The sequence below is a fragment of the Ruegeria sp. BE3 genome (genome assembly GCF_056538865.1).
In genome coordinates this window covers 1-55529 of sequence record NZ_JBQFTW010000006.1, presented here as the reverse complement: position 1 = coordinate 55529, position 55529 = coordinate 1, and the positions used below count along the sequence as shown (strand labels likewise).

Below are 55529 nucleotides of genomic sequence, written 5' to 3'. Positions count from 1 at the left end.
CCCGATAGAATGCCACCGTCAGCAATACGACAACCAAAAACCAGACCAGGATTCCCACCACCGCCGGAGCTTGCCCCAACATCCCTATGACGAACATGGCCGGGATCATAGCGACTGCTGCCAGCAGCAGCAGCATCAGGAGTCTCCCAAAATAGGCCAATACGCGATCCGATCTGAATGCGGGAAGAAAACCGACCGGATATTCTTCGAGCAGCACGAAACGATGCCAGGACACGACGATCCAAAGCATGATCGTAAAAATCGAAAGCAGCACACTCAGAAGAAAACCTGCAATCGCGCCTGACGAGGCGGCGTCAGGCAAGCCGTTCGGCTCCGTCGAGATATCCTCGAATGAAATGCCAAACAGAACACTGAGAGCTATGACGATCATGCCTCCAATCAGCGCAGGCACCAACGAAACCTGGAGAGCCTGCTTCAGGTTCCTCAAAACCATCTTCACCGAGTGCACGAAAATCTCTAACCCCTGCATAAATACTGCCCTCTCAACCAATCCTTGTTCTCTGTCCGCCCGTTTCACCCCAATTCCCAGCCTGCGTCAATCCACGCCGCTTGCCCCCGCGTCCAAAACCCGTTAGGGGCCAGTCGTTCTACGCATAAAGGGAAGTCAGATGTCCGCGCCCAAGAAAGTTGTTCTGGCCTATTCCGGTGGCCTTGATACCTCGATCATTCTGAAATGGCTGCAGACCGAGTATGGTTGTGAGGTCGTGACCTTCACCGCCGATCTGGGTCAGGGCGAGGAGCTGGAACCCGCCCGCAAGAAAGCCGAGCTGCTGGGGATCAAACCCGAGAACATCTATATCGAAGACATCCGCGAGGAATTCGTCCGCGATTTCGTTTTCCCGATGTTCCGCGCCAATGCGCAGTATGAGGGGCTGTATCTGCTAGGCACGTCGATTGCACGCCCGCTGATCTCGAAACGCCTGGTCGAGATTGCTGAGGCAACCGGCGCTGACGCTGTCGCCCATGGTGCGACCGGCAAGGGCAACGATCAGGTTCGCTTTGAACTGGCCGCTTACGCGCTGAACCCCGATATCAAGGTGATCGCGCCGTGGCGCGAGTGGGACCTGACCAGCCGCACCAAGCTGCTGGAATTTGCGGAACAGAACCAGATCCCGATTGCCAAGGACAAACGCGGCGAGGCGCCCTTCTCGGTCGACGCGAACCTGCTGCACACCTCATCCGAGGGCAAGGTTCTGGAAGACCCCGCCGATATGGCGCCCGACTATGTCTATCAGCGCACCGTCCATCCCGAGGACGCGCCGAATGAGCCCGAATTCATCGAAATCGGCTTTGAAAAAGGTGACGCGGTCAGCATCAATGGCGAGGCGATGAGCCCGGCCACCATCCTGACCAAGCTGAACGAATATGGCGGCAAGCACGGCATTGGCCGTCTCGATCTGGTCGAGGGTCGTTTCGTGGGCATGAAATCGCGCGGCATCTATGAAACGCCGGGCGGCACCATCCTGTTGGAAGCGCATCGCGGGATCGAGTCCATCACCATGGACCGTGGTGCGATGCATCTGAAAGACCAGCTGATGCCGCAATACGCCGAGCTGATCTATAACGGCTTCTGGTACTCGCCCGAGCGTGAGATGCTGCAGGCCGCCATCGACAAGTCGCAAGAGCACGTCACCGGCACCGTGCGGGTGAAACTGTACAAAGGTCTGGCCTCGACCGTTGGCCGTTGGTCTGATCATTCGCTCTATTCCGAGGCGCATGTGACCTTTGAGGAAGACGCTGGTGCCTATGACCAGAAAGATGCAGCTGGTTTCATTCAGCTGAACGCGCTGCGCCTGAAACTGCTGGCCGCACGCGACAAGCGGCTGAGCAAGTAAGCGAACTCACATATCGACACCAAAGCCTGGCAATCCTTTGGATGCCGGGCTTTTTTGTGGGCGTCTTCCCGCTGCGTCAGGCTTGATCGACGCATGGGAGTGTCTTTACGCATACGTCAATCAGGAAAAGGACGGATCATGCTGCAGGACATCGCCGACGGGATTCAAAAAGGTCTGGATGGCAAGAACTTTGACGGATCGCTCAAATTCGATTGCGGCGATGACGGCGTGATCGTTTTGGCCGACAACACAGCTTCGACCGAAGATCGTGAGACAGACTGCACCATCCGCATCTCGCAGGACAACCTGACCAAGCTGCTGACCGGAAAGCTGAACCCGATGACGGGGGTTGCACTGGGTAAGCTGAAGATTTCGGGCAATATAGGTGTCGCGATGAAGTTGGGGCAGTTGCTGGGGTAACGGGCGATCACGGATAAACTCGTCTCACCAGCACGTGACAAACGATGTCAGCGCATTGCAAGCGGGTGAAACTGAGGGCAGCTTGGTCTCGGAAGGAGACCTGCCATGACCCGGACTGCTTATCTGAACTGCATCAAACCCTCTCTGCTGTTTGCGCTGATCCTGCTGACGGCCATGTTGCGTGCTCTGCCCGCCCCGGCAGCGGGGTCCGAGACGCTGACGGTCGCCGGAGGCTGTTTCTGGTGCGTGGAATCCGATTTCGAATCCGTCCCCGGCGTGCTTGGGGCGGTGTCAGGCTATACCGGTGGCAAGACGGCGAACCCCACCTATGATCAGGTGTCCAAAGGTGGCACCGGTCATTATGAGGCGGTTCAGATCACTTTCGACCCCGCCAAAGTATCGCGTGAAACACTGTTGAACATGTTCTTCCGCTCGGTTGATCCCACCGATGCAGGCGGCCAGTTCTGTGATCGGGGCGACAGCTATCGCACCGCCATTTTCGTCTCTAACACAGGGGAAAAGGCGCTAGCGCAGAAAGCCAAAGGTAATGCTCAGCAGGCATTGGGGCAGACCGTCGTCACACCGATCCTGCAGGAAGGCACATTCTATCCGGCCGAAGAATACCATCAGGATTACTACAAGGGTGACAAGCTGGTCTTTACCCGCTTTGGCCCCAAGCGCCAGAAGAACGCTTATAAGGCCTATCGAAATGCGTGTGGCCGCGATGACCGTGTCCGGCAATTGTGGGGTAGCGCTGCGCCCTTCGCTGGGTCTTAATCGAGCTGCGCCTCGCGCACCTCTTTCAAATCCGGAATAACATCCGCTGTGCCGTGCCGCGTGACCATCAGGGCCGCGGCACGCATCGCTTGGGCGATCGCCTGCGCCATCGGCATCCCTCGATCCATCCCCGCCAGCACATATCCGGTGAAGGTATCCCCCGCGCCGGTCGTATCGACAGCGCTGACCTTATGGGCCTCGAACTGCTGAGGGTCATGGCCTTGATGGTAATACCGCGCGCCTTTTGCACCCAGCGTCACGATCACATGCTCTACAGGCAGGTCCGAGGGCGCAAGGCCTGACGCGGCCTGCAACTGCTCGGCCTCGACCTCGTTCAGGATCAGGAAATCCAGAAATGGCAGGACAGCCTGAACCGCGTCGGCCTGAAATGGGGCGGCGGCGTAGCAAACGGTCAGGCCAAGGTCGCGGCCCAGCCGTGCTGCCTCGATCTGTGCGTTGGTTTCGTTCTGCATCACCAAAACGTCCCCGGTGACGGCCTCACCCAAGGCCCGTTGCAGCTGCTGCGCCTCCAACGCGTGATTGGCACCGGGGTAGAGGATGATCAGGTTTTCACCCTCGGCATCCACGGCGATGATTGCATGACCGGTTGGGGTGTCGGTCTCAGAGATAAACCGGGTATCAACCCCATATTCGGTCAATCGGTCGCGCGCCCAGCGCCCATCTGACCCGACGGCGCCGATATGCGCCACCCGCGCCCCAGCCCGGGCTGCCGCCACCGACATATTGGCCCCCTTGCCACCCAGAAACCGATCAAGCCCGCCCGCCGCTAAGGTTTCGCCCGCTTCCGGCAAATGCGGCAGGGCATATACCATATCCGCGTTGATCGAGCCCAGGTTCCAGATCGTCATGGTCTATCCAATATCGCAGGAGGCCAGAATAGCCATGTTCAGAATGTCATTCGCGGTCGAGACGGTCGAGCAGATCTGAATCGGCTTGTCGACGCCGGACAGGATCGGGCCGATCACGGTCGCCCCGCCCATTTCCTGCATCAGTTTGGTCGAGATCGAAGCCGAGTGCCGCGCCGGCACGATCAGGATATTGGCCGGCCCGGTGAGGCGCTGAAACGGGTATCCAGCTTGCTGATCCACGTTCAGCGCGACGTCCACGGTCATCTCGCCCTCGTACTCGAAGTTGACGCCGCGCTGGTCCAGAACCACCGGCGCGCGGTGCATCTTCTCAGCCCGCTCGGACACCGGATAGCCAAAGGTCGAGAAGCTGACAAAGGCCACCCGAGGCTCCAACCCCATGTGACGCGCCACCGCGGCCGAACGTTCGGCGATCGTGGCCAGATCATTTTCATCGGGCCATTCGTGCACCAATGTGTCACCGATCAGAACGATACGACCTTTGTGCAGCAGTGCAGTCACACCGGCTGCACCATGGGCGGCATCGGCATCAAATACGTGATTGATACGATCCAGCACATGCGCCGATTTGCGCGTAGCACCGGTCACCAGACCGTCGCCATGACCATGCGCCAGCATCAGGGATGAGAACACATGCCGGTCGCGCGCCGCGAGGCGGTAGATGTCTTTCCGGTCAAAACCCTTACGCTGCAGGCGTTTATACAAAAAGTCTGTATAGGTCTCGAGATGTGTGGTGTTGGCCGCATTCACCACTTCCAACTCGCGTACCGCATCCCCCAATCCAGCTTCTTCCAGCTTGAGTTTGACATCGTCCGGACGGCCCACAACCAACGCCTTGCCGAAGCCCGAGCGCTGATAGGTCACTGCGGCGCGCAAGACGCGGGGATCGTCGCCCTCGGCAAAGATCATCCGGCTTTGTGCCTGACGCGCACGGGCGTTCAGGCCGCGCAGGATGCTGGCAGTTGGGTCCATGCGGGATTTGAGGCTCAGCTCATAGGCGTCCATGTCGATGATCGGACGGCGGGCTGCGCCAGTGTCCATACCCGCCTTGGCGACAGCAGGCGGAATACGGTGGATCAGGCGCGGATCAAACGGCGTCGGGATGATGTAATCACGCCCAAAGGTCAGCGACTTGCCATAAGCCATGGCAACCTCATCCGGCACGTCCTCACGCGCCAGATTGGCCAGCGCATGGGCGCAAGCGATTTTCATCTCATCATTGATGGCGCGGGCATGAATGTCCAAAGCGCCGCGGAACAGATAGGGAAAACCCAAAACGTTGTTGACCTGGTTCGGGTAATCGCTGCGTCCGGTGGCGACGATGGCATCGACGCGCACTTCATGGGCTTCTTCCGGCGTGATCTCGGGATCCGGGTTGGCCATGGCGAAGATCACAGGATTGTCGGCCATACTGGCAACCATATCTTGTGTCACGGCGCCTTTGACCGATACGCCCAAGAATACATCGGCCCCCTTCATCGCTTCTTCGAGAGTCCGAAGATCGGTGGAGATCGCGTGCGCCGATTTCCACTGGTTCATGCCCTCGGTCCGACCCTGATAGATCACGCCCTTGGTGTCACAGACGATGCAGTTCTCATGCCGCGCGCCCATCGACTTGAGCAGTTCGATACAGGCGATGCCCGCAGCCCCGGCCCCGTTCAGAACGATCTTCACATCCTCGATCTTCTTGCCCGAGATATGCAGCGCGTTGATCAGACCCGCCGCACAGATCACCGCTGTGCCGTGCTGATCATCGTGGAAGACGGGGATGTCCATCTCCTCCTTCAGGCGCTGTTCGATGATGAAACATTCAGGTGCCTTGATGTCCTCAAGGTTGATACCGCCAAAGGTCGGCCCCATCAGGCGAACCGCGCGGCAGAACTCATCCGGGTCCTCAGTGTCCAATTCGATATCGATCGAGTTCACATCGGCGAACCGTTTGAACAGGACAGATTTCCCCTCCATCACCGGTTTCGAGCCCAGCGCACCGAGATTGCCAAGGCCCAGAACGGCTGTGCCATTCGAGATCACGGCAACCAGATTGCCCTTGTTGGTATAGTCATAGGCCGTTTCGGGTGCCTCGGCGATGGCTTCACATGGAACAGCAACACCGGGGCTGTAGGCAAGCGACAGATCGCGCTGCGTGGTCATGGGAACGGTGGCCTGCACCTCCCACTTGCCGGGGGTCGGGTCCAGGTGAAAGGCCAGTGCCTCTTCTTTGGTGATCTTCGCTTTGGGCATCTTCTGGGTCGTTTCCATGACTTCAGGGCTGATGCGTCATAGCGCAGGCGCGCGCGCGCCTCAACGACAATGCGTTTTCACCTTTCGTCGCACGAAGGGGATTTGTAAGGTCGCGTCCGGAAGACGCCAATAGGGGGCCGCTTTTGTCCACAGTCACGCCAATGATGGCGCAATATCTAGAGATCAAAGAGGCCCATGCCGACGCCCTGCTGTTCTACCGCATGGGCGATTTCTACGAGATGTTCTTCGAGGACGCCGTCAACGCTGCCGAAGCGTTGGACATCGCCTTGACCAAACGTGGCAAACACAACGGAACCGATATTCCGATGTGCGGCGTGCCGGTCCATTCGGCTGAGGGCTATCTGCTGACCCTGATCCGCAAAGGCTTTCGCGTCGCCGTCTGCGAGCAGATGGAAAGCCCGGCAGAAGCGAAGAAAAGAGGCTCTAAATCGGTGGTAAGGCGTGATGTCGTGCGTCTGGTGACGCCCGGCACGCTGACCGAAGACGCCTTGCTGGAAGCCCGCCGTCATAACTTTCTGGCCGCCTATTCCGAGGTGCGGGACGAGGCAGCGCTGGCTTGGGCTGATATCTCAACCGGTGCGTTTCACGTGATGCCTTTGACATCCGTTCGTTTAAGCCCCGAGCTTGCGCGACTGGCTCCGTCCGAGCTGATCGTAGCGGATGGCGCGGATCAGCCGCTGCAAGAACCGGTCCGCGATCTGGGTATCTCACTCACCCCTATCGGACGTGCAAGTTTCGACAGCACAGCGGCAGAGAAACGCATCTGCGGTCTGTTTCACGTGGGCGCGCTGGATGCGTTTGGTTCCTTCGGGCGCGCCGAAGTGTCGGCTATGGGCGCGCTGATCGACTATCTGGAGATCACTCAGAAGGGCAAATTGCCCCTGCTGCAAACGCCTTTAAAGGAATCCGAAGATCGCGTCGTTCAGATCGACGCCGCCACACGCCGCAATCTGGAACTAACCCGATCTCTGTCCGGCGGTCGTGCCGGATCGTTGCTGTCGGTTGTCGACCGCACCGTCACACCCGGTGGTGCGCGGCTGCTGGAGCAGCGCCTGTCCAGCCCTTCGCGCAATCTGGATGTGATCCATGCCCGGCTGGATGCGGTGACTTTCGCGGCTGAGGACAGCTTGACCGCCTCAGACCTGCGCGAGGCGCTGCGCAAGACCCCGGATCTGGACCGCGCCCTTTCGCGGCTTTCCCTTGAGCGTGGAGGGCCGCGCGATCTGGCCGCCGTTCGCAACGGACTGACTCAGGCGTCAACGATTGCCGAGCTTTGCGGTACGCAGGACCTGCCAATATTGCTGTCTACAGCCGTTCAAAACCTTGTCGGCTTTGATGACCTCTTGGGTCTGCTTGACGAGGCGCTGGTTGCCGAACCGCCGCTATTGGCTCGTGACGGAGGCTTCATAGCCCCCGGCTTTGACTCGGAACTGGATGAGGCCCGAACTTTGCGCGACGAAGGTCGCTCGGTCATCGCCGGGTTTCAGCAGAAATACGCCGAGCATACCGGCATTGCTTCGTTGAAGATCAAGCATAACAACGTGCTGGGTTACTTCATCGAAACCACCGCCACACATGCCGAAAAAATGCTGAACCCGCCGTTCAGCGAGACCTATATTCACCGTCAAACCACAGCCAATCAGGTGCGCTTTACCACCGTCGAACTCTCCGAGATCGAAACCCGTATCCTGAACGCAGGAAATCTGGCTTTGGAGATCGAAAAAAGGCTCTATCAAAGGCTATCTGACGAGATTCTTACCCTTGCTGCCCGCCTGAACCAAGCCGCACGCGGGCTGGCTGAGCTGGATTTGACCACCGCCTTGGCAGATCTGGCACGCGGAGAAAACTGGTGTCGACCGCAAGTCGATGCCTCGCGCGCGTTCGATGTGCAGGGCGGTCGCCATCCGGTCGTGGAACATGCGCTGCGCCAGCAAAGTGGCGATGCGTTCATCGCCAATGATTGTGATCTGAGCGCCGAGGACGGTGCTGCCATCTGGCTGCTGACAGGTCCCAACATGGCCGGTAAATCAACCTTCCTGCGCCAGAACGCGCTGATCGCCCTGTTAGCGCAAATGGGCAGCTATGTTCCGGCAGAGCGGGCGCATATCGGTGTCGTCAGCCAGCTGTTCAGCCGTGTCGGCGCGTCCGACGATTTGGCCCGGGGCCGCTCGACATTTATGGTCGAGATGGTGGAAACCGCTGCCATCCTCAACCAGGCTGACGACCGCGCGCTGGTCATTCTTGATGAAATTGGCCGCGGCACCGCCACCTATGACGGCCTGTCCATCGCCTGGGCGACGCTGGAACACCTGCATGCCGCCAATAAATGCCGTGCCTTGTTTGCGACCCACTACCATGAATTGACCGCCTTGGCAGGAAATCTGGAAGGCGTCGACAACGCCACCGTCGCGGTCAAGGAATGGGAAGGTGAGGTGATCTTCCTGCACGAGGTGCACAAAGGCGCCGCCGACCGGTCCTATGGTGTTCAGGTCGCCCAACTCGCCGGTCTGCCTGCATCCGTGGTTGAGCGCGCCCGCGTCGTGTTGGATCAGTTAGAGAAAACCGAGCGCGAGGGCGGCAAGCAAAAGGCCTTGATCGACGACCTGCCCTTGTTTTCGGCAGCGCCACCTCCCCCGCCTCCGGCACCCAAGGCCTCACCGGTCACGGATATGCTTGACGAGATCTTGCCGGATGAGCTGACCCCGCGCGAAGCGTTGGACCTGATCTATAAATTGAAAGAGGCGGCCAGATCCTGACCGCCTCAAAATTCTTGGTTTTACAACTGCTTAGCTTGCAGGCATAGACGAAACGCCGACCTGCGCCGGGCGCAGCAGGCGGTCATGCAGCATGAAACCTTCGGCCGAGACCTGAATGATGTCCCCGGCTTTGGTGCCAGGCACCGGAGCCTCAAACATCGCCTCATGTACATTCGGGTCAAACCGGTCGCCAACTTCGGGCGTGATCACTTCAATCCCGTGCTTCTGGAACACGTCCTTCAACGCTCGCATGGTCAACTCGACACCTTCCAGCAGACCGGCGGCAGACTCTTTCTGCTCGTCGGTCGCGGCCTCAAGCGCGCGCTTCATATTGTCATAGACTGGCAGCATGTCGCGCGCCAGTTTCGACCCGCCATACTGCTCAGCATCCCGGCGCGCCTTGTCACCGCGCTTGCGGGCGTTCTCGGCGTCGGCCAGCGCACGCATGAACTTGTCTTTATAGTCGTCTCGCTCAGCACGCAGCTGATCGATCTCCAGCGCCTCTTCGCTGATCTCAGCAAATTCCTCGGCAAACTCTTCCGCTTCTGCGGACATGATATCGTCCAGAAATTCTTCGTTCTTGGGCTCTGCCATCTCTTACCCTCTAGCTCCGGTCGGATATCAGCTTGCCGACCAGTTGCGCCGTATAATCCACGATTGGCACGATCCGTCCATAATTCAGACGTGTGGGTCCGATAACCCCGACCGCACCGATTATCTTTCGATCAGCGTTCATATATGGAGACACCACCAAAGAGGAACCCGAAAGTGAGAAAAGTTTGTTCTCGGAACCAATAAAAATGCGCACACCCTCGCCATCTTCGGTCAATTCGAGGAATTCGGCGATGTCACGTTTGCGTTCCAGATCGTCAAACAGCGTTCGGATCCGGTCCAACTCTTCAGTCTGACCCGGTTCATTCAACAGATTCGCCCGCCCGCGCACAATCAAACGGGCCGAGTCGCCGCCATCGCTGTCCCAAGCGGCCATCCCGCTCTCGACCATCTCACGCGCCAGCACGTCGATTTCTTGTCTGCGGGCGTCGATCTGGCTTTGCATCTGACGCCGCACTTCGCTGAGCGTGCGCCCCTCGATCAGCGCATTCAGAAAGTTCGCCGCCTCACGCATTGAACTGGGTGTCTGCCCTGGCGGGGGGGTGAACAGCCGGTTTTCCACGTGACCGTCCGAGAATACCAGAACCACCAAAGCCCGGTCATGGCCCAGAGAGACGAACTCGATATGCTTGATCTCGGCCTCGTGCTTGGGTGTCAGAACCAGAGAGGCACCTTGTGTCACGTGTGACAATGCCGATCCCACACGGTCCAGCATTCCGCCCACATCGCCCGCGTTAGAGCCTAAAGTCTCGTCTAGTTTCTGCCGATCATCCGCACCCAAATCGCCAACTTCGAGCAACCCATCGACAAACATACGCAGCCCCTGCTGGGTCGGAATACGCCCCGCACTGATATGAGGGCTGTCCAGCAGGCCCAGAAACTCCAGATCCTGCATGACGTTGCGCACAGTGGCGGCGCTGACTTTTTCGGACAAAGTACGCGTCAGCGTGCGGCTGCCGACAGGCTCACCGCTGTCCAGATAACTTTCGACGATCAGCCGGAATACTTCCCGTGATCGGTCGTTCATCTCATCCAGAATTTTGCTCGCTTCACTCATCGGCGGTCCCCTGCTGGATCGTCATTAAATCGCAGGTAAATGAAAGGTCAATCGGGGTTGCATCGTAACGCTGCGGGGCGGTATCCCCAACCCAGTAGATAAAGGAATTCCCATGCGACCCTCAGGACGTGATCTAAACGAAATGCGCGCCGTTTCAATCGAAACGGGCTTTACCAAACATGCCGAAGGTTCCTGCCTGATCAAGATGGGCGATACCCACGTGCTGTGCACCGCCACGATCGAGGATCGCGTACCACCCTTCATCAAAGGCTCAGGGCTGGGTTGGGTCACCGCCGAATATGGAATGCTGCCACGGGCGACGAATACGCGGATGCGGCGCGAGGCTGCCTCGGGCAAGCAGGGTGGTCGGACTGTGGAAATTCAGCGCCTGATTGGCCGTGCGTTGCGCGCCGGTGTGGACCGGGTCGCCCTGGGTGAACGACAGATCACTGTCGACTGTGATGTGATCCAGGCTGATGGCGGAACGCGCTGCGCTTCGATCACCGGTGGTTGGGTTGCGCTGCGTCTGGCCGTCAATAAGCTGATGAAGACGGGAGAGGTGATTTCCGATCCGCTGGTCGATCCGGTTGCCGCTGTGTCCTGCGGTATCTATGCTGGTCAGCCGGTTCTGGACCTCGACTATCCCGAAGACAGTGAGGCCGGTGTGGATGGTAATTTCATCATGACCGGTTCAGGCAAACTGATCGAGGTTCAGATGAGCGCCGAAGGCTCGGTCTTCAGCCGCGCCCAGATGGACCAACTGATGGATCTGGCCGTAAAAGGCGTGGGCGAGCTGGCCGCAGCACAAAAGGCCGCCACCGCATGACCCGCAGGTTCGACGGGGACAGGCTGCTGGTTGCCACCCACAACAAAGGCAAGCTTGAGGAGATGGCGCATCTCCTCGAACCCTTTGATGTGACGGTGGTCGGCGCGGGCGAGATGAACCTGCCCGAACCGGAAGAGACCGAAGACACATTTGTCGGCAACGCCCGGATCAAAGCTCATGCCGCTGCGAAGGCGACCGGCCTGCCTGCCCTGTCGGACGACTCCGGGATCACCATTGATGCACTGGACGGCGCGCCCGGTGTCTATACCGCCGATTGGGCCGAAACCGGAAATGGCCGCGATTTCCTGATGGCCATGACCCGTGCCCATACTGAGCTGGAGGCTAAAGGTGCCGCGCATCCCCGCACCGCACAGTTCCGCAGCACATTGGTTCTGGCCTGGCCCGATGGTCACGATGAGGTATTCGAGGGCATCGCCCCCGGTCATCTAGTCTGGCCAATCCGAGGCGAAGGCGGGTTTGGCTATGACCCGATGTTTGTCCCCGACGGATACGACATTACCTTTGCCGAGATGGATCGTTGGGAAAAGAACAAGATCAGCCATCGCGGCCGCGCGGTTGAGATGTTCGTGAAAGGCTGCTTTGGCGGATGATTGGCGCAATGGGGGCTTTGGCCTGTATGTGCATTGGCCCTTCTGCGAGGCTAAGTGCCCCTATTGCGACTTCAACAGCCATGTTTCCAAAAATATCAATCAAAAACAATGGCTTGGTTGTTATCTTAGTGAACTGAAACGATCTGCCGCTGAAACACCAGATCGCGTGTTGAACACGATCTTCTTTGGCGGCGGCACCCCGTCGCTGATGGCGCCGGAAACTGTCGCCGCCATCATAGACGAGGCCCGCGCCCTGTGGCGGCCCGCAAACGACATGGAGATCACGCTTGAGGCCAACCCAAGTTCGGTCGAAGCGGGTCGATTTGCGGCCTATCGAGACGCCGGCGTGAATCGGATCTCGATGGGTGTGCAGGCGCTGAACGATGAAGACCTGCGTCGGCTGGGCCGCATTCATACCGTCGCCGAGGCCCGAGCAGCCTTCGATATCGCCCGCACTTGTTTTGACCGCGTTAGCTTTGATCTGATCTACGCCCGGCAGCATCAGACTTTGGACGCATGGCGCGCAGAGTTGACCGAAGCCCTTTCGATGGCCGTCGATCATCTGTCTCTCTATCAATTGACGATCGAGGACGGCACGGCCTTTGGCGACCGGTATGCTGTTGGAAAACTGCGCGGCCTGCCCGAAGATGATAGCGCTGCCGATATGTATCTGGCCACGCAAGAGATCTGCGAGGCCCACGGATTACCTGCTTACGAGGTCTCAAACCACGCGCGGCCCGGTTCGGAATCGCAGCACAACCTGATCTATTGGCGCTATGGTGATTATGTCGGCATCGGCCCCGGCGCTCATGGTCGGATCACGCTGAATCGACGAAAGTTTGCAACCGAAACCCACCTGGCCCCGACGAAATGGCTCAAGTCTGCCGAGAATGGATCAGGAGAGAGCAATCGTTCAGAACTGAGCCGTCAGGATCAGGCCACCGAATACCTTATGATGAGTCTTCGCATATTTGAAGGACTAGATATTGAGAGATATCAAGCTCTCGCAGACCAGCCCTTAGCGCAGGAAAAACTACAGGCTTTAAGTGATATCGGCATGATCACGATTGGCGAAAACCGATTGCAGGCGACATCTGATGGGCGCACCGTGCTGAATGCCGTAATCCGGGAATTGTTGGAGTAGCGCATGCAATATCTCTGGGCCGGTCTGGGATTGCTCTGCGTTGCGCTCGCCATGATTGGCGTTGCCCTGCCCCTGCTTCCAACTGTACCGTTTCTACTGCTGGCTGCATTTTTCTTCGCACGTTCGTCGTCACGGCTGCACAACTGGTTGCTCAGCCACCGAACTTTTGGACCGATGATCGTCGACTGGCAAAGCTCAGGTGCAATCCGACCAGCGGCAAAAAAGGCGGCCACCGTTTCGATCGCCGCCGTGTTTGTCCTGTCGGTCGTGATCTCAGTTCCGACACATGTCCTGATCATTCAAGCCATTGTGCTTGGGTGTGTCATGGTCTTTATCTGGACGCGCCCTAACGGCTGAGCTTGGCGCACAGATCGTCCAACTGATCCAGATTCTCATAAGCCAGCACCACTTGCCCCGATTCCGCACCAGCCTTGTGGTTGATGGTCACCTTCATTGCGAGAATCGCTGACAAGTCTTTCTCCAACGCGCGCGTATCGGCATCCTTCCCGGCATTCAGGTTTCTGGATCGGGGAGCGGGCTTATCAGCATCGCCCTGTTGTTTCTTAACCAAAGCCTCGGTCGCGCGTACCGACAGCCCATCGCGCACCACCTGTTTTGCCAGCTCTGACGGGTTTTCCGCGGTGATCAATGCCCGCGCGTGCCCTGCTGAAAGCTTGCCTTCAATGACTAGCGTCTGCACATCCATCGGTAATGAGAGCAGACGCAGCAAGTTGGCGATGTGGCTGCGGCTTTTGCCCAAAGCCTCGGCCAGTTTTTCCTGCGTGTGACCAAAACGATCCATCAACTGCTTGAAACCGGCAGCTTCTTCCACTGCATTCAGATCCGCGCGCTGAATATTTTCGATGATGGCGACCTCAAGCACCTCAGTGTCATCGAACTCACGAATAATGACAGGGATTTCATGCAGTTGCGCCATCTGGGCCGCGCGCCAGCGACGCTCGCCAGCGACAATCTCATATTGTCCACCTGTGATGCTGCGTACGATCAGAGGCTGAATGATCCCCTTTTCCTTGACCGAAGCCGCAAGTTCGTCCAGTTGCTCTTGCGCGAACCGGCGGCGTGGCTGATCCGGGTTTGCTTGCAGTTTTTCAATCGGAACCTTCAGATCAGGACGGCGCGGTTCAGCTGTGATCCGACCATCCGCCTCGGGCGCTACATCAGCCATCAATGCCGACAAGCCGCGACCTAATCCCCGGGATTTGCTTTTCTTGACGCTCACTATGCCCTCCTGACGTCCGCTTAGGCGGCTACTTTGTTATTCTTATGCATGATCTCTCGAGCAAGATGCCGATAGGCCATCGCCCCAAGAGACCCGGAATCATACTGCAGAACCGGCAACGCGTAAGACGGTGCCTCGCTCACCCGTACATTCCTGGGTATCTTGGTTTTAAATACCATCTCACCCAGATTGTCACGCGCATCCTTTTCAACCTGACGGGACAAGTTGTTGCGGTTGTCATACATGGTCAACACAACACCTTCGATTCTAAGGTCTGGATTCGCGGTCTGGCGCACCTCTCGAATGGTCAGCATGAGCTGGGACAGACCTTCAAGCGCAAAAAACTCGCTCTGTAGTGGCACGAGGACAGAATGCGCCGCGACCATTGCATTTACAGTCAGCAAATTCAGCGACGGAGGGCAATCGATCAGCACAAAGTCCAACCCAAAGGTATCTATTGCAGTCTGACGCAATGCGTCATGCAACAAATAACTGCGTTTTTCGTTTGAAATCAGTTCAATATCCGCTGAGCTAAGGTCAACCGTCGCTGGAACAACATAGAGATTGCTGATCTCTGTTTCCTGAACAACGGCCTCCAACGGGGCATCATCGAGTATGAGATCATATGTCGTCCAATCCCGGTCCTCGACACCCAAACCGGTCGAGGCATTACCCTGAGGATCGAGATCCACGACCAAAACCTTGCAACCCGCTTCTGCCAATCCAGCTGCCAGATTAATCGCTGTTGTCGTCTTTCCCACCCCGCCCTTCTGGTTGGCAACCGCAATAATCCGGGGCCCGGCAGGGCGAGACAGATCAACCACGAGAGACTCCTTTGATCTTCAGGATAACGGCTTGAGGTTCCGTTAAACTTGTAATCGGCTCAACCTCGAATTTCCATTCCTTGCAGGCCTCATCCAATTCTTTTTTCCAGGTTGCGCCTTTCGGCAACAAAGCAACGCCTTCAGGGCTTAAATGCCTATCACAAAAGGACAATAGACTGGTCAGATCTGACAACGCCCGTGCGGACAGGATGTCTGCCCGAAGCGGTTCAACATCTTCGATTCGCTTGGATATGACTTTGCAATTCGCGCCAGTTTCTCGTGCAACATTGCGCAGAAACGCCGATTTGCGTTGATCGCTTTCAACTAAGGTAAACTGCGTGTCCGGAGCAGTTTCAAGCGCCATGATCGCGCAAACCATGCCCGGAAATCCCCCACCACTTCCCAGGTCCACCCAATGAGCGACGGAACCTGAGCAGTGAAACACTTGCACCGAATCCTGGATGTGACGGGTCCAGATTTCTTTAAGACTGTTACGCGAAACCAGGTTTATCTTGGGATTCCAACGCTCAACAAGTTCAACATATTTGCGCAAGCGCTCCAATGTTTCACGTGAAACATTCAGGTTATCGGGCGCCGCACCTTGGATGGCACTCATGCTTTACGCACCTTCATATCGCGACGAAGCTTTGCCAGCACCAGAGTCAATGCCGCCGGCGTCACGCCTTCAACCCGACCCGCCTGAGCGATATTAGCTGGTTTGGCCTGGGACAGTTTTTGCTTCATTTCCGTCGAGAGACCATCGAGCGAGAAATAGTCAAAATCCCTTGGAATCACATGTGATTCATCTCGCTTCATAGCCTCGACATCCCGCTGTTGTCGCGCAATGTAATTGGCATAAAGCGCATCTCGCTCAATCTGACGGCGTGTCCTGTCATCGGTTTGGGAGAGTTCTGGTTCAAGCGCTATCAAATCTTCGAATACAACATTCGGAAAGGCCAGGACAGCCATACCATCCCGGCGATTACCGTCCTGATTGACCTCGATTCCAGCTGCGCGAATTTCTTTCGGCGTAAAAGTCCGTTCTGTGAGTTTTGATTTTGCCGCCAAAAGCTTATTCAGTTTTTCGGTAAAGGCTGATCGCCGCTTCTCTCCCACGCAGCCAAGCTCAATTCCCAATGGCGTCAAACGTTGATCTGCATTGTCAGCGCGAAGCGAAAGACGGAATTCTGCTCGTGAGGTAAACATTCTATACGGTTCCGCAACACCACGAGTGGTCAGGTCGTCGATCATTACGCCGATATAGCTGTCAGAACGTGTAAAAAACACCGATTCCAGCCCCTGAACTTCTCTGGCAGCGTTCAGACCGGCTACTATACCTTGGGCGGCCGCCTCCTCATATCCTGTGGTTCCATTGATTTGGCCCGCAAGATATAGCCCCGGTACATCAGGCAGCGACAGGGAAGCATCTAAGACTCGAGGATCAACATAGTCATATTCGATCGCATAGCCCGGTTGCTGGATTTCGGCCTGCTCAAGCCCTTTGATCGAGCGCACATATTCAACCTGAACATCCTGAGGTAATGATGTGGAAATACCATTGGGGTACACCGTGTGATCGTTTACGCCCTCGGGCTCTAGAAAAATCTGATGCGAGTCCTTATCCGCAAATCTCACGATCTTGTCTTCGATCGAGGGGCAATACCTAGGCCCCACGCCATCAATATGCCCGCCGTACATCGCGGACCGCGACAGATTACGCTCGATAATCTCATGCGTTTTGGCGTTGGTATGTGTGATACCACAGGCAATTTGCGGCGCCGTCACCGATTCCGACAGGAACGAAAACAAGGTAGGTTCGGTATCGCCATCCTGCCGCTCCAGCACATCCCAGTCGATTGTCCGGCCATCGAGGCGTGGAGGTGTCCCGGTTTTCAGACGCGCCATCGGCAGTGCGAAGCCGTCCAATCTTTCTGCCAGCTTCACTGAGGGTCGGTCGCCCATGCGACCTCCGGGCTTCGAAACGTCGCCAATATGAATGACGCCCCGTAGAAATGTGCCGGATGTCAGGATAACAGTCTGCGATGGGATCACCGAACCATCCGCCAAAACAACCCCGGTTACGCGTTTTCCATCCATTCGAAAATCGACCACTTCACCAGTGATGATGGTTAAATTCGGCTGATTCTGAGTGGCTTGAACCATGGCCGCGCGATACAGTGCGCGATCAGCCTGCGCGCGCGGGCCCTGCACTGCCGGCCCTTTTCGGCGGTTCAAAAGGCGGAACTGAATGCCTGCCTGATCTGCCACACGGCCCATGACACCGTCCAACGCATCGATTTCGCGAACCAGATGGCCTTTCCCAAGACCTCCGATGGCGGGGTTACAGGACATCACCCCAATATCCCGTTCGGACAAAGTGACCAGAGCAGTCGACACACCCATACGGGCGGCTGCATGGGCGGCCTCAGCCCCTGCATGGCCGGCACCAATCACGACAACATCAAACTCCGAATGTTTCACGTGAAACACTCCTCACTTACCCAGACAGAAACTGGCGAATATCTCATCCAGAAGAGTTTCGACATCGATTCTTCCCACCAGCGATTCAAGTGCACGAATGGCAGTTCGCAGCTCTTCTGCTGCTATATCATACATATCGGGACCTGATTCCAGAACCGCCTGCGCGGCGTTCAATGCCTCACTTGCCCTTATCATCGCAATTCGATGCCTTTCGCGTGTCGCAATACCATGACTGGTAGTTCGGTCACTCAAGACACGCGAAATGTTGTCTATGAGCCTATCGATCCCCTGCCCGGTTTTACCCGAGATTCCGTCTTCGGAATCGTCGCGCAGATCAGATTTTGGCAGAACATGGATATCACCCTTCTGCATATCAACACCCAAGGAGTCTGGATTGTCAGTCAGAAACACACGTAAATCGGCAGCATCCGCACGGCTGCGCGCCAGTTCAATCCCGAGGTTTTCGACATGATCCTCAGTCTCTCTCAAACCGGCCGTGTCCAACAATGTGACGGGCAAGCCTGCGAGATCCATTCGTACCTCGATCACATCTCGCGTTGTGCCTGCGTATTCCGAGGTGATTGCTGCCTCTCGACCCGCCAAAGCATTCAGCAACGTTGACTTCCCGGCATTCGGAAGACCAACAATCGCAACCTCAAATCCAGTACGGATCCGCTCAGCAATCTGTACGCCATTGGCCTCACGAGTCAGATCAGCCTTTACACCAGAAATCAGGCTCCGGACTTCGGGCGTTACATCTGTCGGTACTTCTTCATCTGCGAAATCAATCACAGCTTCCAGCAATGACGCCGCCCGGATCAGATCCCGCCGCCAACCCTCAGCCAGGGAACCAAGCGCGCCGGCCAGAATGGTCTGAGCCTGTTTACGCTGCGCTTCGGTTTCAGCGTCGACCAGATCGGCAAGCCCTTCGACCTGAGCCAAATCCATCTTGCCGTTTTCCAAAGCTCGACGCGTGAACTCACCCGGCTCTGCCAGACGCAATCCATCCAAGTCAGACAGGCAACGCAGAACTGCATTGACCGAGGCGGTACTGCCGTGAATCTGCAACTCAACCACGTTTTCACCTGTGAAACTAGCCGGGGCCTGAAAGGTCAGCACCAACCCGTCATCCAGGCGCGCGCCATCTGGCGTGCACAATGTGCGCAGATGCATCCCGCGCGAGGGTAGCCCGCCCCCGGCCAACGTGTTCGCGGCCTCATGGGCATCAGGCCCCGAAAGGCGAATGACCGCTACACCTGCTTTACCCTGGGCGCTGGCCAGGGCGAATATCGTATCCATGGATAGCCCCCGCGACAGTGCCGGTTCGGCGTCAGGTGTTCATTGAATCGAAGAATTCCGAATTCGTCTTGGTCTGTTTCAACTTGGACAGAAGGAACTCGATCGCGTCGGTCGTGCCCATCGGGTTAAGGATGCGGCGCAGAACAAAGGTTTTCGCCAGATCGCCCTTGTCGACCAGCAGGTCCTCTTTCCGGGTACCGGATTTGAGGATGTCGATTGCCGGGAACACGCGCTTGTCTGCAATCTTGCGATCCAGAACGATTTCCGAGTTACCCGTGCCTTTGAATTCTTCGAAGATCACCTCGTCCATCCGGCTGCCGGTATCGATCAGCGCCGTGGCGATGATGGTCAGCGAGCCACCCTCTTCAATGTTCCGGGCAGCACCGAAGAAACGCTTGGGCCGTTGCAACGCGTTTGCGTCCACACCACCGGTCAGAACTTTACCCGAGGACGGAACCACTGTGTTAAACGCCCTACCAAGTCTTGTGATCGAGTCGAGAAGAATAACAACATCTCGTTTATGCTCGACCAGACGCTTGGCTTTTTCGATCACCATCTCAGACACAGCCACGTGGCGAGTCGCCGGTTCATCGAAGGTCGAAGATACAACCTCACCCTTTACCGAGCGCTGCATGTCCGTCACCTCTTCAGGGCGTTCGTCGATCAGCAACACGATCAGGTAACACTCTGGATGGTTCTGTTCGATCGAATGCGCGATGTTCTGCAGGATCACGGTTTTACCGGTCCGCGGCGGGGCCACGATCAGCGAACGCTGACCTTTACCGATGGGCGAGACTAGGTCGATCACACGGGCCGACTTGTCCTTGATGGTCGGATCTTCGATCTCCATCTTCAAACGCTCTTCGGGATACAGCGGCGTCAGGTTGTCGAACAGGATCTTATGCTTGGCCTTGTCCGGATCTTCGAAGTTGATCTTGGTGACCTTTGTCAGAGCAAAGTACCGCTCGTTCTCATCCGGTGCCTTGATCTCGCCCTCAACCGTATCCCCGGTGCGCAACGAGTGCTGGCGGATCATCTCCGGAGAGACATAGATGTCATCAGGACCCGGCAGATAGTTCGCCTCGGGCGAGCGCAGGAAGCCAAAGCCATCCTGCAGGACTTCCAGCACACCATCGCCACCAACGGTCCAACCCTCATCCGCGCGCTCGCGCAGAATCTGGAACATCATCTCGCCTTTACGCATGGTCGAGGCGTTTTCGATCTCCAGCTCTTCGGCCATCGCCAGAAGGTCTTTGGGACTTTTGGCTTTCAGGTCAGCCAGATTCAGGGCGTCAGTTGTCATGATATATACCTTCACCGCTGATCATGCGGCACGAAGTGGAATTTCAGTACGGAAGATACGCCGCCCGGACGGGCGTGTTGTGATCTACATATGCGTCCGGACGAGCGGAGTCAAATAGGCGCTCAGAACTTCACTACGACCGCCAGAACGATGGCAACCATCAGAACAGTCGGAACCTCATTCATCATGCGATACTGCCGCCCTGTGAGCTTATTTCGGCCCTCTGCGAAGTCTTTGCGCCGTGCCATCAGCCAATGATGGAACCAGGTCATCCCGATCACCGCCGCGCCCTTGATCCAGGGCCAGCTCCAATCCCAGCCAACGATGCCCGGGGTGAACACCATGATCAAGCCACAGACCCAGGCCACGATCATTGCAGGGCGCATGATCACCCGCAGCAGTTTCTCTTCCATTTCAAAGAAAATCTGTTCTGCCCCGTCGACCGCTTGCGCCTTTTCAACGTGATAGACGAACAACCTGGGCAGATAAAACAAACCGGCCATCCATGAAATCACGGCCATGATATGCAGTGACTTCACCCACGGATATATCGTGAAAAGAAGATCGGTCATTTTGGCTCCGAACGTTGCTCGGAACTCTCCCTAATAAAAAAATAAGAAAAGAAAAAGGATGATGGTTTTGTAGGGTGCGTAAAATCCGTGGATTACTTTTTTACCCATGGGTTTTCCCCAGGTGGATGAATTCTTCCGGTACGCAAGCGATTCTGTTGGCGAAATAGAAAAACTTTATATTTCATATAGTTAATAGGTATCTTTGTTCGTACTTCTGGGGATAACTCTCAGAGTAAGTTGGGACATAACGGTTATCCTGCCAATCTGAGTTATCCTTACCCAGATTGGATGGTGTTCGAACGACTCGGGGAAGTTTTGCACCAAAATCCCGGGCTTGCGTGTCAACCGGAAAACCATACAAACCATTCAGGAACGCTCAACGATTTACACAGGTGGTTTTCCACATGTCTGTCCCCATTCTGCTGGCCTCAGGTTCGGCCATCCGGGCGCAGTTGCTGCGCAACGCGGGTGTGCCCTTTGACGTGCAGACCGCACGCGTGGATGAGGATACCGCCAAGCAAGCGCTGTTGGCGGAGGGTGCATCGCCGCGCGATATCGCCGATACGCTGGCTGAGATGAAAGCACGCAAGGTCAGTGACAAGAACCCCGGTGCGATGGTGCTGGGTTGCGATCAGGTGCTGGATTTCGACGGGCAGTTGCTGTCGAAACCTCAAAGCCTCGAAGAGGCGCTGGCGCAGTTGAAGGCGATGCGGGGTAAACGGCATATACTGCTTTCTGCCGCTGTGATCTATCAGGACGGTGAACCGATCTGGCGGCATGTCGGGCAGGTGCGGTTACGGATGCGGATGAGCTCGGATGCTTATCTGCGCGACTATATCGACCGGAACTGGGACAGCATTCGCCACGCGGTTGGGGCTTATAAGCTGGAGGAAGAAGGCGTGCGATTGTTTGCGACCATTGACGGAGACTATTTTAACGTCTTGGGTATGCCCCTGCTCGAGCTGTTGAATTTCCTGGCAATCAAAGGTGTGATTGAACAATGACCAAGACCCGCATTCCCTTGGCCGGGGTGATCGGACACCCGATTGCGCATTCGAAATCTCCCGTTTTGCATGGGCATTGGCTGAAATCCTACGGGTTGGCTGGGCATTATATTCCAATGGATGTCGCCCCGGCGGATTTGGAACAGGTTCTGCGCACGCTGCCAAAGGCAGGCTTTGTTGGTGCCAACGTCACCGTCCCGCATAAAGAGGCCGCGCTGAGGGTGGCCGATCACGTCTCGGATCGCGCCTCGGTAATCGGGGCGGCAAATACGCTGGTGTTCCGCGAGGATGGCTCTATCCATGCAGACAACACCGATGGTTATGGGTTCATGCAAAATCTGCGCAGCGGCGCGCCGGACTGGGTGCCGGGTGATGGCCCGGCAGTGGTCTTCGGGGCCGGAGGGGCCGCGCGTGCGGTCCTGCAGGCGTTGGCCGAGGCCGGTGTCCCTGAAATCTTGCTGACCAATCGCACGCGCACGCGCGCGGATCACCTGAAAGAAGAGTTCGGCCAGCGCATTACAGTGATCGACTGGGTACAGGCCGGCAATGTGATCGAAACCGCTGAACTGGTGGTCAACACGACCTCGCTGGGGATGCAGGGCCAGCCGGAGCTGCGTGTGCCGCTGGATGGGCTGCAACCCGGAGCCGTGGTCACCGATCTGGTTTATGCACCGCTGAAAACCCGGCTGCTACAGACCGCGGAAGAGGCCGGATGCACCACTGTCGATGGCCTTGGAATGCTGTTGCATCAGGCGGTTCCCGGTTTTGAGCGCTGGTTCGGTATCCGCCCCGAGGTGGACGAGGATCTGCGCGCGGCAGTGCTGGCATGAGTTTCGCGCTGGGCCTGACCGGTTCCATTGGGATGGGCAAAAGCACTACGGCGCAGATGTTCGTGGATGAAGGCTGTGCGCTGTGGGACGCGGATGCGGCGGTGCATCGGCTGTATTCCAAAGGGGGTATGGCGGTCGAGCTAATGCGCACGGCTTTCCCTGAGGCTGTTATTGATGACGCGGTCAGCCGTGATGCGTTGAAGCGGATCATCGCAGGGGACGCAACCGCCCTGAAACGGATCGAGGCGATTGTGCATCCGATGGTCGCTGCGGATCGGGCGGCGTTTCGGGACTCGGCGACAGCTGATATTTTGGTCTTCGACATTCCATTGCTGTTTGAAACCAGGGGTGACGCTGCAATGGACGCTGTTGCCTGCGTCTCAATCCCGGCAGAGGAACAAAAGCGTCGGGTGATGGAACGCGGTACGATGACCGAGGCGCAGTTTGAGAAGATCCGCTCCAAGCAAATGCCGAATGAAGAGAAATGCGCGCGGTCGGATTATGTGATTGTGACGGATACGCTGGACCATGCCCGCGCGCAGGTGCAGGATGTGGTCAGGCGGATACGGGCGGGGATGGCAGATGCGTGAGATTGTACTCGATACTGAAACCACAGGGTTCGATCCCGAAAGCGGTGACCGGATCGTCGAGATTGGTGCGGTTGAGCTGTGGAACCACGTCGCCACGGGCGAGACCTATCACGTCTATATCAACCCCGAACGGTCGATGCCCGACGAGGCATTCGGCGTACACGGTATCGGCCCCGACCTGCTGGAAAACCCACGCCCGCCTGAAAAGGGTGAGGTAACGCTGAAGGACAAGCCAGTCTTCGCAAAAGTAGGCCAGAGTTTCCGCGATTTTGTGGGCGACGCCAAGCTGGTAATTCACAACGCTTCGTTCGACATGAAGTTCCTGAATGCGGAACTCAAGTGGATGGGCGTGCCGCTGATCCCGATGGATCAGGCAATCGATACGCTTGCTATTGCACGCAAGCGGTTTCCGGGATCGCCAGCTTCGCTGGATGCATTGTGCCGCCGGTTTGGCATCGATAACTCGAACCGGGTTTTGCACGGCGCGCTGCTCGACTCGGAAATTCTGGCCGAGGTTTATCTGGAGCTGATCGGTGGAAGACAGCCCGATTTCGGCTTGGCCTCGGCGGCCTCAAACGCAGCTGGTGGGGCGGATGAATGGCGCCCGACCGCGCGCCCGACGGCATTGCCGTCCCGCATCACAGAAGACGAGCGCGCAGCGCATCAACAATTTATAGAGAAACTGGGCGAGAACGCCCTGTGGACCCGCGCCTGACCCAAGCCACGCGCGGGTCAGATACTTATGCGTCAGCTTGTTGTGCCTGAGCAGCAGCCTGACGGCGTGCCAGCTCATTGCGGTACAGCGCGACGAAATCGATATTGTCCAGATTGACCGGTGGATAGCCACCGTCGCGGGTGATGTCGCTGACGATGCGGCGCAGGAACGGGAACAGCATGCGCGGGCACTCGATCATCAGGAACGGGTGCAGCTGGTCCTCGGGCACGCCTTCCACATGGAACAGACCGCAATAGTCGAGCTCACACAGGAACAGAACGTCTTCCATGCCTTTGGCTTTTGATGTCAGTTTCAGCTTGATCGAAACTTCAAACTGGTGATCTGCCGGGCGTTTCTTGGCGTCCAGGTTCACCTGAACCGAAATCTCGGGCTGTACATCGCCCGAAACGCCCTTCTGCGCCATCACGTTTTCAAAGGACAGATCGCGAATGAACTGTCCCAGAACGCGCATCTGGATTTGCGGGGCGGCCTGGGCCGCTGTGTTTTCTGTGGCGTCTTCGTCGGCCATGGATCTACTCCGAAAATGAAATTCGCCACTGCTTAGCAAGTTGGGCGGGGTAGCTCAATGCTGGTGCGGCCCTTCCACCCATTTCGAGGGCTTTGAGGGCTCCTGACGTGGTCGAACCTCGGTAAACTCTCCGTCAATCACATCGTCCTGATCAAACGGGTTTGGCCCAGACCGGAATTGCGTGCCGGTACCCATCTGGAAATGTGTGATGGTGGCCTTGGACTTGAGATAGCGAAACACCGCCACCCGGATGCCGGGAACAAGCAAAGCAAAGCCAATGGCATCAGTGAAAAACCCCGGCGTCAGCAACAACACGCCGGACAACAGGATCATCGCCCCGTGGGCCAACGGCTCAGTCGGGTCGTCCAGTTCAGCGAAGGACCGCTGCAGATTGGCCAGCGCCATGCGACCTTGTGTCCGCACCAATATAGTGCCCAAAACGGCGGTCAGGACCACGATTGCAAGCGTCGGCCACAGTCCGATCAGGCCGCCAACCTGTATGAACAGGGCAATCTCGATGATCGGAACCAATAAAAAAGCCAAGAACAAGTACATTTGCGGTATCCTTTAGCATGTGTCGGGCTGTGGACTTGCCCCCAACTGTCACCTACATAGTGGCAGAGGGCTGCGTATACAAAGCCCGGGTTCTGAAATGAGGACGAAATGAACTCACCCCTGATCCAGCTTCTGGTGCTGGCCGGAATTGCCATTTTCCTGATCCTGCGCTTGAAAAGCGTTTTGGGAACGCGGGAAGGTTTTGAAAAACCACCCCTTCAGCAGCAGCCTGACACCAATGGCGCGCGCCGTGATTTCGAGGTGATCGAAGGCGGCCCGGATCATGACATTACCGACCATGTTGCGGAAGACAGCGAGCAGGCGCAAACCCTGGCCGCGATGAAGCGGGTCGAGCCCAGCTTTTCCGTCAGCGAATTCGTGCAGGGTGCACGTGGTGCCTATGAGATGATCGTGATGGGGTTCGAAAAGGGCAATCTGGACGAAATCCAGCCTTTCCTGTCCGAAGAGGTGTTTGACACCTTTGTTTCGGTGGTCGCTGACCGTGAAGACAAGGGTCTCACCATCGAAGCCGAGTTTATCGGCGTGCGTGAGACTACTTTGGCCGATGCGAAATTCGACAAGGATTCCAATCAGGCTGAAATTACCATGCGCTTTGTGGGTGAGCTGACCTCGGTCGTACGTGATCGCGGTGGCGACATCATCGAAGGCAATCCCAACACCGTCAAACGTCAAAAGGACAGCTGGACCTTTGCCCGCGTCATGGGCTCGGACGATCCGAACTGGCTGCTTGTCGCCACGGACGCATGATTGCAGCGCTCCGGTCGCTTTTTCTGGGGGTCGCCATGACCACTGCCAGCGCCGCCGGAGCCGAGGCGACGCGATCCATCCTGTCATTCGATGACCTCGATGGTTGGGCCGCCGACGATCACGGGGCGGCCCTTTCGGTTTTTCTGAACACTTGCGGCGATCTGGATGATCCAGATTGGCAGGCGCTGTGCGGCGTGGCGCAGACTTATGAACCAGAGGCAGCGCGCGCCTTCTTCGAGTTGTTCTTTCGCCCCGTTCTGGTGGAAGATGGCGATGATGCTCTGTTCACCGGATATTTCGAACCCGAACTGGACGGCTCGAAAACCCCGACCGACACATACCGCTATCCACTCTACCGAATGCCACCCGAGGCGCGCGGGGCAGGCCAATGGCTCAGCCGCCGTGACCTGCTGACCGGAGAGGTCATGCAAGGCCGCGGCCTTGAGATCGCGTGGGTCGATGACCCGGTTGAGCTGTTCTTTCTGCAAATTCAGGGCTCGGGCCGTATTCGCTTGCCCGATGGCGGTGCGATGCGGGTTGGGTATGGCGGCGCGAACGGGCATCCCTATCGCTCGATCGGGGCAGAACTGGTCCGGCGTGGCGCGTTGGGCGCGCATCAGGTGAGTGCGCAGATGATCCGGGCCTGGGTGCGCAAGAACCCCGAAGCCGGGGCTGAACTGCTGTTTCACAACCCCTCTTATGTGTTCTTCCGGGAGGTGACGCGGGTCGCGCCCGAGTTTGGTCCGCTGGGCGCAATGAACCGTTCGGTCACGACTATGCGCAGTATCGCAGCTGATCCGGCCTATACCCCTTTGGGCGCACCGGTCTGGGTTGAGAAGGATGGTCGGGACCCATTGCGACGGTTGATGATCGCGCAGGATACGGGATCGGCCATCAAAGGTGCCCAGCGGGCAGATATCTTCTTTGGCACCGGCGATGAGGCCGGTCAGGCTGCCGGACGTCTGAAGGATCCCGGCCGAATGGTGGTATTGCTGCCGATCCAGCGGGCCTATGCGATGTTACCGGATGAATTCTGATGACACGGCGCAAACTCACCTCGGATGAGATCGAGCTGTGGCGCAAGGTCGCCAAACAGGCCGAGCGGTTGCACCCCGAACTGCCGCAAACCGTTCACCCCGTTACCCTGCCCAAACCCAAGCCGACCAAAACACCAAAAGCACGGATCGAGACGTTTGAACTGGGTCAGATGGCTGCTGCGAAACCCGCGCGACACAATCTGAAACCTTCGGTCACCGAAGGGCTGCGCGCCAGTCCCGTGCAGATGGACACCAAGGCGTTTGGCCGGATGAAGCGGGGTAAGCTGAAACCCGAAGGCAAGCTCGACCTGCACGGAATGCGGGTGGACACGGCCCATCCGGCATTGATCAGGTTCGTCCTGACCGCACAGGCGCAGGGAATACGTCTGGTTCTGGTGGTTACGGGCAAGGGCAAGGACCGCGACGAACCCGGCCCGATCCCGACACCGCGTGGGGTGCTGCGCAATCAGGTGCCGCAATGGTTGTCTCTGCCACCGCTATCGCAGGCTGTGCTGCAGGTGACCCCGGCCCATATCAGCCATGGCGGCGACGGGGCTTATTACGTGTATCTCAGGCGCGTGCGCTGAGCGACACGTCACGGCGCACTGATCTGCGCCTCGCCTGTCTCGCTCAATACGATTTCGGTCGCGCCGGTTGGGTTGCGGGCGCTTGCAGGCGCAATTACATCAAGCCCGCGCTGTTCGGTTCCAAACGTGTTACTGACGCGGCGGGCCGACCCTATGATGGCAAGCAACGCCGGAGAGGTCGCTGCCACGAAATGCGAGGATTCTGCATCGCTGTTGAATGCGGTCGTATCGATGATGTTGATCTTGTAGTCAGACAGCGCTTCGGTGGAGCTGATATTTCCCAGCCGTTCACCCTTGGTTGTGCCACGCAGCCTGGCTGAAATATTCAGCAGCTTGTCCTTTTGCGAAACCATTACGATGAACGGATCGGGCGGCGTTTTGATCGTATCCATTTGCGATCGGAACAGGTCCACATCCAGATCGGGCGAGATCAGAACGACCCCTTCAAGATTGCGGTTGGACCAACCAGGTTCGCGCAATTCGGCCTGGCGCATCATTTCCATCGTCAACGCGGTTCCCATGGAATGTGCCACCAGAACCACGCGCCGGACACCTATGGATTTCAAATGGCGGACGGTTTGTTCCAGTCCGTCACGCGCGAACAGCATACTGTCCAGATCATAGGCATAGCCATAACCTGTGGCCTGGCTCGGCCAGGAATAGACCATGGTTGCGCCCGGAATCTCCAGGTCGCGCCTTAGCTGAGCAGCACGAAACGCGGTTTCCGCCTGGGTCGTGTTGTAGCCATGAATGAAGATCGACACTTCATCCATGCCGCGCAGGCGGGATCTCAGATCGGTCGGTCCCTGCAATTCTTCCACGCCCGCCATGACGAATTGCTTTTTCGGGTTTGGATTGGCGTAGGAAAAATCCAATGTCCCCGGCGTATGGTTTGGTGGGATCGAAACTGTCATTTCGAGAAACTGCAACGTCTCACCCCGTCGAAACCCGTAAGAGCCATCAGGCTCGCGTGCACGGGTTGTCGTCGCATAGATCGTTTCCGGCGTGCCGACACTCAGCGCAGAGGGCACGGTTTCAGATATCGAGCGGTCGACGCAAGCGGTCAGCGTCACTGCCATTGATGCAATCAAGAGATAACGAAGCACGATAACAGCCCTTTGGGATTCCTTCCCCAAAGCTAACGGATTCCCACCCTGCGTCCAGCGCCACAGGGCAGCAATAGCGGCGAAAACCGGCCTGTCCGTGTTACAGAACGTAACGGCTGAGATCGGTTGATTTGGTCAGTTCGCCCAGATTGTCTTCAACGAACTGCGCATTCACCGTGATCTCGGCCCCTGCCTGATCGGGTGCGTTGAACGAGAGCTCCTCGAACACGCGCTCCATCACAGTATAAAGGCGCCGCGCACCGATATTCTCGACGCTTTGGTTGACGTCTGCCGCGATACGCGCCAGGGCGGCGATACCGTTTTCTGTAAAGCTGACGGTGACCTCTTCAGTGCCCATCAGGGCGGTGTATTGGCGGGTCAGCGCGTTGTCGGTCTCGGTCAGGATGCGCACGAAATCCTCTTCGGTCAGTGCGCGCAGTTCGACGCGGATCGGCAGGCGGCCTTGCAGTTCCGGCAACAGGTCAGACGGCTTGGCGATGTGGAAGGCGCCTGAGGCGATGAACAGGATGTGGTCGGTTTTTACCGGGCCATGTTTGGTGCTGACGGTGGTCCCCTCGATCAGAGGCAACAGGTCGCGCTGCACCCCTTCCCGGCTGACATCGCCGCCGCGCGCGTCCGAACGGGCGCAAACCTTGTCGATCTCGTCCAGGAAGACGATGCCGTTCTGTTCCACCGACTCCAGCGCCACGCGACTGACGGTTTCATCATCCAGCAGCTTGTCAGCCTCTTCCCCGATCAGCGCATCATAGCTTTCGGCAACGGTCATGCGTTTCTTGACGGTGCGCCCGCCGAACGCCTTGCCAAAAATATCGCCCAGATTCATCATGCCCATCTGGCCTCCGGGCTGGCCCGGAATATCGAACATCGGCATCGGGTTGGAAGTGTCCGACAGTTCCAGCTCGATCACAGTATCGTCCAGCTCTCCTGCTTTCAGTTTCTTGCGGAACATATCGCGCGTCCCTTCACGGGCGTCTTCGCCTGCAATTGCGGCGATCACGCGATCTTCGGCAGCCTGATGGGCGCGCGCTTTGACGTCTTCACGCATGTATTCCCGGGTCTGGATGATCGCCGCATCGGCCAGATCGCGCACGATCTGCTCCACATCACGACCGACGTAACCAACCTCGGTAAACTTGGTGGCTTCAACCTTGATGAAGGGCGCGCGGGCAAGTTTGGCCAGACGGCGGCTGATCTCGGTCTTGCCCACGCCGGTGGGTCCGATCATCAGGATATTCTTTGGATAAACTTCATCGCGGATGTCATCCGCCAGCTGCTTGCGCCGCCAGCGATTGCGCAGCGCCACGGCCACGGCGCGTTTTGCGTCTTTCTGACCGATGATAAAGCGGTCCAGTTCCGAGACGATCTCGCGCGGGGTCAGGTCGGTCATGTCAATTCTATCCGTCTGTTTCGCAGCGGAACCTAATCATGCGGCGCGAAAACACAAGCCGATCACGAAAAACTCACGTCCAACACACGCAGATTCGTATTGATGTGAATCGCCGGACGCCTAGTGGCTGCCGCATAGTTCCTTGTGTCGGGCAAGACTGCCTGCGTTAATCAATGGAGATACCTCATCATGATGACTCGTCGTTCGCTTTTTGTGAAAGCTGCTGCCACCGGTGCGGCGCTGACCTTGGCCAGCACCAGTGCCGCGTTGGCCGGTGGTGCCAAAAAGAAGGGGTCGTTCGAAGGCCGCTCGAACCATATCACAACCGGTTCAGTGAAACTGGTCAAAGATGGCGAACGTTACATTGTTGAGCTGGGTGACGATTTCTCGCTGGATGGCGGCCCCGATCCGCGCGTGGCCTTCGGCAAAGACGGCACCTATGCTCCTGACAGTAAGCTGGGTGCGCTGCTGAACCTGACCGGCAAGCAATCCTACGCCGTGCCGCCTACTATGGATGTGTCGGGCTATAACGAAGTGTACATCTGGTGCGAAGTTGCCGGTGTGCCGCTGGGCGTTGCATCGCTGAAGTAAACGTCATGGTCAGAGGCTGTCTTTCCGGCCTCTGACACGCCGTTAGGTAACCAAGCCGCACTCTGATACACTCGCCCCAAGGCATTGGAACCGGGGGCGTTTTTATGACCAAGATTGCCAAGATCACCTTGTTGTTCGTTGTGTTTGTCGACCTGATCGGGCAGGGGTTGGTCTTTCCCATTATCAACTCTCTGATCATGGAGACGAAATCCGGTTTTCTGCCGGAAGGCACGCCCGAAGGCCGGCGGCATTTCTACTACGGCCTGGTGATCGGTTGTTTCTTCCTGTCCTGGTTTCTGGGTGTTGTCTATGTCTCAAAAGTCTCGGACTCGATCGGACGCAAGAATGCCCTTCTGGTCTGTCTGGGCGGTGCGCTTGCCGGATACGCCATCACCATTGCCGCACTGTTCATGAACAGCCTGCTGTTGCTGATCATCGGGCGTTCGATCACGGGGTTCACTGCAGGAAACCAGCCAATCGCGCAGGCGGCGATGATTGACGGCAGCACCGATGCGGCCGACCGGGACCGCAACATGGGTTACATTGTGACCGGCGTCAGCTTTGGCCTTGTTGGCGGCCCGATTATCGGAGCGGTTCTGTCAGACGCCGCCCTTCTGGGCAGCTATGCCACCCTGAAAACACCGTTCTACGGCGCTTTCGTTCTGGTGCTGGTCGCCATCTTCCTTGTGACGACCTTCTTCAAGGATACCCGGACTGAGCGTGCACCCTTTGTTTTCCGGCCCCGTGACATCACCGACAGTCTTATTGCCGTGCGCGGTCATCCGATGGTTCTGAAAATCCTGCCGGTTTACTCGTTCTTCATGATCGCCAACGTGACATTCTATGTCTTCGTCGACAATTTCCTGACCAGCGCCTTTGGTTACGGCGTGATCGGAGGCAGCATGGCCATGGTTGTCATCGGCTTTGCGCTGGCCTTTTCAAGCACCTTCCTTGTCAAACCCTCACAGGAACGATTCAGCAAGCATTCGATCATCTATACATCGCTGATCGTGATGATCATTTGTGGCATCGCTTTTGCCTTCAGCCCCAATGGGGTCTTCAGCTATGTGCCGGTCTTCCTCTTCTATTTCCTGTTTGGTGTCGCCTACCCGACCATGCTGGGCCTGTTCTCCTCCAGCGTCAGCGAGGCGGATCAAGGCTGGGTCATGGGTGTGACCACCGCAGTCTTCTGTCTGGCGGGCGGTGTAATGTCTCTGATCGGGGGCGGATTGATGAGCATCGATATCCGCGTGCCCTACTACATCGTGGTTGTCGCCGCGATCTGCGGGCTGATCGGCATGCACCGACGCTGGAAAGGTAAAGAGATCAAGGCGCTCTTAGCCTGAGATCGTCTCGACCGTCAGATTGCCATTGGTATAGACGCAGATATCAGCAGCAATCGCCATCGCTTCGCGCGCGACCTGTTCGGCCTCTTTGTCGCTGTCCATCATTGCGCGCGCTGCGGCCAGCGCAAAGTTTCCACCCGATCCGATGGCGGCCACGTTATGCTCAGGCTCAAGCACATCCCCTGCCCCGGTGATGACCAGCAGGTCCTTGCCGTCGGTGACGATCAGCATCGCTTCAAGCTTTTGCAGATACTTGTCGGTGCGCCAGTCCTTGGCCAGCTCGACCGAAGCACGGGCCAGTTGGCCGGGCGTCGCTTCCAGCTTGGCCTCCAGCCGTTCCAGCAGGGTAAATGCATCCGCGGTCGATCCGGCAAAACCTGCCACAACCTCAAATCCGCCCGGCGACAGGCGGCGCACCTTGCGGGCGGTGCCCTTGATCACGGTCTGGCCCAGGCTGACCTGCCCGTCCCCGGCAATGACAACCTGCCCGCCCTTCTTGACGCCAATAATGGTCGTGCCGTGCCATCCGGGAAAATCGCTGTCTGCCATGGAAGCCTCCGTTTTCTCTGGCGTTCTATATGGGCCGCACGCGTCGGCGGCGCAACCGTTCTTAAACCGCTCAAAAGATATGCAATAGGCGCAAACCGGGACTGTTGAGTCAGCATTTGTGAGACTCAGTTGCCCGAGTTACATCAGCCTCACAACCGACAACGGGTCGGCTGTTTCTGTTATAAGGAATACGCACATGGCTAACGCAATCGCAAAAACCCATGCGCCGCTCGGAGCAGTCACCATCCTGCACGCAGTGGACGCAATCTTCCATCGCCTTGAAGACGTTGTCGAATGGCACCAATCGCGCAAGACGCGCAAGGAATTGTCACGCCTGACTAACGCTCAGCTGGATGATATCGGTCTGAGCCGCGGCGACATCGCCAAGTTCTGATCTGGCTTCAAACGGAAGCACAAGACAAGCCGCTCGACCGAGCGGCTTTTTCTTTGTCATCTCAGTACGTATTTTCCCGCCTGCGACGGTACAAAGGCCTCGATCGCGGCGGTTGCAACCACGTGGCGGGTGCCCGCTGCGTCATCCAACACATCCTGTCCGCCCGGAACCGCGAGCACTTCGGCGCGCCCCCTTGGCAGGTCCGCGGCGACAAGAGCGCAATCCACCTTGTCTGGGCGCTGGACGCCGATCGTCACCTTCACACGCATTTCATTGTGATCAATTCCCAGAGTCGAGAATAACGTGATTGAAGAATGGTGCAGCGCGTCCTGCACCGCGCGCCGGGCCGCCTTGGTATAATCCTGACCATACAGGTCGTTCCCCATACCCATTTCCAGAATGATGCGCTGTTCTTTCATCACGCGCCCTCCATATCGAACGAGACCGCAAGGGCAGCGTTGGCAATGACTGTGCGTCCCACACCGTCCGGCTTGTCGATATCCAGGCCGCCTTTGGTGACAGAGATATTTGGCGTCCCATAAGGGAATATAGCCTCAAGCTTGCCGATCTCGACCTGTTCAGGCTGCTGCACTCCGATCTCGACATCGATGATCATGGCTTCTTTTGGAAACCCAAACAGATCTGCCATGTTGATCGAGTTGTGCCACAGCGCATCCTTGATCGCACGCAGCGCCGCCTCGGTATAGTCGATACGCCGCAATGATGTGCCCATCCCGAATTCCACAAGCACCCGTGTCTTGGCCATCCGTCCTTCTCCGATATCTCAACAAAAAAGGCGCCCGATTACAGGCGCCTTTCATCGTATACTGATCACATCGGATCAGATCGATTCATCAATCCAGCTTTGCAGCGCGGCCTTGGGTGCGGCGCCGGCGCGGTTTGATACAACCTGACCGTCCTTGAAGATGAACAGCGCCGGAATGCCACGCACGCCCATGGCGGCGGCTGAGTTCGGGTTGCTGTCCACATCAACCTTGGCGATCTTCACCTTGCCGCCGTATTCCGTGGCCAGCTCTTCCAGAGCGGGGCCAATCTGCTTACAGGGTCCGCACCATTCGGCCCAGAAATCCACCACAACGGGGATGTCAGAGTTCTTGACTTCGGCGTCAAAGGTATCGTCGGTAACGGCAACGGTCGACATATTCTGTCTCCTGAATGGGGAATGCTTGGGCACAGAACCTAGGTGCCGCATTGAGGGAGGTCAAGATATCGAGTGGTGTGCCAGAGCATCTGTCACAAGATCGTGTGGCAACCACATAAGCTGCGCGCTGCGGGTCCAGAGGATCGCAGTCCGGATCCGGCGATCAGGGTAAATCTGCGCCAGCGCATGAGCATAGGCCCCCATCTGGCGCAACAGCCCGTCCGGACAGGTGCCAGCGCTGTCTGGAACAGTGGCATTTGATTTGAAATCAATCGCATGGATTTCGGTATCAGAGATAATCAATCGGTCGATGACGCCATGCATGCGGGTGCCATTCAGATCAGCAGAGATCGGAACCTCGGCCAGCGCCTCCGGCGCAAAAACCGCTTTCAGGTGATCCGCAGCCAGTACCGTTTCCGCCTCGTGAAACAGCTCTTGCCGATCCGCCTCGTGCATATCGGGTAGTAACTGGGTGCAAAGCTGTGGCCATTGGCCGCTGTCAACAGTGGGCAAGTGTTCGAGCAGCAGATGCAGGCGCGTTCCACGCAATTTCGCGGCCTCTTCATCCTGTCCGGCATCGCCGGGCAGCGCCTTTGCACCGCCTAGATCGGAAGGGCTGAGCGTTTCCGCAGGCGTGGGCGGTTCCTTTGCCATGTTGTGGAACATCTCGGGAAGGGTTTGGTCTTCGGGCATCTGGGTACGATGCTCAGTCAAAGGCAACGCTTCCCAATCGCCATGCGCCAGTCGTTGCGTCTGCGTTCCGGGTATTTGCGTCGCGCCGGCACGGGTCATTGCGGCTTCAACCATCTGATACCAGCTGGTGCCGTCCTTGCCGACATCCCCTGCCGCAGCCACGATCAACCACTTTTCCGCTCGTGTTAGAGCCACATATAGCAGGCGAAGCCGTTCATTTTCCTCTCGTTGACGGGCCTCTTCCCGCGCCGTTGCGACAAGGGCGGGCGATGCATCGGACGGCACTTTCCACAGTGGTGTCTCTCCGGCCATCATGATCTCGGCATCGCGCGGAGGTTGCCGTTTGCCCGTATCCGGTAGGATCACGATCGGTGCTTCCAGCCCTTTTGAGCCATGCACGGTCATCACCCGGATCATGTTGCCGACACCGCTCATCTGTCGTTTGATCTCAAGATCATCGGTCTGCATCCAGACCAGGAACCCGGTCAGGCTGGGGATATCCGTGCGCTCATAGGCCAGTGCTTGTGACAGCAACGCGTTGATCCCGTCCTCAGCCTCGGCCCCCAGCCGACCGAGCAGCTTCCTTCGTCCGTCATGTCGGGTCAGAATCCGTTCGATCAGATCATAGGGGCGCAGAAAGTCGGTCTGCCCGCGCAGGTCGTTCAGGATGGCGAGTGTCTCGGGGAATTCTTCGGCCCGCTTGCGCAGTGCGGCCCACAGGAACCCCTCGTCCCGTCTGTGCGCCAGATCGAACAATTGCTGTTCCGACCAACCGAACAGAGGTGATTTCAGCACGGTCGCCAGCGACAGGCTATCTTCGGGCGTGGCCAGAAAACTCAGCAGCGCCGCGAGATCCTTGACCGCGAGTTCGGCGCCGACTTTGAGACGGTCAGCGCCTGCGATGGGCAGATCAGCCGCCTTGCAGGCGCGAATGATTTCGGCAAACAGGTCCGAGCGGCGCTGAACCAGAATGAGGAAATCCCCTGGCTGCACCTTGCGGCGTACAAAATTGCCGGGCGTGTCGCCATCTTCCGGAATGGTCTCTTCGTTGTCGATCAAGTCTTTAATCGACTTTGCCACCTGCTCGGCCAGAACCACAGTATGGTGTCGCGCGCCGGGTCGATCTACGGGGTCGGTCCAGTCGCCTTCCTCGTCTTCTTCGACCTTTTCAACCACGGGCCACAGGTCGACGCGACCCGGAAGATCACCCTTGAACGCGCGGTGCAGCGCGTCTTTGTGAAACCCGGCCTCAGCGCTGTTTTCGAACAGAATATCCACCAATCCGAGGATCGCGCTGGACGATCGGAACGAATACTCCAACGTCGAATCCCACAGTTTAGAGCCTGATTCTTGCAGTTTTCTCCCAAACTCGGCCTGCATCTGATCGAAAGCCTGTGGATCGGCACCCTGGAAGGAGTAGATTGACTGTTTCTTATCCCCAACGACGAAGATCGTACGTTCAATCCCGGAGCGGGCCCCCTCCCCGCTGGTGAATTCCTGCGCCAGTTTTTCGATCACGTCCCACTGATCCGGGCTGGTATCTTGCGCCTCGTCCACAAGAATGTGGTCGATGCCACCGTCGAGGCGGTACAGAACCCATTCTGCCACCGCCGGGTCGTTCAGAACCTGCCGTGCGCGCAGGATCAGGTCGTCGAAATCAAGCCAGCCGCGCAGCTGCTTGCGCCGCTCGTATTCCGGTAGGAAGGCCGCGGCAAAGCGATGTAAAACAAGGGTTTTCTGCGCTGCAACCAACGCCAACCGTTGTTCCCGCGCAGCTTCAACGCGCAGCATCAGCGCCTCCAGCTGTGGCATACGATCCGCCAGCAGGCCTGCGCGCAGCGCTTTGGTAGGAAAGCCGTTGATCTTGGCAGAGAACGGCTCCTTTGCGCCTTTGCCGGTCAGCAGCACGTTTTCCAGCAGCGGCAAGTGGCTAAGCCGCGCGTCGGTGAACGCGGCCAGTTTGTCGGCAGCCTTTGCGTTGTTACCGCCGCTTTCGTTCAGTGCGGGCAGCATGGATTGGATCAGCTCAACCTCACCACCCAGATAAACCCGGCCCAGCAGCGCATTTTCGTCAAAACTTGCGGGCAGTTCAAACAGTTGCAGCACATCATCCCACTGCAATGATTGTGCAAAGTGGCTACGTTTCTGCGTGACAGCGGCAGTCAGCTTTTCGAAGCCAGCATCGGTGACGAACCGGGCGACATCTTCGATCAAAGCAGCCCGCTGACCCTCGGCAAAGTCCTCGACAATCTCTTCGCGCAGCAAGGCAGCGGCGCGGTCCTCCATCTCGGCAAATTGCGGGCTGACCCCGGCCTCAAGCGGAAACCGCCGCAAGAGCGAGGCGCAGAATGAGTGGATGGTCTGGATCTTCAATCCGCCCGGTGTCTCGATGGCGCGGGCGAACAGGGTCCGTGCTTGCGCCAGACGGTCAGGATCAATCGCGCCTGTCACGCCGAGTTCGACCAACTCGCCCTCAAGGTCGCTGTTGCCCAGCATCGCCCACTTACCCAGCCGCTTGAACAACCGGTTCTGCATCTCGCTGGCGGCGGCCTTGGTGTAGGTCAGGCACAGAATATGCTGCGGCTGCACCCCATCCAATAACAACCGCGCCACCCGGTCGGTCAGAACCCGTGTCTTGCCCGAACCCGCATTTGCAGCAAGCCAGGTCGATGCATCCGGGCGCGCGGCCTGCACCTGCCGTTCGGTGGCGTCGTTGCGCGGGCTCAAATCAGGTCCTCCGGACAGGTGTCGGCTGAACGATCCCATTCGCCGAACCGGGCCAGATGATCATAGTCACCGATATCCGTATCCTTGTGCAGCATTCGGCGAGAGGTGAAGCCCTGATCAGGCTCTAAATAAGCGGAAATGAGCTGTTTGAGTTCGGCCAGAACCTTGTCTGCCGGCTCTTTCGTCAGCGGAGCATCCACCTCTTTATACGCGCCACCCATGCCAATAAAGACTGCCTGGGCCACGGGCAGCGGATCGAATCCTTCGATCCCGCCCTGCTCGGCAATCGCGGCTTCGATCAGGAGTTGTTTGTCGAACTTGGCCTGCTGGCTTTCGGACGGAGGCACGCCGGTCTTGTAGTCGATGATTCGCATCGCGCCGCGGCTGTTCAGGTCGATCCGGTCAGCGCGGCCCGAGATGGTGAAGTCCAACGGCGCAAGCGCCAGTTTCATCATCACTTCAAAGGCCACAGGCCCACCATCACCGCGACGCGAGCTTTCGGCGGCCAGAAAACTGTCGGTGATCCGTTCAAGCCGCGCGAGCCAGAGTTTTCGCGCCGTGGGCCAGGCGACGTGGTTGTCCAGCAGCGCTTCGGCGCGTTTCAGGAAGTTTTCGTGGGTCAGCAGGGCCGGGTCCAACACGCTGTCACGTACGAACTGCTCCAGTACCTCGTGAATCACGATCCCTCGCAGCAAGGCGTCGGGCGCGCGGACCAGAGGGTCCAACGGTTTCAGGCGCAAAACGTGGCGGGCATAGATCGCATAAGGATCGCGGATCAGGCGCTTGATCTCGGTGACGCTCAGGCGTCGGGGCCGGGATGCCACGGGGGGCCGGGGCGAGGGCCGGTGCGCCGCGTCGATCCGGGGGGCATGTTCCAGCGCCTCAGCCCAGCCGAGCAACTTGGCCCCTCGTGCACGCATCGCGGCAAGGGCATCGGTGCCGCCTTGGTCCGGCAGGCCTTGCAACAGGTTCGTCAGACGGTTGAGCCATCGCGACGGGACGGTTTCCGCATCATCCGAACGGGTGGAGCGGGACAGGACCACTTCGGTTGCTCCCACCGCCTGTTGAAAGTCGTGGGCCGACAAACCGATACGGCGTTCGGGCAGCAGCAATCCCGCAGCATTGCGCATCTGCCGGTTCAACCAGGGATCAGGCGCAGGGGCTTCGGGCCAACTCCCCTCATTGAGGCCACCAAGGATCAGCAGATCGGCGCCCTGAACCCGTGCCTCAAGGGTGCCCCAGATCATCAGATGCGGATGGGGCGCATCGCGATCACGCACCTCTTCGCCTGCCAGCAATGCACCCAGCAGATCCGCAAAATCATGCGCCGTCATCGCGCCGCCATGTTGCGCCTCAGTGTCCAGAGCAGCCATCACCGCCAGCGCTTTTTGACCGGCGTTTTTGTCCCAAAGCGTGCCGGTCTCACCATTTGATCCGGCTGAGATCGCTTCCGCCAACTCGCGCAAATGGGCAACCCAATCAGCCAGTGGGCGCTCTGCAGGGCTGTATTGGTCGCAGAAAGACTGGATCACCCAGCGGACCCAGTCCTCGGGCGCTTCTGCACGGATGGCAAAGGCGGTCAGGCTGGCGCTGTCGGGAAAAGGCGGGCCGTGGCGGCGCAGGTCGAGCTCCAGATCGCGGGTACGCAGCAGGTGCGCGCCGCGATCCGCCCCATCATGGCAGAGCGGATGCTTGAGCAGGGTCAGCAGTGCCTCGGCATCCAGCCGACGGGCAAACAGGCCCGCCACGTGGCGCAGGAACCGCCCCGGAGGCGACAATTGCAGCGGCAGGCCCGCGCTATCATCAGGCAGGATGTTCCAGCGATCCAGCGCAGCGCTGACCTGACGGGTCAGCATCCGATCGGGCGTGATCAGGGCGGCGGTCTGGCCGGTCTCGGCGGCTTGGCGCAAACGCAGGGCTATCGCCAATGCTTCGGCCCGGGGCGAAGTGGCCTCGATCAGCGTCACGTCTTTGGTTGCGCCCTGCAGATTGGTCAGGTTTGGACCTTCGGACATCCATGCATCGGTGACCGGGGCAGGGCGTAAGGCAAGCGAAATCAGCTTGTTACGTGCGGGCGAGGGGGGCTGTTCCTCTGTCCAGGGGTGAATCTGATCGGGTGTCAGATCAAGTTCGTGCATCAGCTTGCGAAAGCGGTATTGCGGATGATCTTCCGAGGTCAGAGCGTCATCGAGATTACGCCAAACCTGCCTTGGCTGGTCGAAATCATAGCCGGGCAGCACCAGCGCCCCTTGTGGCAGGCGCGCGATAGCTTGCATCAGCATCATTGTTGTGCCGCGCGATCCGGTAGAGCCGGCAAGGATGATCGGGTGGCCTGGAGGGGCCTCTTGCCAACGTGTGATCAGTGTCTCGACCACGCGCCGTTGCCGCGCCTGCGGGTCCATAGCGCCATCGCCTGCGTGCATGAAATGATCCGCGATACCGATGAAGGCCTGCGCGCGCGCCCAGTGGCCGGACATATCGCTGACATCCAGATTGCGGATCGCGTCGGGAGGAACGCCTTCGCCCTGCATCTCATCAATCAGCGCCGCCAGACTGTCGGACAAATCGAACAATGACGACCGCGCCGCCAGATCGGGCTGCTGATCCAGCAGCTTGGCGATCAGCTGAGTCAGTTCCAGCCGTCGCCGTAGCGGTGGAATGGCGGGCGGCACCTGCGCCAGATTGGCGCCTTTGCCCAGATCGGTGACCAGAGACAGCTTTGGCAGCAGGCAAGGTGGCCCCTGATCGAACAGCTCTCGCACGCGTCGCGCCATGCGGCGCGTGTTGACTACCAGCTGAACCCGCGCCAGTGCTTCGGGCGGGTGTGTTTCGAACCGTTTGCGCAGCCCGTCGACCAGCACACGGGGGAAGTCTGCACCCGGCGGGACGGCAAAGACCCGCGGCTGGAGGCTGGGCTCAAACATCGGCGATCAGACCTTCGGCGAGTGCGACCCCTTCGGGTCGGCCAACGTCGCACCAGCGACCGGGGTAGGACAACGCAAACAGGCGGCGGTCCTCCAGCATCCGATCCCACAGGAGATTCAACGAGAACACATCCTCGGCAACATCGTGCAGGCCTTCGGTTTTTAGAATTTGTGCCCCGCCATAGACCAGACCGGCGCCGCGGGTGATCCGACCGGTGTTGTCTTGCGCGAAATCACCCGGTCCTGAATGCCCAAGTGTTTGGCTTGTCGGGATGCACATGAGCAGCGCATCCATTTGGTCGGGGTCCCACCGCTCTTGCAGCATTTGCAACGGGTTGGGCCCGGCCCAGATCGCATCACTGTTGAGTGTAAACACCGGATCCGGCCCGAGCATTGGCAAAGCGGCCTTTAACCCACCTCCGGTTTCCAGAATCTTTGGTACTTCGTGTGATAGCAATACCCCTTTTGGGTCCAGATGCCTTGTCAACTGATCCGCGTGATAATGCGTATTGGCCACGACCCGCAAAGGCTGCAGCGGAGTGATCAGGTCCAGCGCGTGGTCGATCAGAGGCCGCCCGGCCACCTCAATCAGAGGTTTGGGACGGTTCTTGGTCAGCGCACCCATACGCGTGCCGAAACCGGCGGCAAACAACATTGCAGCCTTTGGTGCACGGGTCATTGCGACCTCAGCTTTGCAAGATTTTCAGGGCTGGGCGGGGGCAGGGCATCGCGCAGCAGATCGGCCACCGAAACAAGCGCCGGATGTTCCAGATCGCGCATCAGATGGGCCCAAGCGGCAGGGATCAGATCGACATAATGCGGCTTGCCATAGTCCGTCGCCAGCCGTGCGAACCCACCCAGGATGCGCAGGTTCCGCTGCGCACCCAACACTGCATAGGCGGTGCGAAAATCGTGACCATCGACACCAGTCGCCGAGATATAGCGGTCGATCATCCGCATCTCGATCCCGGCGGGTACATTGCGGCGCACGTCCTGCAGCAGGGACATCAGATCATAGGCGGGATGACCCAGCATCGCGCTTTGAAAGTCCAGCAGGCCGACACATGCGATCCCCTCGCGTTCGGGCAGCCAGATCAGGTTTTCGGCGTGATAATCGCGTTGTACCACCACCCGCGCGCCGCCGGTTTCCCGGTGCAGGATATCGGCAAAGCGCAACTCGAACCGCGTGCGCGTCTCGGTATCATGCGCGCCAAGAACGCCTTGCGCGTATTTGGTGAAAGACAATGCCGAAAATTCGGTCATCAGGGCGGGGTCGTAGCTGTCCAGTGACAGTGTCGGCCCCGCATGCAGATGCACCAGAACGTCCGTTGCCGCATCATAAAGCGTCCGCTCTTGCGATGGGTCGTCATCAAGCACGCGGGCAAACAGCGCATCGCCCAGATCTTCGAGCAACAGGAACCCGTATTCGGTATCTTCGGCGTAGATCTCCGGTGCGCTCAGGCCAAGCGATCGCAGGTAGTTTGCCATGCGCACAAAGGATTCAACATCTTCACCCTTGTCAGGCGGGGCATCCATCAACACGGCGGTCTGCCCTGTTGTGGGATCGGTTAAGCGTTCGTATCTGCGGTTCGACGCATCCCCGGCCAGAGGTGCTTGTTGCGCACCGCGCCATTTTGTTTGTGCAATCAGCGCTTCGGCCAGAATCGCTCGGTTCGTCATGGGGTCTTCTCCAGCCTGGACGTCCACTTCGGGCTGGTCCAGCTCAGTTCCAGATGCCGTAGGTCCTGATCGTCCGGGTCAGTTGAGAAGCGGATCAACAGCGCCGAATGCGGTTTCAGCGTGTCCAGTTTCTCGGGCCATTCGATCAGGCAAATGCTGGTTTCGAAGGCGTCAACCAGGCCCAGCTCTTCGATCTCTTCGACCGATGAAAGGCGATAGAGATCCGAGTGCCAGACCTCACCAACCTTCGTGTCATAGACCTGTACGAGCGTGAAAGTGGGCGAAGGGACATCTTCGGGTACGGCAAGAACGGATTGTATCAAAGCTCTTGCGAAATGAGTTTTACCGCTGCCGATTGCCCCATCCAGCAGAATGGTATCACCCGGCCGAAGTGCACCCGCCAAATTGGCGGCGAGCGAGGCTGTTTCTTCGGGGGATTTCATGGTCAGAGTCAACGGCGCAGTCATGGCGCCACAATGAACCTGCGCCCGGTCGGCTGCAACCCGGTTCAGGCACTGATTTTCTGTGGCGCAGCGCGGCTTTCCAACGCGTCCAGGGTACCGAAACGAACGATTGTTGCACCGTTCTGCATCGGGTTGATTGTGCAGGTCAGTTTGGCCCCGGTCTTCAGGGTCAGATCAGCCGACCATTCGGCACGATTCTCGCGGATGTTCACGAAATCCCGAATCTCACCCAGAACTGGCGTTGCGGTGCAATGATCCTGCCATTGGCGCGTCACTTCCAGCACTGTCGCGCAGTCCAGTCCGGCCTCTTCTACCTCGCCCCAAAGCATGTGGTAGGCAAGATTTGTGAACGCCAGCGTTCCGTCATCCGCAAAGACCGCGATGGCATCGGCAAGCTTATCGAGGATGGATTGCATCAAGTCCATCTCGGACCGGAAACGCCGGGTCAGAGTGATTTCGGCCGTGATGTCTTCGAATATAAAGGCAACGGCGCCGTCCGGATGTGGGCGGCCGCTGACTGAATACACCGACCCTGAGGGCAGCGACCATGTCTCTTGGTAATTGCCGTCTTCTGCAGCCTCGATCAGGTCGTTCATCTGCCGACGCCAGCTGCGGTAGTTCTTGGGCTCTGGCATCATGTGCTGATCCCGCAACCGGTCAAAGAAGCTGGACAAGCCCGGTCGACAACTGAGGAAGTCTGGGGGCAGCGTAGTCAGGTCGATCAGCGCAGGATTGAACAAGGCCAACTGCCGGTTCCGGTCAAAGATTGCCAGTCCGATTGATAGCTGGGCAAAGGTTTTGGTCATGGTCTGAACGAATTTGCGCTGGGCAGTTTCGGCTTCGACAATCGCATTGATATCAACCGCATAGCACAGCTGCCCTTCATCGCGGATCACGCGGGTGAGGTCGAACCAGAGCCGGGCATCGCTGTCTTTCACCGCAACAGAGACGCGGGATTTCCGGCCCAGCTGAGCATCGTCCGTAGGCGCGGGAACCAGAGGTTCGGTCAAATCCGCATCGGGGCCGCCAACCTTGCGCACCAGCGCGACATATGCAGCATTGCACCAGCTGACCCGATTGGAGGCATCCAGCAGCCAGACCGGATAGGGCGCCTGATCCATGGCCAGTCGGATCGGGTCATTTACATCCCGACGCTGAGTATGTGTCTGCCCGGTCAGGTCTCGCAGTTCGACGCGAATTATGCCTTCGATCCATTCGCACTGCACCTCGCGGTCTACGGTGCAATCAATGGCGGATACCACCAGGGTGCGGTTGGTGCGCACCGTGTCGGGGATTTCGGGAAAGGCAGGGAAATCGCGCTGCAGCAAGCGTTTGAGATCAGCCCAGGAGTTGACCGTTTCAAAGCCGTTCAGGGCGATGTCGGAATGGCTGATCAATCGGGTGCCGTCGAACAGAAACACGGTGTCAGAGCACAATCCGTAGTCGTCGCGCCGTGGTGTCGGGCGTGGCGATAGCCAACGAATGGCAAAGCCTGCTGAAACCAGACTGATCGCAGCCAATATGATCCAGTCGGCCATGGATTGCGCACCCCGAATACCTCATCCGGACCTATATGACCGGCAAGTGTTAACGGGGTGTTAACTCAGATCTGAAACGGCTGGTTGGCGCCCGAGGGAACCGGCGTGTCACCGATCTGAGCGTCGATCAACTTGCGCGGCCAGACGACCTTGACGATTGCACCGCGCCGCTCGGGCTGATCCGTCAGGTTCTGATAGGGATCGGAGCCATTGGCGAAATAGAGCTGAGCCCCGCTGCGTTCCAACAGGGTTTTGGCGATGAACAGGCCCAGACCCATACCCTCGTATTCGGGGCGGCTGCTGCGATCCGCCCGCCGCCGCCGCATGAAGGGATCGCCGATCCGTCCGATGATATGAGACGGATATCCGCGCCCGTCATCCATGATGCAGACGGTGATCAGTTCCGAGGTCCATTCGGCCTCAACCCAGACAGTGTCACGTGCGAAGTCCACCGCATTCTGGATCAGGTTGCGCAGCCCGTGAATGATCTCGGGCTTGCGCAGGATCGAGGGTTGTTGCACGTCGCCGTCCAGCACCGGACCTTCGGCAAAATGCACCTCTTTGCCCCGGTTGATGTGAGGTTCCGCCGATTCATGGATGACTGTCGACAGGGGTGCCTGACGCAGATGCAGGTCGTCTTTGCCTGCCCGTCCCATGTCGCGCAGAATATCGCGACAGCGGTCGGCCTGTTCGCGGATCAGGGCGGCGTCTTCCTTGAGCTCCGGCCGGTCGTCAAGTTCTTCGATCAGCTCGGAGCTGGCCAGCTTGATCGTGGCCAAAGGTGTCCCCAGCTCATGCGCGGCAGCGGCCACCACACCACCCAGATCGGTCAGTTTCTGCTCCCGCGCCAGCGCCATATGCGTGGCCGAGAGCGCCTCGGACATCGATTGCACTTCGGAACTGATGCGGTGGGAATAGGCGCCGATGAACACGATGGCGATGATGATCGCGGCCCAGTTGCCGAACAGCAGGATATCGGGGATATCCAGAACCAGCCCTAGATTGGTGCGCAGGGGCAAGTGAAACTGCGCCAACAACGTGGTCAAAATCACGGCGACCCCGCCGATAATCAGGGTTGAGCGCGTGCTCATGACGCTTGCGGAAATCGTTACCGGACCAACCAGAAGCAGGGCAAATGGATTGTTCAGCCCACCGGTGAGATAGAGCAGGACCGACAGCTGCGACAGATCGAACAGCACCATCAGAAAGTTTTCGAACTCTGACAGGCGCTTGTTCTCTGGAAACAGTAAGATGGCTGTGAGGTTGCCCATTACCGAGACGCCGATGGCAAAGTAACACAAGCCAAGCTCCAGCTGGACGTGGTAGTATTGCTGGGCCACCGTTATCGCAGTGAACTGGCCGACGATCGCGACCCATCGCAACAGGATCAGTGTGCGCAAACGAATCCAGGTGCTGCGTTCTTGTCCGCGCCAGAGGCTGGTCTTGGAATCGGTCATCGGTCGATTATGTCCTATTGCGTCGGCTCCTCATGTTGATAGGAGTGCGGGCCGAACCGATCAACAACCTTCGCATCAGGATAGTCCCAATGATTCGTCTTTACGCCGTGCTCGCAGCTGTTGTTCTGGCCGTTGGCGTGGGTGCAATGTGGCTGCTGACACGCGGCGGATCGGATGACAAGTTCGCGCAGTGCCGCTCAAGCCAGATTGCAGGCGGAACGGCGGCGATCGGCGGCCCGTTCGAGCTGATCAACAGCAAGGGCGAAACCATAACCGACAAGGATGTGATCACCGAGCCCACATTGATTTATTTCGGCTATACTTTCTGCCCCGATGTCTGCCCCTTCGATATGTCCCGCAATGCCGAGGCCATCGATCTTCTGGCCGAGCGCGGGCTATCGGTAACGCCTTTGTTCATCTCGATCGATCCCGACCGCGACACGCCCGAGGTTGTAGGTGACTATGCCTTCAACCTGCATGAACGCATGATCGCGCTGACTGGATCGCCAGAACAGGTCAAGGCCGCCAGCAAGGCCTATAAGACCTACTACAAGGCTCAGGACAAAAGCGACGAGTATTATCTGGTCGATCATTCCACCTTCACCTATCTGGTTACGCCCGAGGATGGATTCCTTGAATTCTTCAAGCGCGATGACACGGCCGAGCAGATGGCGGACAAGGTGGGCTGTTTCATTGATCAGATTTAGCAGGCAACGGGTTGTTTGACCTTTGGGGTGGCGCTGCTATTACTCATGTTCAAGCCAAAGGCATGAAATAGCGGAAAGACCAACATATGGCAGACAGTTCCCAGCTTGACATCGGCCCTGACAAATCGCTGCTCCTGGTAGATGATGACGAGCCGTTTCTGAGACGTCTGGCCAAAGCCATGGAAAAGCGCGGTTTTGAGGTTGAAACCGCCGGTTCCGTTGCCGCAGGCCGCGCCATATCCACCGCACGCCCGCCTGCCTATGCAGTTGTCGACTTGCGCCTGGAAGACGGCAATGGCTTGGACGTCGTCGAAGTGCTACGCGAGAAACGCCCTGACAGCCGGGTTGTGGTTCTGACCGGTTACGGCGCGATCGCCACTGCTGTTGCAGCGGTCAAGATCGGCGCAACGGATTATTTGTCAAAACCCGCTGACGCCACTGATATCACCAACGCATTGCTGGCCAAGGGCGACGAACTGCCCCCACCGCCGGAAAACCCCATGAGCGCGGATCGCGTGCGCTGGGAGCATATCCAGCGGGTCTATGAGCTGTGTGATCGGAATGTTTCTGAGACGGCGCGGCGCCTGAACATGCACCGCCGGACGTTGCAGCGGATTTTGGCGAAGCGTAGTCCTCGCTAAGTGTCAGTCACCGCTTCGTGATTTGCTAACTCGGGCTTTGTTTTCGAGTGTCCGCGTCGAAAGATAAAACAACGCAGGAAACTCGAAAATGATTGGCTATGTAACCATTGGCGTCTCGGACATGGAGCGCGCCAAGAAGTTTTATACTGATTTACTCTCGGACCGGGATGCCAAGGTGACGTTCGATGCAGGGCGCATTGCATTTATCGGCAATGAACCCGGTGCGCCAATGTTGGCCGTATGTGAACCCTACGATGGTGCGGCCTGTGCGCCGGGCAACGGCACGATGGTGGCCTTTCCTGCAGACTCAAAAGAACACGCTCAATCATTGTATGAAAAGGCAATCAGCTTGGGTGCTACCGACGAAGGTGAACCCGGTCAGCGCGTTCCGGACGTGTTCTACGGGGCTTATGCTCGCGATGCAGACGGCAACAAGCTATGTTTCTACGTCTTTGGCTAAATCTGTTTTAGCAGAGACTGATGTCGATCCGTATACGCCCGTCGCACTTCGACCGGCGGGCGTAATTTTATCTCCAAACCCTCCATCACTGCTTTATCAGGTCGACCAAAAAAATTCGTCGCCTCCGTCTCGGAAAAACCCGCGATCTGCGTTGCCTCCATCCAGGCGCTGATCTTGTCGGCCTTTTTGATCTGCCGTTTTACCGTCTTCGGCACCTCGGCCGGTAACCCGAACCGGATGTGGATTGCTGCCGCCAGACGGTCATCCAGCGCGCCGTAATCCGGGCCGACGGCGGATTTGACGGGGGAGATCATGTCTCCGATCACATATTCCGGCGCATCGTGTAACAGGGCCGCCAGTCGCCATTTCACCGGCGCTTTCGGCGCGATACGGCCAAAAAGCTCTTCGACCAGCAGGGAATGTTCGGCCACGGAATAGGCGAAATCACCCGCCGTTTGTCCATTCCAGCGCGCCACAAAGGCCAGACCGTGGGCGATATCCTCAATCTCGATATCTACCGGGGTGGGGTCCAGCAGGTCCAGCCTGCGGCCCGACAGCATTCTCTGCCATGCGCGGGGTTGTGTTGCCATTCTGCCATGCCTTGTGAAGTGGGACACATTAAAATCGTATTTTTCTGCTATGATGTACTTGTCAGGATCACCAGCTGCCAACGTTTTCTTGAGCATTCGTGCTTTGAAACCGAACCAACCGATCCCGACATCAAGGACTGAGGGGGGTGCTGACTCCTTTCAGTTGCGCCCCTCTCGAAACGAAACACGTATCGAAAGGAGCTTGCTATGTTCAAGCGTTTGTTTGCAATCGCCCTGACCTTTGGAATGGCTGCCACTGCGCCGCCCGTTTTTGCCCAGAATAACTGTGCCGACCGAGAGCAGCTGATTTCCAAGCTGCAGGACAACTATGCCGAAGAACTTGCCTTTGGTGGTCTGCAGAAATCTCGGGGCGCGCAGTCGGTGATGGAGGTCTGGACCTCGAAGGAAACGGGAAGTTACACCGTGCTGGTCACGCAACCCAATGGCATAAGTTGTATCGTTGCCGTTGGCACGGATTTTTTCCAAGCGATCCCGAAGATCAAGGTCGAGGGTACGCCGAGCTGATTTTCAAGGCGTAGATTCCCGTTTCCGGCCATCCACATTGCCTCCTGTCCCAAGGAATGCTAGGGGCAGCCCGGACCGAGATTTACCGGAGTGGAGAACCTGATGGCCGGGGACTATATCGTTAAGGACATTTCATTGGCGGGCTTTGGCCGTAAAGAACTGGATATCGCTGAAACGGAAATGCCGGGCCTGATGGCCCTGCGCGCCGAATACGGTGAAAGCAAGCCGCTATCGGGCGCGCGGATCGTCGGTTCGCTGCATATGACCATCCAGACCGCCGTTCTGATTGAAACATTAGTGGCGCTGGGCGCGGATGTACGCTGGGCGTCGTGCAACATCTTCTCAACACAGGATCACGCAGCTGCGGCGATTGCAGAGGCGGGTATTCCGGTATTCGCGATCAAGGGTCAGACGCTGGAAGAGCACTGGGATTATCTGGACAAGTCCTTCCTATTCGAAGACGGCCCGAACATGATCCTGGACGATGGCGGTGACGCGACGCTTTACATCCTGCTGGGCGCTCGCGCCGAAGCAGGTGAGGACATTATCCCCGTTCCGGGTTCGGAAGAGGAAGAGGTGATCAAGAAACAGATCGCCAAGCGTATGGCGGCGAGCCCCGGCTGGTTCACCAAGATGCGCGACCAGATCCAGGGCGTGTCCGAGGAAACCACCACTGGTGTGAATCGCCTGTATCAGCTGGTGAAAGACGGCCATCTGCCATTCCCCGCGATCAACGTGAATGACTCGGTCACCAAGTCGAAGTTCGACAACAAATACGGCTGCAAGGAATCGCTGGTAGACGGTATCCGCCGTGCCACCGACACCATGATGGCCGGTAAGGTCGCAGTTGTGTGCGGTTACGGCGACGTGGGCAAAGGCTCGGCCGCTTCGCTGTCTGGCGCGGGCGCGCGTGTGAAAGTGACCGAGGTCGACCCGATTTGCGCGCTTCAGGCTGCGATGGACGGCTATGAAGTGACATTGCTGGAAGATGAAGTTGCAACGGCGGATGTGTTTATCACCACCACCGGTAACAAGGACGTGGTCCGCATCGAGCATATGCGCGCGATGAAGGACATGGCCATCGTCGGCAACATTGGTCACTTCGACAACGAAATTCAGGTGGCCAGCCTGAAGAACCACAAATGGACCAACATCAAAGAACAGGTGGATATGATCGAGATGCCCTCGGGCAACCGTATCATCTTGCTGTCCGAAGGCCGTCTGTTGAATCTCGGCAACGCCACCGGTCACCCGTCCTTCGTTATGTCTGCGTCCTTCACCAACCAGGTTCTGGCGCAGATTGAACTGTTCACCAAGGGCGACCAGTACGAAAACAAGGTCTATATCCTGCCCAAGCATCTGGATGAGAAAGTGGCCCGCCTGCATCTGGACCGTATCGGTGTGAAACTGACCAAGATGGACAACGAACAGGCGGCTTATATCGGTGTTGCACCGGAAGGCCCTTACAAGCCTGAGCACTATCGCTACTGATTGCTGGTCCGGGTATGACCGAACCTTCTGGACGCCGCCGGGTTTTTCATCTGGCGGCGTCCTTTTTTTCTCTTCTTGTTTTTCTGTTTGTCTTCGGCGCGGGTGGTTACTGGCTATTGGCGCATCCTCAGTCTCCGGTGCCGGTGCACTGGAACCCGTTGCGCGATCTGAACGTGAAAGCCCCGGTGACGCCAATCACGGCACTACAGCTGCGCCGAGCCCTGGCGGATGAAACGCAATGTCGACTGGCTTTGACTCAGGCCGATGTTGCGTTCACTGAGATGGAGGATCTGGTCATCGATCAGAATTGCGGTATCGCTGGACAAGGTCAGCTATCAGGCCTGGTCAGCGCCGACGTCAGGGCGGTCGAGACACGCTGCACCACCGCCCTGCGATTGACCATGTGGGAACACCACGTCGTGCAGCCCGCCGCGCGGGATATTCTGGGCACTGATGCACGCGCCCTACGCCATATCGGCAGCTACAATTGCCGGCGGATGCGCACCGCGCGGGGTGCAAACAATGGATGGAGCAGTCATGCGACCGCAGATTCGATTGACATCGTGGGCGTGGAACTGGGCGATGGGCGAACCCTTAGCCTGATCGACGACTGGTCCACACCCGGCCCCGAGGCTGACTTTCTTCATCAGATCGGGCGCGGCGCATGCGATTGGTTTCGCGTTGTTCTGGGTCCGAATTTCAACCGCTTGCATGCAGATCATTTCCACTTGCAAGGACCCGGTTGGGGCTATTGCCGATAGATGTTCCGGTCCCGCCAAACAGGGTCGGGAAAGGGGTCGGCGACCACTGACTGCTTGAAGCGGGCGGTCTTGTTGGATTTCTTGCGAGGATTCCTCTCCATTGTTCGGAACAGATGAGCGGAGCATGGATACACTCTTCTGCATCGACACGAACATACGCCCATCGGGTCCGATCGCTAAATCGTCCGAGGGCATCAATTTTTCGAGTTCAAGATAGGTTTCCAGCTCGGTGGCAGAGTGATTCCGCTTACGGGGAATGTGCGGAATTTTTCCCTTTGTGTGAGCATTTCTTCTGGCTAGGCTGCCTGCATCTGTTTCTAGGATATGAAAATAACACCACAACATCTGTACTACGGGAGAGTGCTTAATGGGAAAACGCGACGAGCTGATCGCCAAGTATGCCGAGGATCTGAAATCCAAATGTGGCGTGGATGCCGATATGGACTTGCTGACCAAGGTGACCATTGGCTGTGGTCCGGCCATTTATGACGCTGATGCTTCGACGGTGGCGGCCAGTCAGGAAAGCGAGCTTGAGACGGTCAAGAACAACTTCCTGGTCAAAAAGCTGGGTCTGGCTGATGGCCCTGAGCTGATGGAAGCGATCAACAAGGTTCTGGAAACCTATGGCATGTCCGAGCGGAACAAATACCGCGCCGTCGTTTATTACATGCTGACCAAGCATTTCGGCAAAGAATCGGTCTACGGTTGATCCCGGTACCAAGCCTGCAACGCCCGTCGAAACACGGCGGGCGTTTTGCATTTGAGATTTAATTTAAGGACTTGGCGTTTGAAACAACCGCCGGAATTCGGTTAGGGTCAGGTCGTGACCAGGACGGTCAGAACCAGATAATTCTATACACGTGTGGTGAGTTGGGAGCACGTGGGGTAGGGAAGGTTCTGCGCTGTCAGGGCCTTCCCTTTAATCCGATTTCGTCTCGCCCATGGCGCAGATCAACGCCCATTCTTCATCAGCAACGGGTTGCACCGACAGGCGCGAATTCTTGACCAGGACCATTTTATCCAGCCGTCCCTCTGCCTTGATCTGATCCAGTGTTACAGGCCTGCTGAAAGGGCGAACGGCCTTGATATCCACGCATTCCCAGCGCTCATCATCGGTGGTGCTGTCGGGATGGGCTTCGGAACAGACCTCAACGATGCCGACAATCGCCTTGTCCTTTTGCGAATGATAAAAGAACCCACGGTCCCCGACTTTCATCTGCCGCATGAAATTACGCGCCTGATAGTTGCGGACGCCATCCCATTCCTCGCCCGCATCCCCTTTGTCGACCTGCTGATCCCAGCTCCAGGTCGAGGGTTCGGATTTGAACAGCCAATATGCCATCAGCCGATCACCCGCTTCCATTGGATTAGCTCGACCGAGTCGAACAGTCCGGCCAGCGCATAGGGATCGTTGCGCGCCCACTCCTGCGCTTCGGCCATGTCTTCGACATCCAGAACGATCAGAGAGCCAATCATGGCTTCCCCATCCAGCAACGGACCAGCCTGTGCCACTACGCCGGTCTCTTCGAGATAGGCCAGGTGTGCGGGACGATTATCCAGCCGGGTTTGCAGAGCGCCGGGTTTGTCACGGGCGATCAGAGCGATGAGCATCTTATTCCTCCTTGAGTGGGCGACCCAGCAGGGCCTGAATCGCGTCGGTCACACTGTAGGCACCGCTGCTGAGTTTCGCCACCGTTGTGCTGATGGGCATATCCAGCCCTTCGGATGCGGCGATATCAGACATGGCTTGCGCGGTGGCGACGCCTTCGACGGTCGTTGCGCTGTCAAACGGCTGATTTAGACCCAAACATAGGCCAAAACGGTAATTTCTGGACAATTCGGACGAACAGGTCAGGACCAGATCACCCAGCCCGGACAGTCCCATCAATGTTTCTGGCTGCGCACCGCGCAGGGCCGCAAAGCGCTGCATCTCGGCAAACCCGCGCGTGATGAGCGCGGCGCGGGCGCTGTCGCCCAACCCGGCCCCAATCGCGGCCCCGCAACCGATTGCCATAACGTTCTTCAACGCGCCGCCAAGCTCGGCCCCGACCGTATCTGACGTGCGATAAAGGCGCAGGTTCGCGGTTGTCAGCTCTTGCTGAAGGGAAGTGCCCAGTGCAGCATCCGCGCAGGCAAGCGTCAAAGCGGTCGGCAGCCCTCGGGCAATATCGTCAGCAAAACTGGGCCCGGTCAGAAGCGCCGGATGCGCATCGGGGATTGTCTGCGCGATGACTGAGATCGGCCCAAGACCTGAAGTCTGCTCAATCCCTTTGCAACAGGCCACGATAGACTTGCCCGGCAGTAAAGCAGCGTGGTCTCGCAGCGCCCCACGCAGCTTTTGCATCGGAACGGCCATCAGCAGGACGTCACTTTGTGCCGCGACCTGAATGTCTGATGTCACACGGATCGCATCCGGAAGAAAGACGCCCGGTAGCCGGGCAGCGTTCTCGCGATTTGCCGCCATCGACCGCGCATGTTCCGCGTTTCGTGCCCACAGGGTGACAGGCCCGTTTCCCGCGAGTGAGATCGCCAGAGCAGTCCCAAACGCCCCCGATCCCAATACAGAAACGCTCATGCCTTTGCCCCTTTCTTTCCGCTGCCCAGCATTGCCGGGCTGGTCTGGTCCAGCGGCCAGCGAGGGCGGGCGGTCAGGTCCAATCCATCCTGTGCGCCGGCGCGGAAACGCTCCAGACCTGCATAGGCAATCATCGCAGCGTTATCCGTACACAGGGCAAGCGGCGGGGCCGTAAATCGGGCGCCACAGTCTTGTGAAACAGTCTCTAACGCTGCACGAATTGCTGTATTTGCCGCTACACCCCCGGCCACTGTGATGACTGACTCCAAAGGGGTGGCCTCGAGGTAGAGCGAAATTGCACGCCGGGTTTTTTCGGCCAGCGTATCCACTATGGCCTGCTGAAATCCCGCGCACAGATCGGCGCGGTCTTGCCGGGTGAGGCCTCCCTTCTCGGCCACGATCTGATCACGCATCCGCATCAGCGCGGTCTTTAGCCCGGAAAACGACAGATCGCATCCGGGTCGATCCAGCAAAGGCCGTGGGAATCGAAATCGCCTGGGATCTCCGGTGCGGGCTTCGGCCTCGACCGATGGTCCGCCGGGTTGGGGTAGCCCCAACAGGCGCGCTGTCTTATCGAAGGCCTCACCGGGCGCATCGTCTATCGTTCCGCCCAATCGCGTGAACCGGTCCGACCCATGGGCGATCAGATATTGGCAATGCCCGCCTGAGACCAACAGCATTAGGTAGGGGAACGCAATTCCGTCGGTCAGGCGAGGGGTCAAAGCGTGGCCAGCCAGATGATTCACTCCGATCAACGGCAGCCCGGTTGCGGCGCTCAGACCTTTGGCGCACATGACGCCGGACATGACCCCTCCGATAAGGCCGGGGCCGGCAGTGACGGCTATGGCATTGAGATTACCAAGGCCAATATTAGCCTGCGTTAGAGCCTGTTTGACACAGATATCCAGCTTTTCCGCATGCGCCCGCGCCGCGATCTCGGGCACGACGCCCCCATAGGCGCTGTGCAGATCGGTTTGACCATGTACCACGGATGACAGGATCTGAGGCAGCGCGCCTTCACCGTGGCGCACGACGGCTGCAGCTGTGTCATCGCAGCTGCTTTCCAGCCCGAGGACTGTAAGTGTTTGCACCATTGGCCCGATCCGTTGCATCATGATTGGCAAGCGGGGTATCACCCTGCGCGGATGCAAACAATCCCAAGGCCGAAGGCGCCGATAGTTGTATTTGTTGATGACCCGCCCGCGTGCCGCCTCTGACAGGTTCGTCGCGCAGCTACCGGACCGCGTCAGATCGCAGGTCTCGGTTCTTGTTTCCCCACTGTTGGAGATCAGACCCATGGCCGTCCCGGTAGAGACGGACGGTATCGGCGGGTTGATCTTTACCTCGGCTAACGGAGTCAACGCAGCGGCCGCGCTGGGCGTAGATCGAGACCTGCCCGCGTGGTGCGTGGGTCCGTCAACCACAGAAGCGGCGAAAACCGCAGGTTGGATGGCCCAAATGGTGGGCGCAACTGCTGAAGAGTTGGTCGCGGGCCTGTTACGCCTCAGACCCGGCAGCCCATTGTTGCATCTGCGCGGAGAACACAGCCGCGGCAATATTGCTGAACGGTTGACCGGTTCGGGCCTGACCACGCGTGAACAGCCGGTTTACCAGCAACATTTGTTGCCGCTGAGCGATGAGGCGTCTTTAGCGGCTGAAGGCAACCAACCGGTTATTGCCCCTCTTTTTTCACCCCGCTCGGCGCGACATTTTGCCGAGGTTTGGGCCGGGACTGCGCCTCTGTGGTTGGCTGCAATCAGCGATGCAACGGCGGAACCCCTTAAATCCTTGGCTTTCGAGAGTTTGAGGATCGCGAATGAGCCGAGTCCGGACCAAATGCAGAAAGCCGTTAAAAAACTTGTGAAACATGCGATGCGGGTTGAGAGCGCGCCGGGTGCAGATTAACTTGGTCTGGTCTGTTGTTCATGTGTTTTTGGAATCGATAAGGGGAATAAGGCGGTGGCTGATAAGAAAAAACCCGATCAGGAACCGGTCGAAGACCCCAAAATTGAAGAGGTGGCAGAAGCTACCGAGGCCGAAAGCACTGCCGTTTCGGATGAGAAGTCTGTTGACGCGCAAGAGGCTGCAGATGAGGTAACTTCCGAAGCCGAAGCCGAAGCCGAAGCCGAAGCCGAAGCCGAAGCCGAAGCCGAAGCCGAAGCCGAAGCCGAAGCCGAAGCCGAAGCCGAAGCCGAAGC

At 58.1% G+C, this 55529-nt stretch carries 58 protein-coding genes and 1 pseudogene (1 of these 59 running past the window's edge); 27 read left to right on the top strand and 32 right to left on the bottom strand.

Features of this window, described 5'->3' with window-relative positions; all coding sequences use genetic code 11:
• A protein-coding gene (locus ACR0AZ_RS14515; protein ID WP_480667729.1) for a hypothetical protein crosses the window boundary here: on the bottom strand, positions 1-412 show its 5' portion. 278 nt of this gene lie to the left of the window's left edge; 412 of the gene's 690 nt are visible here — the first part of the coding sequence; the start codon lies at positions 410-412; its stop codon lies off the left edge, out of view.
• Between the two features lie 217 nt (positions 413-629).
• Here ACR0AZ_RS14515 and ACR0AZ_RS14510 point away from each other — a divergent pair, with 217 nt between their 5' ends.
• From ACR0AZ_RS14510 to msrA, 3 genes are all read left to right on the top strand, one after another.
• The gene (locus ACR0AZ_RS14510; protein WP_171171502.1) at positions 630-1856 is read left to right on the top strand and encodes an argininosuccinate synthase; all 1227 of its coding nucleotides are present in this window, start codon (positions 630-632) and stop codon (positions 1854-1856) included.
• Between the two features lie 138 nt (positions 1857-1994).
• Positions 1995-2276, top strand: coding sequence for an SCP2 sterol-binding domain-containing protein (locus ACR0AZ_RS14505; RefSeq protein WP_480471345.1), 282 nt, complete (start codon positions 1995-1997; stop codon positions 2274-2276).
• 105 nt (positions 2277-2381) lie between these two features.
• The gene (gene msrA / locus ACR0AZ_RS14500; protein WP_480471344.1) at positions 2382-3053 is read left to right on the top strand and encodes a peptide-methionine (S)-S-oxide reductase MsrA; all 672 of its coding nucleotides are present in this window, start codon (positions 2382-2384) and stop codon (positions 3051-3053) included.
• Here the strand turns inward: msrA and ACR0AZ_RS14495 are convergent.
• Together ACR0AZ_RS14495 and ACR0AZ_RS14490 are read right to left on the bottom strand one after the other, a co-directional pair.
• Positions 3050-3922 (bottom strand): ribokinase, encoded by an 873-nt coding sequence (locus tag ACR0AZ_RS14495; protein ID WP_480471343.1) that lies wholly within the window; start codon positions 3920-3922, stop codon positions 3050-3052. The two genes, msrA and ACR0AZ_RS14495, sit on opposite strands and share 4 nt — an antisense overlap.
• A gap of 3 nt (positions 3923-3925) precedes the next feature.
• A complete protein-coding gene (locus ACR0AZ_RS14490; RefSeq protein ID WP_480471937.1) occupies positions 3926-6181 on the bottom strand; it encodes an NADP-dependent malic enzyme in 2256 nt (751 codons plus the stop codon).
• Between the two features lie 161 nt (positions 6182-6342).
• Here ACR0AZ_RS14490 and mutS point away from each other — a divergent pair, with 161 nt between their 5' ends.
• The gene (mutS, locus tag ACR0AZ_RS14485; RefSeq protein WP_480471936.1) at positions 6343-8958 is read left to right on the top strand and encodes a DNA mismatch repair protein MutS; all 2616 of its coding nucleotides are present in this window, start codon (positions 6343-6345) and stop codon (positions 8956-8958) included.
• 30 nt (positions 8959-8988) lie between these two features.
• Here the strand turns inward: mutS and ACR0AZ_RS14480 are convergent, their stop codons facing one another.
• Together ACR0AZ_RS14480 and hrcA are read right to left on the bottom strand one after the other, a co-directional pair.
• Entirely contained in the window at positions 8989-9552 is a 564-nt protein-coding gene (locus ACR0AZ_RS14480; protein ID WP_480471342.1) for a nucleotide exchange factor GrpE, read from the bottom strand.
• 10 nt (positions 9553-9562) lie between these two features.
• A complete protein-coding gene (gene hrcA, locus ACR0AZ_RS14475) occupies positions 9563-10627 on the bottom strand; it encodes a heat-inducible transcriptional repressor HrcA (protein WP_480471341.1) in 1065 nt (354 codons plus the stop codon).
• A 112-nt stretch (positions 10628-10739) separates the two neighbouring features.
• On the opposite strand from hrcA, the gene rph reads away from it, so the two are divergent.
• The 4 genes from rph to ACR0AZ_RS14455 are packed head-to-tail and all read left to right on the top strand — an operon-like array spanning position 10740 to position 13565.
• Positions 10740-11453 carry a ribonuclease PH gene (gene rph, locus ACR0AZ_RS14470; protein ID WP_480471340.1) on the top strand — a complete coding sequence of 238 codons (714 nt, stop codon included), beginning with the start codon at positions 10740-10742 and terminating at the stop codon, positions 11451-11453.
• A complete protein-coding gene (rdgB, locus tag ACR0AZ_RS14465; protein WP_480471339.1) occupies positions 11450-12064 on the top strand; it encodes an RdgB/HAM1 family non-canonical purine NTP pyrophosphatase in 615 nt (204 codons plus the stop codon). The genes rph and rdgB overlap by 4 nt, the downstream gene beginning before the upstream one ends.
• Positions 12054-13208, top strand: coding sequence for a radical SAM family heme chaperone HemW (gene hemW / locus ACR0AZ_RS14460; RefSeq protein WP_480667728.1), 1155 nt, complete (start codon positions 12054-12056; stop codon positions 13206-13208). The genes rdgB and hemW overlap by 11 nt, the downstream gene beginning before the upstream one ends.
• Positions 13209-13211: 3 nt before the next feature.
• The gene (locus ACR0AZ_RS14455) at positions 13212-13565 is read left to right on the top strand and encodes a YbaN family protein (RefSeq protein ID WP_480471337.1); all 354 of its coding nucleotides are present in this window, start codon (positions 13212-13214) and stop codon (positions 13563-13565) included.
• Here the strand turns inward: ACR0AZ_RS14455 and ACR0AZ_RS14450 are convergent.
• The 7 genes from ACR0AZ_RS14450 to ACR0AZ_RS14420 form a co-directional block, all read right to left on the bottom strand.
• Complete coding sequence (locus ACR0AZ_RS14450; protein ID WP_480471336.1) at positions 13555-14448, bottom strand: ParB/RepB/Spo0J family partition protein; 894 nt, start codon at positions 14446-14448, stop codon at positions 13555-13557. The two genes, ACR0AZ_RS14455 and ACR0AZ_RS14450, sit on opposite strands and share 11 nt — an antisense overlap.
• A gap of 20 nt (positions 14449-14468) precedes the next feature.
• The gene (locus ACR0AZ_RS14445; protein WP_480471335.1) at positions 14469-15272 is read right to left on the bottom strand and encodes a ParA family protein; all 804 of its coding nucleotides are present in this window, start codon (positions 15270-15272) and stop codon (positions 14469-14471) included.
• Entirely contained in the window at positions 15265-15888 is a 624-nt protein-coding gene (rsmG, locus tag ACR0AZ_RS14440) for a 16S rRNA (guanine(527)-N(7))-methyltransferase RsmG (RefSeq protein WP_480471334.1), read from the bottom strand. The genes ACR0AZ_RS14445 and rsmG overlap by 8 nt, the downstream gene beginning before the upstream one ends.
• Positions 15885-17753 (bottom strand): tRNA uridine-5-carboxymethylaminomethyl(34) synthesis enzyme MnmG, encoded by a 1869-nt coding sequence (gene mnmG / locus ACR0AZ_RS14435; RefSeq protein WP_480667727.1) that lies wholly within the window; start codon positions 17751-17753, stop codon positions 15885-15887. The genes rsmG and mnmG overlap by 4 nt, the downstream gene beginning before the upstream one ends.
• Before the next feature lie 12 nt (positions 17754-17765).
• Positions 17766-19052 carry a tRNA uridine-5-carboxymethylaminomethyl(34) synthesis GTPase MnmE gene (gene mnmE / locus ACR0AZ_RS14430; RefSeq protein WP_480667726.1) on the bottom strand — a complete coding sequence of 429 codons (1287 nt, stop codon included), beginning with the start codon at positions 19050-19052 and terminating at the stop codon, positions 17766-17768.
• A 31-nt stretch (positions 19053-19083) separates the two neighbouring features.
• Positions 19084-20355: a transcription termination factor Rho gene (gene rho, locus ACR0AZ_RS14425; protein WP_480471331.1), complete on the bottom strand. Its 1272-nt coding sequence runs from the start codon at positions 20353-20355 to the stop codon at positions 19084-19086.
• A gap of 122 nt (positions 20356-20477) precedes the next feature.
• Positions 20478-20927, bottom strand: a complete 450-nt coding sequence (locus ACR0AZ_RS14420; RefSeq protein WP_480471330.1) for a CopD family protein — start codon at positions 20925-20927, stop codon at positions 20478-20480.
• A gap of 404 nt (positions 20928-21331) precedes the next feature.
• On the opposite strand from ACR0AZ_RS14420, the gene ACR0AZ_RS14415 reads away from it, so the two are divergent.
• The 4 genes from ACR0AZ_RS14415 to dnaQ are packed head-to-tail and all read left to right on the top strand — an operon-like array spanning position 21332 to position 24066.
• Complete coding sequence (locus ACR0AZ_RS14415) at positions 21332-21931, top strand: Maf family protein (protein ID WP_480471329.1); 600 nt, start codon at positions 21332-21334, stop codon at positions 21929-21931.
• On the top strand, positions 21928-22761 hold the full coding sequence (locus ACR0AZ_RS14410; protein WP_480471328.1) for a shikimate dehydrogenase: 834 nt from the start codon (positions 21928-21930) through the stop codon (positions 22759-22761). The genes ACR0AZ_RS14415 and ACR0AZ_RS14410 overlap by 4 nt, the downstream gene beginning before the upstream one ends.
• Positions 22758-23351: a dephospho-CoA kinase gene (coaE, locus tag ACR0AZ_RS14405; protein WP_480667725.1), complete on the top strand. Its 594-nt coding sequence runs from the start codon at positions 22758-22760 to the stop codon at positions 23349-23351. Before ACR0AZ_RS14410 ends, coaE begins: the two co-directional genes overlap by 4 nt.
• A complete protein-coding gene (gene dnaQ, locus ACR0AZ_RS14400; RefSeq protein ID WP_480471326.1) occupies positions 23344-24066 on the top strand; it encodes a DNA polymerase III subunit epsilon in 723 nt (240 codons plus the stop codon). The genes coaE and dnaQ overlap by 8 nt, the downstream gene beginning before the upstream one ends.
• Before the next feature lie 25 nt (positions 24067-24091).
• On the opposite strand, the gene secB is transcribed toward dnaQ, so the two are convergent.
• Together secB and ACR0AZ_RS14390 are read right to left on the bottom strand one after the other, a co-directional pair.
• Entirely contained in the window at positions 24092-24595 is a 504-nt protein-coding gene (secB, locus tag ACR0AZ_RS14395) for a protein-export chaperone SecB (RefSeq protein ID WP_480471325.1), read from the bottom strand.
• A gap of 54 nt (positions 24596-24649) precedes the next feature.
• Positions 24650-25150, bottom strand: coding sequence for an FxsA family protein (locus ACR0AZ_RS14390; protein ID WP_480471324.1), 501 nt, complete (start codon positions 25148-25150; stop codon positions 24650-24652).
• A 108-nt stretch (positions 25151-25258) separates the two neighbouring features.
• Between ACR0AZ_RS14390 and ACR0AZ_RS14385 the strand changes: the two genes are divergently transcribed.
• The 3 genes from ACR0AZ_RS14385 to ACR0AZ_RS14375 are packed head-to-tail and all read left to right on the top strand — an operon-like array spanning position 25259 to position 27542.
• Positions 25259-25918 carry a Tim44/TimA family putative adaptor protein gene (locus ACR0AZ_RS14385; RefSeq protein WP_480471323.1) on the top strand — a complete coding sequence of 220 codons (660 nt, stop codon included), beginning with the start codon at positions 25259-25261 and terminating at the stop codon, positions 25916-25918.
• Positions 25915-26955, top strand: a complete 1041-nt coding sequence (mltA, locus tag ACR0AZ_RS14380; protein WP_480471322.1) for a murein transglycosylase A — start codon at positions 25915-25917, stop codon at positions 26953-26955. Before ACR0AZ_RS14385 ends, mltA begins: the two co-directional genes overlap by 4 nt.
• The gene (locus tag ACR0AZ_RS14375) at positions 26955-27542 is read left to right on the top strand and encodes a Smr/MutS family protein (protein WP_480667724.1); all 588 of its coding nucleotides are present in this window, start codon (positions 26955-26957) and stop codon (positions 27540-27542) included. The genes mltA and ACR0AZ_RS14375 overlap by 1 nt, the downstream gene beginning before the upstream one ends.
• A gap of 8 nt (positions 27543-27550) precedes the next feature.
• Here ACR0AZ_RS14375 and ACR0AZ_RS14370 read toward each other — a convergent pair whose 3' ends face one another.
• Both ACR0AZ_RS14370 and hslU read right to left on the bottom strand, forming a co-directional pair.
• On the bottom strand, positions 27551-28648 hold the full coding sequence (locus ACR0AZ_RS14370) for an alpha/beta hydrolase (RefSeq protein WP_480667723.1): 1098 nt from the start codon (positions 28646-28648) through the stop codon (positions 27551-27553).
• A gap of 100 nt (positions 28649-28748) precedes the next feature.
• A complete protein-coding gene (hslU, locus tag ACR0AZ_RS14365) occupies positions 28749-30056 on the bottom strand; it encodes an ATP-dependent protease ATPase subunit HslU (RefSeq protein WP_480471319.1) in 1308 nt (435 codons plus the stop codon).
• 189 nt (positions 30057-30245) lie between these two features.
• On the opposite strand from hslU, the gene ACR0AZ_RS14360 reads away from it, so the two are divergent.
• Both ACR0AZ_RS14360 and ACR0AZ_RS14355 read left to right on the top strand, forming a co-directional pair.
• Positions 30246-30647, top strand: a complete 402-nt coding sequence (locus ACR0AZ_RS14360) for a DM13 domain-containing protein (protein ID WP_480667722.1) — start codon at positions 30246-30248, stop codon at positions 30645-30647.
• A 104-nt stretch (positions 30648-30751) separates the two neighbouring features.
• Complete coding sequence (locus ACR0AZ_RS14355; RefSeq protein WP_480667721.1) at positions 30752-31993, top strand: MFS transporter; 1242 nt, start codon at positions 30752-30754, stop codon at positions 31991-31993.
• On the opposite strand, the gene hslV is transcribed toward ACR0AZ_RS14355, so the two are convergent.
• Positions 31985-32542: an ATP-dependent protease subunit HslV gene (gene hslV / locus ACR0AZ_RS14350; RefSeq protein ID WP_170334334.1), complete on the bottom strand. Its 558-nt coding sequence runs from the start codon at positions 32540-32542 to the stop codon at positions 31985-31987. The two genes, ACR0AZ_RS14355 and hslV, sit on opposite strands and share 9 nt — an antisense overlap.
• 196 nt (positions 32543-32738) lie before the next feature.
• On the opposite strand from hslV, the gene ACR0AZ_RS14345 reads away from it, so the two are divergent.
• Positions 32739-32936, top strand: coding sequence for a DUF1127 domain-containing protein (locus ACR0AZ_RS14345; RefSeq protein ID WP_480471316.1), 198 nt, complete (start codon positions 32739-32741; stop codon positions 32934-32936).
• A 56-nt stretch (positions 32937-32992) separates the two neighbouring features.
• Here ACR0AZ_RS14345 and ACR0AZ_RS14340 read toward each other — a convergent pair whose 3' ends face one another.
• The 10 genes from ACR0AZ_RS14340 to regB all read right to left on the bottom strand — a co-directional run bounded on the left by ACR0AZ_RS14340 (position 32993) and on the right by regB (position 45581).
• A complete protein-coding gene (locus tag ACR0AZ_RS14340; protein ID WP_480471315.1) occupies positions 32993-33355 on the bottom strand; it encodes a Lin0512 family protein in 363 nt (120 codons plus the stop codon).
• Positions 33355-33702 (bottom strand): Lin0512 family protein, encoded by a 348-nt coding sequence (locus ACR0AZ_RS14335; RefSeq protein WP_480471314.1) that lies wholly within the window; start codon positions 33700-33702, stop codon positions 33355-33357. Before ACR0AZ_RS14335 ends, ACR0AZ_RS14340 begins: the two co-directional genes overlap by 1 nt.
• Before the next feature lie 75 nt (positions 33703-33777).
• Entirely contained in the window at positions 33778-34098 is a 321-nt protein-coding gene (gene trxA / locus ACR0AZ_RS14330) for a thioredoxin (RefSeq protein WP_480471313.1), read from the bottom strand.
• Positions 34099-34158: 60 nt separating this feature from the next.
• Entirely contained in the window at positions 34159-37518 is a 3360-nt protein-coding gene (gene addA, locus ACR0AZ_RS14325; RefSeq protein ID WP_480667720.1) for a double-strand break repair helicase AddA, read from the bottom strand.
• Positions 37515-40442, bottom strand: a complete 2928-nt coding sequence (gene addB, locus ACR0AZ_RS14320; RefSeq protein ID WP_480667719.1) for a double-strand break repair protein AddB — start codon at positions 40440-40442, stop codon at positions 37515-37517. The genes addA and addB overlap by 4 nt, the downstream gene beginning before the upstream one ends.
• A complete protein-coding gene (locus tag ACR0AZ_RS14315; protein ID WP_480471310.1) occupies positions 40435-41121 on the bottom strand; it encodes a nucleotidyltransferase family protein in 687 nt (228 codons plus the stop codon). The genes addB and ACR0AZ_RS14315 overlap by 8 nt, the downstream gene beginning before the upstream one ends.
• A complete protein-coding gene (locus ACR0AZ_RS14310; RefSeq protein WP_480667718.1) occupies positions 41118-42122 on the bottom strand; it encodes an aminoglycoside phosphotransferase family protein in 1005 nt (334 codons plus the stop codon). Before ACR0AZ_RS14310 ends, ACR0AZ_RS14315 begins: the two co-directional genes overlap by 4 nt.
• Positions 42119-42589, bottom strand: coding sequence for a tRNA (adenosine(37)-N6)-threonylcarbamoyltransferase complex ATPase subunit type 1 TsaE (gene tsaE, locus ACR0AZ_RS14305; RefSeq protein ID WP_480471308.1), 471 nt, complete (start codon positions 42587-42589; stop codon positions 42119-42121). Before tsaE ends, ACR0AZ_RS14310 begins: the two co-directional genes overlap by 4 nt.
• Before the next feature lie 41 nt (positions 42590-42630).
• Positions 42631-44124: a PAS-domain containing protein gene (locus ACR0AZ_RS14300; protein WP_480667717.1), complete on the bottom strand. Its 1494-nt coding sequence runs from the start codon at positions 44122-44124 to the stop codon at positions 42631-42633.
• A gap of 65 nt (positions 44125-44189) precedes the next feature.
• Positions 44190-45581, bottom strand: coding sequence for a sensor histidine kinase RegB (gene regB, locus ACR0AZ_RS14295; RefSeq protein ID WP_480471306.1), 1392 nt, complete (start codon positions 45579-45581; stop codon positions 44190-44192).
• Positions 45582-45670: 89 nt separating this feature from the next.
• Here regB and ACR0AZ_RS14290 point away from each other — a divergent pair, with 89 nt between their 5' ends.
• The 3 genes from ACR0AZ_RS14290 (at position 45671) to ACR0AZ_RS14280 (ending at position 47389) form a co-directional block, all read left to right on the top strand.
• Positions 45671-46288 carry an SCO family protein gene (locus ACR0AZ_RS14290; RefSeq protein WP_480660109.1) on the top strand — a complete coding sequence of 206 codons (618 nt, stop codon included), beginning with the start codon at positions 45671-45673 and terminating at the stop codon, positions 46286-46288.
• Between the two features lie 86 nt (positions 46289-46374).
• The gene (locus ACR0AZ_RS14285) at positions 46375-46929 is read left to right on the top strand and encodes an ActR/PrrA/RegA family redox response regulator transcription factor (RefSeq protein WP_050604676.1); all 555 of its coding nucleotides are present in this window, start codon (positions 46375-46377) and stop codon (positions 46927-46929) included.
• 88 nt (positions 46930-47017) lie between these two features.
• The gene (locus ACR0AZ_RS14280; RefSeq protein ID WP_480471304.1) at positions 47018-47389 is read left to right on the top strand and encodes a VOC family protein; all 372 of its coding nucleotides are present in this window, start codon (positions 47018-47020) and stop codon (positions 47387-47389) included.
• Here ACR0AZ_RS14280 and ACR0AZ_RS14275 read toward each other — a convergent pair.
• Positions 47386-47979 carry an HD domain-containing protein gene (locus tag ACR0AZ_RS14275; protein WP_480660108.1) on the bottom strand — a complete coding sequence of 198 codons (594 nt, stop codon included), beginning with the start codon at positions 47977-47979 and terminating at the stop codon, positions 47386-47388. The genes ACR0AZ_RS14280 and ACR0AZ_RS14275 overlap by 4 nt on opposite strands.
• Positions 47980-48186: 207 nt before the next feature.
• On the opposite strand from ACR0AZ_RS14275, the gene ACR0AZ_RS14270 reads away from it, so the two are divergent.
• The 4 genes from ACR0AZ_RS14270 to ACR0AZ_RS14255 all read left to right on the top strand — a co-directional run bounded on the left by ACR0AZ_RS14270 (position 48187) and on the right by ACR0AZ_RS14255 (position 51465).
• Positions 48187-48504, top strand: a complete 318-nt coding sequence (locus ACR0AZ_RS14270) for a hypothetical protein (protein WP_480471302.1) — start codon at positions 48187-48189, stop codon at positions 48502-48504.
• A 102-nt stretch (positions 48505-48606) separates the two neighbouring features.
• Positions 48607-49995 carry an adenosylhomocysteinase gene (gene ahcY / locus ACR0AZ_RS14265; protein WP_480667716.1) on the top strand — a complete coding sequence of 463 codons (1389 nt, stop codon included), beginning with the start codon at positions 48607-48609 and terminating at the stop codon, positions 49993-49995.
• 14 nt (positions 49996-50009) lie between these two features.
• Positions 50010-50756: an extensin-like domain-containing protein gene (locus tag ACR0AZ_RS14260; protein WP_480471300.1), complete on the top strand. Its 747-nt coding sequence runs from the start codon at positions 50010-50012 to the stop codon at positions 50754-50756.
• Positions 50757-51123: 367 nt separating this feature from the next.
• Positions 51124-51465, top strand: coding sequence for a DUF2853 family protein (locus ACR0AZ_RS14255; RefSeq protein WP_480471299.1), 342 nt, complete (start codon positions 51124-51126; stop codon positions 51463-51465).
• Between the two features lie 210 nt (positions 51466-51675).
• Here ACR0AZ_RS14255 and ACR0AZ_RS14250 read toward each other — a convergent pair whose 3' ends face one another.
• The 4 genes from ACR0AZ_RS14250 to tsaD are packed head-to-tail and all read right to left on the bottom strand — an operon-like array spanning position 51676 to position 54425.
• Positions 51676-52098 (bottom strand): EVE domain-containing protein, encoded by a 423-nt coding sequence (locus ACR0AZ_RS14250; protein WP_480667715.1) that lies wholly within the window; start codon positions 52096-52098, stop codon positions 51676-51678.
• Positions 52098-52367 carry a YciI family protein gene (locus ACR0AZ_RS14245; protein WP_480471297.1) on the bottom strand — a complete coding sequence of 90 codons (270 nt, stop codon included), beginning with the start codon at positions 52365-52367 and terminating at the stop codon, positions 52098-52100. The genes ACR0AZ_RS14250 and ACR0AZ_RS14245 overlap by 1 nt, the downstream gene beginning before the upstream one ends.
• 1 nt (position 52368) lies before the next feature.
• Positions 52369-53331, bottom strand: coding sequence for an NAD(P)H-dependent glycerol-3-phosphate dehydrogenase (locus ACR0AZ_RS14240; RefSeq protein WP_480667714.1), 963 nt, complete (start codon positions 53329-53331; stop codon positions 52369-52371).
• Complete coding sequence (tsaD, locus tag ACR0AZ_RS14235) at positions 53328-54425, bottom strand: tRNA (adenosine(37)-N6)-threonylcarbamoyltransferase complex transferase subunit TsaD (RefSeq protein ID WP_480667804.1); 1098 nt, start codon at positions 54423-54425, stop codon at positions 53328-53330. The genes ACR0AZ_RS14240 and tsaD overlap by 4 nt, the downstream gene beginning before the upstream one ends.
• Positions 54426-54522: 97 nt before the next feature.
• Between tsaD and ACR0AZ_RS14230 the strand changes: the two genes are divergently transcribed.
• A complete protein-coding gene (locus ACR0AZ_RS14230) occupies positions 54523-55236 on the top strand; it encodes a uroporphyrinogen-III synthase (protein WP_480471294.1) in 714 nt (237 codons plus the stop codon).
• A 54-nt stretch (positions 55237-55290) separates the two neighbouring features.
• Positions 55291-55529: pseudogene (locus ACR0AZ_RS14225) on the top strand (hypothetical protein); the annotation flags it as partial.

Bases quoted from the DNA above. Each gene is read 5' to 3' on its own strand.
- ACR0AZ_RS14510 (WP_171171502.1), top strand. From the start codon at position 630: ATGTCCGCGCCCAAGAAAGTTGTTCTGGCCTATTCCGGTGGCCTTGAT.
- ACR0AZ_RS14505 (WP_480471345.1), top strand. From the start codon at position 1,995: ATGCTGCAGGACATCGCCGACGGGATTCAAAAAGGTCTGGATGGCAAG.
- msrA (WP_480471344.1), top strand. From the start codon at position 2,382: ATGACCCGGACTGCTTATCTGAACTGCATCAAACCCTCTCTGCTGTTT.
- ACR0AZ_RS14495 (WP_480471343.1), bottom strand. From the start codon at position 3,922: ATGACGATCTGGAACCTGGGCTCGATCAACGCGGATATGGTATATGCC.
- ACR0AZ_RS14490 (WP_480471937.1), bottom strand. From the start codon at position 6,181: ATGCCCAAAGCGAAGATCACCAAAGAAGAGGCACTGGCCTTTCACCTG.
- mutS (WP_480471936.1), top strand. From the start codon at position 6,343: ATGATGGCGCAATATCTAGAGATCAAAGAGGCCCATGCCGACGCCCTG.
- ACR0AZ_RS14480 (WP_480471342.1), bottom strand. From the start codon at position 9,552: ATGGCAGAGCCCAAGAACGAAGAATTTCTGGACGATATCATGTCCGCA.
- hrcA (WP_480471341.1), bottom strand. From the start codon at position 10,627: ATGAGTGAAGCGAGCAAAATTCTGGATGAGATGAACGACCGATCACGG.
- rph (WP_480471340.1), top strand. From the start codon at position 10,740: ATGCGACCCTCAGGACGTGATCTAAACGAAATGCGCGCCGTTTCAATC.
- rdgB (WP_480471339.1), top strand. From the start codon at position 11,450: ATGACCCGCAGGTTCGACGGGGACAGGCTGCTGGTTGCCACCCACAAC.
- ACR0AZ_RS14455 (WP_480471337.1), top strand. From the start codon at position 13,212: ATGCAATATCTCTGGGCCGGTCTGGGATTGCTCTGCGTTGCGCTCGCC.
- rsmG (WP_480471334.1), bottom strand. From the start codon at position 15,888: ATGAGTGCCATCCAAGGTGCGGCGCCCGATAACCTGAATGTTTCACGT.
- mnmE (WP_480667726.1), bottom strand. From the start codon at position 19,052: ATGGATACGATATTCGCCCTGGCCAGCGCCCAGGGTAAAGCAGGTGTA.
- rho (WP_480471331.1), bottom strand. From the start codon at position 20,355: ATGACAACTGACGCCCTGAATCTGGCTGACCTGAAAGCCAAAAGTCCC.
- ACR0AZ_RS14420 (WP_480471330.1), bottom strand. From the start codon at position 20,927: ATGACCGATCTTCTTTTCACGATATATCCGTGGGTGAAGTCACTGCAT.
- ACR0AZ_RS14415 (WP_480471329.1), top strand. From the start codon at position 21,332: ATGTCTGTCCCCATTCTGCTGGCCTCAGGTTCGGCCATCCGGGCGCAG.
- ACR0AZ_RS14410 (WP_480471328.1), top strand. From the start codon at position 21,928: ATGACCAAGACCCGCATTCCCTTGGCCGGGGTGATCGGACACCCGATT.
- coaE (WP_480667725.1), top strand. From the start codon at position 22,758: ATGAGTTTCGCGCTGGGCCTGACCGGTTCCATTGGGATGGGCAAAAGC.
- dnaQ (WP_480471326.1), top strand. From the start codon at position 23,344: ATGCGTGAGATTGTACTCGATACTGAAACCACAGGGTTCGATCCCGAA.
- secB (WP_480471325.1), bottom strand. From the start codon at position 24,595: ATGGCCGACGAAGACGCCACAGAAAACACAGCGGCCCAGGCCGCCCCG.
- ACR0AZ_RS14390 (WP_480471324.1), bottom strand. From the start codon at position 25,150: ATGTACTTGTTCTTGGCTTTTTTATTGGTTCCGATCATCGAGATTGCC.
- ACR0AZ_RS14385 (WP_480471323.1), top strand. From the start codon at position 25,259: ATGAACTCACCCCTGATCCAGCTTCTGGTGCTGGCCGGAATTGCCATT.
- mltA (WP_480471322.1), top strand. From the start codon at position 25,915: ATGATTGCAGCGCTCCGGTCGCTTTTTCTGGGGGTCGCCATGACCACT.
- ACR0AZ_RS14375 (WP_480667724.1), top strand. From the start codon at position 26,955: ATGACACGGCGCAAACTCACCTCGGATGAGATCGAGCTGTGGCGCAAG.
- hslU (WP_480471319.1), bottom strand. From the start codon at position 30,056: ATGACCGACCTGACCCCGCGCGAGATCGTCTCGGAACTGGACCGCTTT.
- ACR0AZ_RS14360 (WP_480667722.1), top strand. From the start codon at position 30,246: ATGATGACTCGTCGTTCGCTTTTTGTGAAAGCTGCTGCCACCGGTGCG.
- ACR0AZ_RS14355 (WP_480667721.1), top strand. From the start codon at position 30,752: ATGACCAAGATTGCCAAGATCACCTTGTTGTTCGTTGTGTTTGTCGAC.
- hslV (WP_170334334.1), bottom strand. From the start codon at position 32,542: ATGGCAGACAGCGATTTTCCCGGATGGCACGGCACGACCATTATTGGC.
- ACR0AZ_RS14345 (WP_480471316.1), top strand. From the start codon at position 32,739: ATGGCTAACGCAATCGCAAAAACCCATGCGCCGCTCGGAGCAGTCACC.
- ACR0AZ_RS14340 (WP_480471315.1), bottom strand. From the start codon at position 33,355: ATGAAAGAACAGCGCATCATTCTGGAAATGGGTATGGGGAACGACCTG.
- ACR0AZ_RS14335 (WP_480471314.1), bottom strand. From the start codon at position 33,702: ATGGCCAAGACACGGGTGCTTGTGGAATTCGGGATGGGCACATCATTG.
- trxA (WP_480471313.1), bottom strand. From the start codon at position 34,098: ATGTCGACCGTTGCCGTTACCGACGATACCTTTGACGCCGAAGTCAAG.
- addB (WP_480667719.1), bottom strand. From the start codon at position 40,442: ATGTTTGAGCCCAGCCTCCAGCCGCGGGTCTTTGCCGTCCCGCCGGGT.
- ACR0AZ_RS14315 (WP_480471310.1), bottom strand. From the start codon at position 41,121: ATGACCCGTGCACCAAAGGCTGCAATGTTGTTTGCCGCCGGTTTCGGC.
- ACR0AZ_RS14310 (WP_480667718.1), bottom strand. From the start codon at position 42,122: ATGACGAACCGAGCGATTCTGGCCGAAGCGCTGATTGCACAAACAAAA.
- tsaE (WP_480471308.1), bottom strand. From the start codon at position 42,589: ATGACTGCGCCGTTGACTCTGACCATGAAATCCCCCGAAGAAACAGCC.
- ACR0AZ_RS14300 (WP_480667717.1), bottom strand. From the start codon at position 44,124: ATGGCCGACTGGATCATATTGGCTGCGATCAGTCTGGTTTCAGCAGGC.
- regB (WP_480471306.1), bottom strand. From the start codon at position 45,581: ATGACCGATTCCAAGACCAGCCTCTGGCGCGGACAAGAACGCAGCACC.
- ACR0AZ_RS14290 (WP_480660109.1), top strand. From the start codon at position 45,671: ATGATTCGTCTTTACGCCGTGCTCGCAGCTGTTGTTCTGGCCGTTGGC.
- ACR0AZ_RS14285 (WP_050604676.1), top strand. From the start codon at position 46,375: ATGGCAGACAGTTCCCAGCTTGACATCGGCCCTGACAAATCGCTGCTC.
- ACR0AZ_RS14280 (WP_480471304.1), top strand. From the start codon at position 47,018: ATGATTGGCTATGTAACCATTGGCGTCTCGGACATGGAGCGCGCCAAG.
- ACR0AZ_RS14275 (WP_480660108.1), bottom strand. From the start codon at position 47,979: ATGGCAACACAACCCCGCGCATGGCAGAGAATGCTGTCGGGCCGCAGG.
- ACR0AZ_RS14270 (WP_480471302.1), top strand. From the start codon at position 48,187: ATGTTCAAGCGTTTGTTTGCAATCGCCCTGACCTTTGGAATGGCTGCC.
- ahcY (WP_480667716.1), top strand. From the start codon at position 48,607: ATGGCCGGGGACTATATCGTTAAGGACATTTCATTGGCGGGCTTTGGC.
- ACR0AZ_RS14260 (WP_480471300.1), top strand. From the start codon at position 50,010: ATGACCGAACCTTCTGGACGCCGCCGGGTTTTTCATCTGGCGGCGTCC.
- ACR0AZ_RS14255 (WP_480471299.1), top strand. From the start codon at position 51,124: ATGGGAAAACGCGACGAGCTGATCGCCAAGTATGCCGAGGATCTGAAA.
- ACR0AZ_RS14250 (WP_480667715.1), bottom strand. From the start codon at position 52,098: ATGGCATATTGGCTGTTCAAATCCGAACCCTCGACCTGGAGCTGGGAT.
- ACR0AZ_RS14245 (WP_480471297.1), bottom strand. From the start codon at position 52,367: ATGCTCATCGCTCTGATCGCCCGTGACAAACCCGGCGCTCTGCAAACC.
- ACR0AZ_RS14240 (WP_480667714.1), bottom strand. From the start codon at position 53,331: ATGAGCGTTTCTGTATTGGGATCGGGGGCGTTTGGGACTGCTCTGGCG.
- tsaD (WP_480667804.1), bottom strand. From the start codon at position 54,425: ATGGTGCAAACACTTACAGTCCTCGGGCTGGAAAGCAGCTGCGATGAC.
- ACR0AZ_RS14230 (WP_480471294.1), top strand. From the start codon at position 54,523: ATGACCCGCCCGCGTGCCGCCTCTGACAGGTTCGTCGCGCAGCTACCG.